Source organism: Paenibacillus sp. BT-177, from assembly GCF_025846815.2.
Classification (GTDB): domain Bacteria; phylum Bacillota; class Bacilli; order Paenibacillales; family Paenibacillaceae; genus Paenibacillus; species Paenibacillus polymyxa_C.
Genome location: NZ_JAOYTP010000005.1, coordinates 57,672 through 115,342 on the forward strand (window position 1 = coordinate 57,672; position 57,671 = coordinate 115,342).

Annotated in this window: 50 protein-coding genes, 1 tRNA gene, 2 pseudogenes and 3 riboswitches (2 of these 56 cut by a window edge); of the genes and pseudogenes, 25 read left to right on the forward strand and 28 right to left on the reverse strand. The window is 46.2% G+C overall.

Going from position 1 to position 57,671, the window contains the following annotated elements:
- The 5 genes from OIU26_RS16510 to OIU26_RS16530 all read left to right on the forward strand — a co-directional run.
- Positions 1-483 carry the 3' portion of a PTS transporter subunit EIIC gene (locus tag OIU26_RS16510; protein ID WP_264217428.1) on the forward strand. The gene continues 999 nt to the left of window position 1, outside the view, so 483 of the gene's 1,482 nt are visible here — the last part of the coding sequence; its start codon lies off the left edge, out of view; the stop codon is at positions 481-483.
- A gap of 199 nt (positions 484-682) precedes the next feature.
- A complete protein-coding gene (locus tag OIU26_RS16515; RefSeq protein ID WP_264217429.1) occupies positions 683-1,972 on the forward strand; it encodes an ABC transporter substrate-binding protein in 1,290 nt (429 codons plus the stop codon).
- Positions 1,973-2,003: 31 nt separating this feature from the next.
- On the forward strand, positions 2,004-2,879 hold the full coding sequence (locus OIU26_RS16520; protein WP_013372705.1) for a carbohydrate ABC transporter permease: 876 nt from the start codon (positions 2,004-2,006) through the stop codon (positions 2,877-2,879).
- Positions 2,880-2,900: 21 nt separating this feature from the next.
- The gene (locus OIU26_RS16525; protein ID WP_013372706.1) at positions 2,901-3,728 is read left to right on the forward strand and encodes a carbohydrate ABC transporter permease; all 828 of its coding nucleotides are present in this window, start codon (positions 2,901-2,903) and stop codon (positions 3,726-3,728) included.
- A 148-nt stretch (positions 3,729-3,876) separates the two neighbouring features.
- A complete protein-coding gene (locus OIU26_RS16530) occupies positions 3,877-5,049 on the forward strand; it encodes an iron-containing alcohol dehydrogenase (protein WP_264217430.1) in 1,173 nt (390 codons plus the stop codon).
- Between the two features lie 57 nt (positions 5,050-5,106).
- Here the strand turns inward: OIU26_RS16530 and OIU26_RS16535 are convergent, their stop codons facing one another.
- Both OIU26_RS16535 and OIU26_RS16540 read right to left on the reverse strand, forming a co-directional pair.
- The gene (locus OIU26_RS16535; protein ID WP_436449160.1) at positions 5,107-6,525 is read right to left on the reverse strand and encodes an alanine/glycine:cation symporter family protein; all 1,419 of its coding nucleotides are present in this window, start codon (positions 6,523-6,525) and stop codon (positions 5,107-5,109) included.
- Between the two features lie 158 nt (positions 6,526-6,683).
- Positions 6,684-6,778: riboswitch (glycine riboswitch) on the reverse strand.
- An 11-nt stretch (positions 6,779-6,789) separates the two neighbouring features.
- Positions 6,790-6,874, reverse strand: a riboswitch (glycine riboswitch).
- 168 nt (positions 6,875-7,042) lie between these two features.
- On the reverse strand, positions 7,043-8,500 hold the full coding sequence (locus tag OIU26_RS16540; RefSeq protein ID WP_264217432.1) for a glycoside hydrolase family 1 protein: 1,458 nt from the start codon (positions 8,498-8,500) through the stop codon (positions 7,043-7,045).
- 210 nt (positions 8,501-8,710) lie between these two features.
- Here OIU26_RS16540 and OIU26_RS16545 point away from each other — a divergent pair, with 210 nt between their 5' ends.
- From OIU26_RS16545 to OIU26_RS16560, 4 genes are all read left to right on the forward strand, one after another.
- A complete protein-coding gene (locus OIU26_RS16545) occupies positions 8,711-9,682 on the forward strand; it encodes a LacI family DNA-binding transcriptional regulator (RefSeq protein WP_013372718.1) in 972 nt (323 codons plus the stop codon).
- A gap of 233 nt (positions 9,683-9,915) precedes the next feature.
- On the forward strand, positions 9,916-10,764 hold the full coding sequence (gene licT / locus OIU26_RS16550) for a BglG family transcription antiterminator LicT (RefSeq protein WP_016818607.1): 849 nt from the start codon (positions 9,916-9,918) through the stop codon (positions 10,762-10,764).
- 225 nt (positions 10,765-10,989) lie between these two features.
- The gene (locus OIU26_RS16555) at positions 10,990-12,846 is read left to right on the forward strand and encodes a beta-glucoside-specific PTS transporter subunit IIABC (protein WP_058830499.1); all 1,857 of its coding nucleotides are present in this window, start codon (positions 10,990-10,992) and stop codon (positions 12,844-12,846) included.
- A gap of 134 nt (positions 12,847-12,980) precedes the next feature.
- Positions 12,981-13,496, forward strand: coding sequence for a thioredoxin family protein (locus tag OIU26_RS16560; protein ID WP_264217433.1), 516 nt, complete (start codon positions 12,981-12,983; stop codon positions 13,494-13,496).
- Between the two features lie 191 nt (positions 13,497-13,687).
- On the opposite strand, the gene OIU26_RS16565 is transcribed toward OIU26_RS16560, so the two are convergent.
- A complete protein-coding gene (locus tag OIU26_RS16565) occupies positions 13,688-15,043 on the reverse strand; it encodes a sugar phosphate nucleotidyltransferase (RefSeq protein WP_264217434.1) in 1,356 nt (451 codons plus the stop codon).
- A 161-nt stretch (positions 15,044-15,204) separates the two neighbouring features.
- On the opposite strand from OIU26_RS16565, the gene OIU26_RS16570 reads away from it, so the two are divergent.
- Entirely contained in the window at positions 15,205-15,900 is a 696-nt protein-coding gene (locus tag OIU26_RS16570; protein WP_013372723.1) for a response regulator transcription factor, read from the forward strand.
- 41 nt (positions 15,901-15,941) lie between these two features.
- Here OIU26_RS16570 and OIU26_RS16575 read toward each other — a convergent pair whose 3' ends face one another.
- From OIU26_RS16575 to OIU26_RS16585, 3 genes are read right to left on the reverse strand one after another with little or no spacing between them, the layout of a single operon-like run.
- Complete coding sequence (locus tag OIU26_RS16575; RefSeq protein WP_264217435.1) at positions 15,942-20,369, reverse strand: nucleoporin NDC1; 4,428 nt, start codon at positions 20,367-20,369, stop codon at positions 15,942-15,944.
- A gap of 50 nt (positions 20,370-20,419) precedes the next feature.
- Complete coding sequence (locus OIU26_RS16580; RefSeq protein ID WP_264217436.1) at positions 20,420-22,153, reverse strand: ATP-binding protein; 1,734 nt, start codon at positions 22,151-22,153, stop codon at positions 20,420-20,422.
- On the reverse strand, positions 22,150-22,596 hold the full coding sequence (locus OIU26_RS16585) for a hypothetical protein (protein WP_264217437.1): 447 nt from the start codon (positions 22,594-22,596) through the stop codon (positions 22,150-22,152). Before OIU26_RS16585 ends, OIU26_RS16580 begins: the two co-directional genes overlap by 4 nt.
- A 45-nt stretch (positions 22,597-22,641) precedes the next feature.
- Between OIU26_RS16585 and OIU26_RS16590 the strand changes: the two genes are divergently transcribed.
- Positions 22,642-23,346, forward strand: coding sequence for a response regulator (locus OIU26_RS16590; RefSeq protein WP_013372727.1), 705 nt, complete (start codon positions 22,642-22,644; stop codon positions 23,344-23,346).
- On the opposite strand, the gene OIU26_RS16595 is transcribed toward OIU26_RS16590, so the two are convergent.
- The 4 genes from OIU26_RS16595 to OIU26_RS16610 are packed head-to-tail and all read right to left on the reverse strand — an operon-like array spanning position 23,314 to position 27,786.
- Complete coding sequence (locus OIU26_RS16595; RefSeq protein ID WP_264217438.1) at positions 23,314-24,225, reverse strand: glycosyltransferase family 2 protein; 912 nt, start codon at positions 24,223-24,225, stop codon at positions 23,314-23,316. The genes OIU26_RS16590 and OIU26_RS16595 overlap by 33 nt on opposite strands.
- Positions 24,185-25,411: a glycosyltransferase family 4 protein gene (locus tag OIU26_RS16600; RefSeq protein WP_264217439.1), complete on the reverse strand. Its 1,227-nt coding sequence runs from the start codon at positions 25,409-25,411 to the stop codon at positions 24,185-24,187. The genes OIU26_RS16595 and OIU26_RS16600 overlap by 41 nt, the downstream gene beginning before the upstream one ends.
- A complete protein-coding gene (locus OIU26_RS16605) occupies positions 25,395-26,660 on the reverse strand; it encodes a transporter (protein ID WP_264217440.1) in 1,266 nt (421 codons plus the stop codon). Before OIU26_RS16605 ends, OIU26_RS16600 begins: the two co-directional genes overlap by 17 nt.
- 4 nt (positions 26,661-26,664) lie before the next feature.
- The gene (locus tag OIU26_RS16610) at positions 26,665-27,786 is read right to left on the reverse strand and encodes a glycosyltransferase (RefSeq protein ID WP_016818594.1); all 1,122 of its coding nucleotides are present in this window, start codon (positions 27,784-27,786) and stop codon (positions 26,665-26,667) included.
- Positions 27,787-28,182: 396 nt separating this feature from the next.
- Here OIU26_RS16610 and OIU26_RS16615 point away from each other — a divergent pair, with 396 nt between their 5' ends.
- The 5 genes from OIU26_RS16615 (at position 28,183) to thiE (ending at position 33,285) form a co-directional block, all read left to right on the forward strand.
- On the forward strand, positions 28,183-29,904 hold the full coding sequence (locus OIU26_RS16615; RefSeq protein WP_264217570.1) for an NAD-dependent malic enzyme: 1,722 nt from the start codon (positions 28,183-28,185) through the stop codon (positions 29,902-29,904).
- A 70-nt stretch (positions 29,905-29,974) separates the two neighbouring features.
- A riboswitch (TPP riboswitch) is annotated at positions 29,975-30,077 on the forward strand.
- A gap of 134 nt (positions 30,078-30,211) precedes the next feature.
- Positions 30,212-30,901: a thiaminase II gene (gene tenA / locus OIU26_RS16620; RefSeq protein WP_013372733.1), complete on the forward strand. Its 690-nt coding sequence runs from the start codon at positions 30,212-30,214 to the stop codon at positions 30,899-30,901.
- Positions 30,902-30,926: 25 nt separating this feature from the next.
- Positions 30,927-31,772, forward strand: coding sequence for a hydroxyethylthiazole kinase (gene thiM, locus OIU26_RS16625; RefSeq protein ID WP_264217441.1), 846 nt, complete (start codon positions 30,927-30,929; stop codon positions 31,770-31,772).
- Positions 31,769-32,599, forward strand: coding sequence for a bifunctional hydroxymethylpyrimidine kinase/phosphomethylpyrimidine kinase (thiD, locus tag OIU26_RS16630; RefSeq protein ID WP_264217442.1), 831 nt, complete (start codon positions 31,769-31,771; stop codon positions 32,597-32,599). Before thiM ends, thiD begins: the two co-directional genes overlap by 4 nt.
- The gene (gene thiE, locus OIU26_RS16635) at positions 32,596-33,285 is read left to right on the forward strand and encodes a thiamine phosphate synthase (RefSeq protein WP_264217443.1); all 690 of its coding nucleotides are present in this window, start codon (positions 32,596-32,598) and stop codon (positions 33,283-33,285) included. Before thiD ends, thiE begins: the two co-directional genes overlap by 4 nt.
- Positions 33,286-33,669: 384 nt before the next feature.
- On the opposite strand, the gene OIU26_RS16640 is transcribed toward thiE, so the two are convergent.
- Positions 33,670-34,011 carry a winged helix-turn-helix transcriptional regulator gene (locus OIU26_RS16640; RefSeq protein WP_264217444.1) on the reverse strand — a complete coding sequence of 114 codons (342 nt, stop codon included), beginning with the start codon at positions 34,009-34,011 and terminating at the stop codon, positions 33,670-33,672.
- A 104-nt stretch (positions 34,012-34,115) separates the two neighbouring features.
- Between OIU26_RS16640 and OIU26_RS16645 the strand changes: the two genes are divergently transcribed.
- Complete coding sequence (locus OIU26_RS16645; protein ID WP_264217445.1) at positions 34,116-35,027, forward strand: arginase family protein; 912 nt, start codon at positions 34,116-34,118, stop codon at positions 35,025-35,027.
- Positions 35,028-35,173: 146 nt separating this feature from the next.
- Here OIU26_RS16645 and OIU26_RS16650 read toward each other — a convergent pair.
- Together OIU26_RS16650 and OIU26_RS16655 are read right to left on the reverse strand one after the other, a co-directional pair.
- Positions 35,174-36,519, reverse strand: a protein-coding gene (locus tag OIU26_RS16650; protein WP_264217446.1) for an IS3 family transposase whose coding sequence is annotated in 2 segments (ribosomal slippage) — positions 35,174-36,132 and positions 36,132-36,519 — 1,347 coding nt in all. Because the reading frame shifts where the segments join, the coding sequence is not laid out codon by codon here.
- 190 nt (positions 36,520-36,709) lie between these two features.
- Complete coding sequence (locus OIU26_RS16655; protein ID WP_264217447.1) at positions 36,710-37,678, reverse strand: LacI family DNA-binding transcriptional regulator; 969 nt, start codon at positions 37,676-37,678, stop codon at positions 36,710-36,712.
- A gap of 188 nt (positions 37,679-37,866) precedes the next feature.
- On the opposite strand from OIU26_RS16655, the gene OIU26_RS16660 reads away from it, so the two are divergent.
- Together OIU26_RS16660 and OIU26_RS16665 are read left to right on the forward strand one after the other, a co-directional pair.
- Positions 37,867-39,216: a 6-phospho-beta-glucosidase gene (locus OIU26_RS16660; protein ID WP_264217448.1), complete on the forward strand. Its 1,350-nt coding sequence runs from the start codon at positions 37,867-37,869 to the stop codon at positions 39,214-39,216.
- A gap of 290 nt (positions 39,217-39,506) precedes the next feature.
- Positions 39,507-39,844: pseudogene (locus OIU26_RS16665) on the forward strand (IS30 family transposase); the annotation flags it as partial.
- A gap of 91 nt (positions 39,845-39,935) precedes the next feature.
- Here the strand turns inward: OIU26_RS16665 and OIU26_RS16670 are convergent.
- Complete coding sequence (locus OIU26_RS16670; protein ID WP_165081712.1) at positions 39,936-40,838, reverse strand: PhzF family isomerase; 903 nt, start codon at positions 40,836-40,838, stop codon at positions 39,936-39,938.
- A 336-nt stretch (positions 40,839-41,174) separates the two neighbouring features.
- Here OIU26_RS16670 and OIU26_RS16675 point away from each other — a divergent pair.
- Positions 41,175-41,454 (forward strand): annotated as a pseudogene (locus OIU26_RS16675) (transposase); the annotation flags it as partial.
- A gap of 208 nt (positions 41,455-41,662) precedes the next feature.
- Here OIU26_RS16675 and OIU26_RS16680 read toward each other — a convergent pair.
- Positions 41,663-41,736, reverse strand: a tRNA-Arg gene (locus OIU26_RS16680).
- Between the two features lie 174 nt (positions 41,737-41,910).
- Here OIU26_RS16680 and OIU26_RS16685 point away from each other — a divergent pair.
- A complete protein-coding gene (locus tag OIU26_RS16685) occupies positions 41,911-42,204 on the forward strand; it encodes a DUF4870 domain-containing protein (protein WP_016324668.1) in 294 nt (97 codons plus the stop codon).
- A gap of 309 nt (positions 42,205-42,513) precedes the next feature.
- Here the strand turns inward: OIU26_RS16685 and OIU26_RS16690 are convergent, their stop codons facing one another.
- Entirely contained in the window at positions 42,514-42,873 is a 360-nt protein-coding gene (locus tag OIU26_RS16690) for a hypothetical protein (RefSeq protein WP_013372744.1), read from the reverse strand.
- 163 nt (positions 42,874-43,036) lie between these two features.
- Between OIU26_RS16690 and asnB the strand changes: the two genes are divergently transcribed.
- Positions 43,037-44,881 carry an asparagine synthase (glutamine-hydrolyzing) gene (gene asnB / locus OIU26_RS16695; protein WP_025678748.1) on the forward strand — a complete coding sequence of 615 codons (1,845 nt, stop codon included), beginning with the start codon at positions 43,037-43,039 and terminating at the stop codon, positions 44,879-44,881.
- A gap of 167 nt (positions 44,882-45,048) precedes the next feature.
- On the opposite strand, the gene OIU26_RS16700 is transcribed toward asnB, so the two are convergent.
- From OIU26_RS16700 to OIU26_RS16710, 3 genes are all read right to left on the reverse strand, one after another.
- The gene (locus tag OIU26_RS16700; protein WP_013372746.1) at positions 45,049-45,681 is read right to left on the reverse strand and encodes an XTP/dITP diphosphatase; all 633 of its coding nucleotides are present in this window, start codon (positions 45,679-45,681) and stop codon (positions 45,049-45,051) included.
- Positions 45,681-46,442, reverse strand: a complete 762-nt coding sequence (rph, locus tag OIU26_RS16705) for a ribonuclease PH (RefSeq protein ID WP_013372747.1) — start codon at positions 46,440-46,442, stop codon at positions 45,681-45,683. Before rph ends, OIU26_RS16700 begins: the two co-directional genes overlap by 1 nt.
- A gap of 93 nt (positions 46,443-46,535) precedes the next feature.
- A complete protein-coding gene (locus OIU26_RS16710) occupies positions 46,536-47,594 on the reverse strand; it encodes a GerMN domain-containing protein (RefSeq protein WP_264217449.1) in 1,059 nt (352 codons plus the stop codon).
- A gap of 153 nt (positions 47,595-47,747) precedes the next feature.
- On the opposite strand from OIU26_RS16710, the gene OIU26_RS16715 reads away from it, so the two are divergent.
- Together OIU26_RS16715 and OIU26_RS16720 are read left to right on the forward strand one after the other, a co-directional pair.
- Positions 47,748-48,305, forward strand: coding sequence for a phosphatidylglycerophosphatase A family protein (locus OIU26_RS16715; RefSeq protein WP_013372749.1), 558 nt, complete (start codon positions 47,748-47,750; stop codon positions 48,303-48,305).
- A gap of 75 nt (positions 48,306-48,380) precedes the next feature.
- The gene (locus tag OIU26_RS16720) at positions 48,381-48,818 is read left to right on the forward strand and encodes a GNAT family N-acetyltransferase (RefSeq protein WP_264217450.1); all 438 of its coding nucleotides are present in this window, start codon (positions 48,381-48,383) and stop codon (positions 48,816-48,818) included.
- A 156-nt stretch (positions 48,819-48,974) separates the two neighbouring features.
- On the opposite strand, the gene OIU26_RS16725 is transcribed toward OIU26_RS16720, so the two are convergent.
- The 5 genes from OIU26_RS16725 to OIU26_RS16745 all read right to left on the reverse strand — a co-directional run bounded on the left by OIU26_RS16725 (position 48,975) and on the right by OIU26_RS16745 (position 53,201).
- Positions 48,975-49,760, reverse strand: coding sequence for an SDR family NAD(P)-dependent oxidoreductase (locus OIU26_RS16725; RefSeq protein ID WP_013372751.1), 786 nt, complete (start codon positions 49,758-49,760; stop codon positions 48,975-48,977).
- 103 nt (positions 49,761-49,863) lie between these two features.
- Positions 49,864-50,502 (reverse strand): TetR/AcrR family transcriptional regulator, encoded by a 639-nt coding sequence (locus OIU26_RS16730; RefSeq protein WP_165081798.1) that lies wholly within the window; start codon positions 50,500-50,502, stop codon positions 49,864-49,866.
- A gap of 166 nt (positions 50,503-50,668) precedes the next feature.
- Positions 50,669-51,304 (reverse strand): SDR family oxidoreductase, encoded by a 636-nt coding sequence (locus tag OIU26_RS16735; RefSeq protein ID WP_264217451.1) that lies wholly within the window; start codon positions 51,302-51,304, stop codon positions 50,669-50,671.
- A gap of 77 nt (positions 51,305-51,381) precedes the next feature.
- On the reverse strand, positions 51,382-52,392 hold the full coding sequence (locus tag OIU26_RS16740; RefSeq protein ID WP_264217452.1) for an MBL fold metallo-hydrolase: 1,011 nt from the start codon (positions 52,390-52,392) through the stop codon (positions 51,382-51,384).
- Between the two features lie 23 nt (positions 52,393-52,415).
- Positions 52,416-53,201, reverse strand: a complete 786-nt coding sequence (locus OIU26_RS16745; protein WP_025678764.1) for a class I SAM-dependent methyltransferase — start codon at positions 53,199-53,201, stop codon at positions 52,416-52,418.
- Between the two features lie 264 nt (positions 53,202-53,465).
- Between OIU26_RS16745 and OIU26_RS16750 the strand changes: the two genes are divergently transcribed.
- Positions 53,466-54,344 carry a DUF72 domain-containing protein gene (locus tag OIU26_RS16750; protein ID WP_264217453.1) on the forward strand — a complete coding sequence of 293 codons (879 nt, stop codon included), beginning with the start codon at positions 53,466-53,468 and terminating at the stop codon, positions 54,342-54,344.
- Here OIU26_RS16750 and OIU26_RS16755 read toward each other — a convergent pair.
- The 4 genes in view from OIU26_RS16755 to OIU26_RS16770 are tightly spaced (at most 2 nt apart) and all read right to left on the reverse strand, a layout consistent with a single transcriptional unit that may run on beyond the window.
- Positions 54,336-55,451 carry a glycosyltransferase family 2 protein gene (locus OIU26_RS16755; protein ID WP_264217454.1) on the reverse strand — a complete coding sequence of 372 codons (1,116 nt, stop codon included), beginning with the start codon at positions 55,449-55,451 and terminating at the stop codon, positions 54,336-54,338. The two genes, OIU26_RS16750 and OIU26_RS16755, sit on opposite strands and share 9 nt — an antisense overlap.
- Positions 55,448-56,323 carry a methyltransferase domain-containing protein gene (locus OIU26_RS16760; protein WP_264217455.1) on the reverse strand — a complete coding sequence of 292 codons (876 nt, stop codon included), beginning with the start codon at positions 56,321-56,323 and terminating at the stop codon, positions 55,448-55,450. The genes OIU26_RS16755 and OIU26_RS16760 overlap by 4 nt, the downstream gene beginning before the upstream one ends.
- A complete protein-coding gene (locus OIU26_RS16765; RefSeq protein WP_436449161.1) occupies positions 56,316-57,665 on the reverse strand; it encodes a nucleotide sugar dehydrogenase in 1,350 nt (449 codons plus the stop codon). Before OIU26_RS16765 ends, OIU26_RS16760 begins: the two co-directional genes overlap by 8 nt.
- Positions 57,666-57,667: 2 nt before the next feature.
- On the reverse strand, positions 57,668-57,671 hold the 3' portion of the coding sequence (locus OIU26_RS16770; RefSeq protein ID WP_264217457.1) for a polysaccharide biosynthesis protein. It continues 977 nt past the right edge of the window; 4 of the gene's 981 nt are visible here — the last part of the coding sequence; its start codon lies beyond the right edge, outside the window; the stop codon is at positions 57,668-57,670.

Sequence of the window (57,671 nt, forward strand, 5' to 3'; positions counted from 1 at the left end):
CTTGGCTTTTCTTTTTCAGCAGGTCTCATTGACTATCTTGTCAATATGAAGCTCTCCACTCACCCTTTGCGAATGATCCCGATCGGGCTTGTCTTCGCCTTCGTGTATTATTTTCTATTCCGCTTCATCATTCTCAAATTCAACCTAAAGACTCCCGGGCGTGAAGACGATGTAGATGACAATCTCCTATCTGAGGCTAACGAATCCATACCCCACGGAAAGGCAAGCACCCTATCCGACACTCAGTCCAGTCATGCAGACAAGGTCCTAACCTATCTCGGCGGTTCAGACAACATCCAATGCATTGATGCCTGTATCACACGGCTGCGTCTTGTCGTCAAGGACGACAAAGCGGTTAACGATCAAGCTCTTAAGCAGCTCGGAGCGTCAGGAATTATCAGGCTTGGGAACGGTACCCTACAGGTTATTTTCGGTACTCGATCTGAAGCTCTGAAAGATGAGATACAACAATTGATGTCATGAAGCTAATCCCCTTTGCCTTAAGCACGTGCGATCTTCCTATAACAGACGCACGTGCTTTTTTTTATGGATAAACGTTTCAAATTTTTTGTTTTTGGTTAAGGCAATGCACATAAATGGGTAACAGCTTCATATGATGGAGCTAAACCATTTACAACTTGTTCAGCAGGCAGATTATTCAGACAGCAAGGAGGGAAATGATGTGAAGACAGTACAATGGAAATGGCTGATATTATGTCTTGCTTTTCTCACTATGATTAGTGGTTGTAGTGGGTCCCTATCCTCTAAAGGTCAATCATCTGAAGCTAATTTGTCAAACAGCAAAAAGATAACGCTTACATTGTGGTACTGGAACCGTTCTATTGACGATGAATTGCTCGTCCAAGCCGAAAAACAGTTTCCCAACATTGAATTAAAAACTCAAAAAATAGGCGGTGACTTTAAAGCCAAGCTGAAGACAACGCTCGCAGCTCGTTCCGGTGAACCGGACATCGTAGCTCTGAACGACTGGATGGTGGAGCTATTCCCGAGTGCGGATCGTTTTTATGATCTAAAGGAACTCGGAGCAGACCGACTGAAGGATCAATATTTGGAATGGAAATGGAATCAGGGCATCACTCCTGATGGTAAAATGATTGCATTTCCCATGGATACTGGGCCTACCGCCCTCTTCTATCGTAGCGACCTGTTTGAACAGGCAGGCTTGCCTAGTGATCCTGAGCAGGTCAGTGCCTCGATCCGCACATGGGATGATTATATGGCAGCCGGAGAACAACTTCGGCAGAAATTCGGAAGCCATTCATTTTTGGCCGATAATATTGTAAACGTTTACAATCAGGTGCTCGCTCAACATACGAACCTGTACTTCAAGCCGGACGGAAGTTATATCGGCAATCAATCTCCTGATATCCGCCTGGGCTGGAAAACCGCTGTGGATTTCCACAGGAAGCATCTACTCGCCAATGCAGATGGCTGGACTCCTGAATGGAATGCTTCGGTCAATAACGGCAAAATCGCCTCGTTCGTAGGGGCAATCTGGATGAAGCAAGTTCTCACAGAAGCCGCACCGGATACAGCGGGCAAATGGAGAGTCGCCCGGGCTCCTGGAGGAGACGGCAATCTGGGAGGGTCTTTCATCTCTATCCTCAAATCCAGCCAACACCCCAAAGAAGCCTTTGAAGTTCTGACCTGGCTGCAAAACCCGGAACACCAACTGGAAGCCTACCATAAAATCGGCCTGTTCCCATCCACTCCCGGCGTCTATGACGATCCAGTCATGGAGACACCCGAGCCTTTCTTTGGTGGTCAGGCCACTGGCCTCATTTTTGCTGCCTCCGCACGTCATGTGAAAAATAGCTATTTCGGCGAGCGCTATCCTGTCATCCATGGCATTGTGACCCGTCGTCTTGCCAATGTGGCCAAACAAAATGCCGATCCCGACTCATTATGGACGGAAACAATGCAACGAATTGAACGGGAATTACAGCGGTAAAAATACAATTCAAAAAAGGCGTGTGGACAATATGCTGAGAGAAATCTGGAAGCACCGGGCCGTTTATGCTGCGATCTCGCCATTTTATCTGCTGTTTGCCATCTTTGGCTTGTTTCCGATTGGTTTTTCATTGTACCTGGCGTTTCACAAATGGGACGGGATCGGAGACATGACCTATAACGGTTGGGGTAACTTTCGTTACCTTGTGACAGACACCGAATTTTGGCAGGCTGTAGGCAATACGTTTGTGATCTGGGTGTATGCCACGATTCCAATGCTACTGCTAGCCCTTATTGTTGCCTTTCTGCTTTATGCCCCTTTTGTGAAATTGCGCACCTTATGGCGAGTTGGATTCTTCCTGCCCAATGTGACGTCTATTGTTGCTGTTGCCATCATCTTCGGCGCCTTATTTGCCAACAATTTTGGATTTCTCAACTATCTTCTGCAGCTTTTGGGGCTACCTATGATCCAATGGCTCAATGTGCCGTGGGGTATCCAAATCGCCATTTCTTCCATGGTCGTCTGGAGATGGATGGGCTACAACGCCATCATCTATCTGGCTGGACTCCAGAGTATTCCGCATGTGCTGTATGAGGCCGCCAAAATAGACGGCGCAACCGGAGCACAGGCTTTTTTCCGCATCACCATTCCCATGTTGCGTCCAGTGATTTTGTTTACGGTCATTACGTCCACCATCGGCGGTATGCAGCTCTTCACTGAGCCACAGGTTCTGGTCGGTAATGATGGCGGTTCCGGGGCAAGTGGCATGACCATCGTTTTATACCTGTACCGCGAGTCGTTCATCAACAACTATTTTGGATATGGTGCTGCCGTCGGATGGGGTATGTTTCTCATCATTGCCGTATTCTCCATCATCAATTGGAAACTCGTTCAAGGTAAAAAATAACGATGGAAGGAGCGTCACAACATGATGCAGACACGTGCAAAATCCATTGTTCTATATGCCGGGCTGTTGGTGGGGATCATCCTGTCGATGTTTCCGTTTTACTGGCTGATCGTCATGGCGACCCGTACAACCTCAGACATCTATCGTTTTCCGCCACAATTGTGGTTCGGTAGCCACTTCCTGGATAACATAACGAGAGTATTGCAGCAGATTGATTTTGCTGGAGCTTTTTTTAATACCCTTTTTGTAGCCAGTTCTGTTACCGTATTGGTGCTGTTTTTTGATTCACTGGCTGGTTTTGCATTCGCCAAGTTTGATTTTCCGGGCAAAAAGGGGCTATTCGTCATACTGCTTGCAACAATGATGGTCCCTTCACAACTTTCGCTCGTCCCTTCCTTTGTCATGATGGCTTCCTTTGGATGGGTAGGTACGTTCAAAGCGCTCATCATCCCAGGTATGGTAAATGCTTTCGGCATTTTCTGGATCCGCCAGTATGCAGAAGAATCCATTCCCAAAGAGCTGCTGGATGCGGGGCGTATGGACGGGTGCAGCTTTTTTCGGCTGTACTGGAATGTAGCACTACCGATTTTAAGACCTGCGTTCGCTTTTCTCGGCGCATTTACCTTTATAGGAGCTTGGAATGATTACTTATGGCCGTTAATCGTTTTAACGGATGAGCGCAAATTCACCCTCCAGATTGCATTGTCGCAGTTGAACGGGATTTACAATACGGATTATGCGATGGTCATTGCTGGCACCCTGCTGGCTGTACTTCCTCTTATTATTTTGTTTCTTTTTATCAGCCGCCAATTTATTTCCGATCTTGCCGCTGGAGCGATCAAAGATTAGCCTTCACTTGATTCCCCTTATTCTTTTCATGTATAATTGTTAATCGTCATTTCAAATAGCTTACATGGCCAAGTCAGATATTAACGAGCTAGTCAAGATAAGAGATTACAATTTGAACATGAACTATGAACTGAGGGGAACCTTCCAGATGAACAAATTCACATATTATAATCCCACCAAATTAATTTTTGGAGAAAATCAAATTGAACAATTGCAGCAAGAGCTGTTGAATTACGGCAAAAACATTTTGCTGGTATATGGAGGCGGAAGTGTCAAGCGAAATGGTTTGTATGAACAGGTATTAAACGCGTTAGAGCCTCTGTACCTCAACATTCATGAATTGGCGGGCGTTGAACCCAATCCGCGCTTGTCTACCGTTAAGAGGGGCATCGAGATTTGCCGAAATGAAAAAATAGACTTCCTGCTTGCAGTTGGCGGCGGAAGCGTTATTGATTGCACCAAAGCCATCGCAGCAGGGGCTGAATATGACGGCGATGTGTGGGATATTATCAACAAAAAACATATGCCAACCCAGGCTTTGCCCTTCGGTTCCATCCTTACACTCGCCGCCACGGGTTCGGAAATGAATCCGGATTCTGTCATCACCAGCTGGGAAACGAACGAGAAATACGTGTGGGGCAGCGCGGTGACGCATCCTAAATTCTCCATCTTGGACCCGAAAAACACCTTTTCTGTGCCACGTGATCAGACGGTTTATGGCATGGTGGATATGATGAGCCACGTCTTTGAACAGTACTTTCACAATGTTAAAAATACACCGCTGCAAGATCGTATGTGCTTTTCCGTGCTGCAAACCGTGATTGAGGCGGCACCTAAGCTGCTGGTGGATTTGCACAACTATGAGCATCGCGAAACGATATTATATGCTGGGACGATTGCCCTGAACGGTACGCTGCAAATGGGCTACTTCGGGGATTGGGCTTCGCATACCATTGAACATGCACTATCTGCTGTATATGATATTCCTCATGCTGGCGGTCTAGCGATTCTGTTTCCCAACTGGATGAGACATACAGTGGATCAGGATGCTGCACGCATGAAGCGGCTGATGCTCAGTATGTTCGACTTGGACACTGTAGGTAAAACTGACAGAGAAATTGCCTTGGAAGGTATTGACCGTCTAAGTGCGTTCTGGACAAGTCTTGGTGCCCCTTCTACCCTGGCCGATTACAACATTAATGATGAACAATTGGAAAACATCGCAAGCATTGCGGCCCGTGAAATGGAGCACGGAGGTTTCGGTAATTATCAAAAGCTGAAACAGGAAGATATTTTAGCTATTTTGCGTGCATCGTTATAACAATTAAAAGGGAGTGTCCTCAAGCCTGTGATGGCTGAGAGCACTCCCTTTTATTATTTATGAATTGATCGTTTGTCCTTTTTCTTCTACTTGAATAGCCGCCCCTACATTGGCACCTGCAAGAATGCCCTTTTTCTTATTAGGGTACAAAGAGTTCATATAGGTTCGGGTTTCTGCAACGACAATGCCTGACAAGCCGAGCAGTGCAATCAGGTTCGGAAAAGCCATCATTGCGTTAAAAATATCTGCCAGCAGCCAAATCGCATCCAATTTAATGAACGCGCCCCCGCCAACCAGTACAATGAACAAATAACGATAAGGCTTGATCCACTTGACCCCAAGCAAATATTCAACACAGCGTTCTCCGTAATAGTTCCAGCCGAGCATGGTGGTGAATGCGAACATAATCAGGATGATGGTGAGCAGTTCTGCTCCCAGCGGAAATGCACTGGAAAATGCTTGCTGAGTCATCAAGCCTGCATCGGTAGGCCCGCTCCACACCCCGCTAACCAGTAACGTCAACCCGGTCATCACACAAATAACCATCGTATCAATAAATACGCCTGTCATGGAAATCAGCCCTTGTTCTGCAGGCCATTTGGTTTTGGCAGCTGCGGCTGCAATCGGTGCGCTCCCCAATCCAGCTTCGTTGGCAAAAATACCTCTGGCTACCCCACTGCGCATGGCCAGCATAATCGTAGCTCCTGCAAATCCGCCGGTTGCCGATGTAGTTGAAAATGCCGAATGAAGCACAAGCGCAATTGCGGCAGGAAGTTGGTCAGCAAATCGAATCAGTACAATGATACAAATTAATACATACAGGCCTGTTTTAAAAGGAACGACCTTCGTCGATACCTTGGCAATGCTTTTGAGTCCACCAATGGTCACAAGACCTGTAAGGACAGCAATTGTCAGCGCCGTTACAATCGGCGGAACGCCAAAACTGTTTTCAGTCGAAGATACAATCGCCTTGACCTGAGGGAATGTTCCAATTCCGAACAACGCTACCAGCATCCCTGAAAAAGCAAACAGCATCGCCAACGGTTTAAAACGGCGTCCCAGGCCTTTTTCAATATAATACATCGGGCCGCCGGAAAATTGTCCATTCCGATCCTTCACCCGGTATTTTACCGCAAGTACACCTTCCGCATATTTCGTCGCCATCCCAAAGAAGGCTGCAACGACCATCCAGAACAAGGCACCCGGCCCGCCCAGCTTAATGGCTGTCGCTACACCGACAATACTTCCTGTACCGACGGTAGCCGCCAATGCCGTACTCAAAGCCGCAAAACTACTTACATCCCCGCTACCTTCATTCGGGGCCTTACCGATGAGCTTGATCGCGAGGGGCAGGCGGAATACCTGCAACATTTTTAGACGTATGGTCAGCCATAACCCCGTTCCCATAACAAGGATGATGAGAGGCGCCCCCCATATCCAACTGCTAATCGTTTCTAACACATGTACCAAATTCATTTCAACCCGCTCCTCCAGCATAGTAGAAAACAAAAAAGAGTCAAATCTGTTGATTCGACTCCTGGAGAGGTTAAAGGCACGAAAAAATACAACCATCTTGTGCAGGATTTCACCTCTAAAAGCTTATAAAAAGCCTAGGGCTATCCCTGTCACAGGTTATTCGCGTCTCTGTCCTTTTGCCTGAGAGTTTAAGCAGATGTGATCTGCGGTGCACCTTCGGCGCCCAATTAAGGGTCTCTCCAGAGTTCTGTCCGTTTACGGTCCCTGCTCGTTGCTGTAAATCAGCCTAAGCACCTGAGAGTTTTGCCCCTTCGGTTGGAACTTTCATTCCATCTCCCGCAAACATCAACCAGACATATGAAATTTTTATTCATTATACAGAAAAATTTCAGCTTATTACAAGTGAAAAATTTGTGAAGCCCTCGGAAAGAATCAATAGAGTGTCTATACAAAAAGCGGGTACAGCAGATTGCATCCTGAGGATTTTCTCTGCTGTACCCGCCAAAACGATATGGAATTATAATTCTTCACCGTTGGTTGCTATCACATTTTTATACCAGTTAAATGAGTCCTTTTTGGAGCGTTGAAGCGTTCCGTTACCGTCATCATCCAGATCAACGTAAATAAATCCGTAGCGCTTGGACATTTCGGACGTAGACATGCTCACAAGGTCGATAGGTCCCCAGCTGGTGTAACCAATCAGATCAACACCGTCAGCAATCGCTTCCTTCATTTGGGCAATATGCTGACGCAAGTAATCAATGCGATACGTGTCATGCACAGAGCCGTCTTCTTCTACCTTATCATACGCACCCAGGCCATTTTCCACGATGAACAGTGGCTTTTGATAGCGATCATAAAACGTATTCAGTGTAACACGCAGGCCGATCGGATCGATCTGCCATCCCCAGTCGGAGGACTGCAAATACGGATTTTTCACACCGCCTATCAGGTTCCCTGCTGCCTTTTCGCCTTCTGGCCCTGCCGATACGGTCAAGGTCATATAGTAACTAAATGAGATAAAATCGACCGTGTTATTTTTCAAAATTTCGGCATCGCCGGGTTCTGTCTGGATCACAATATTATTTTCTTCAAAATAGCGGTTCATATAGTTGGGATATTCCCCACTAGCATGCACATCCGTAAAGAACAGGTTCATTTGATTTTCATGCTGTGCTTTCAGGATATCTTCTGGGTTACACGTATGTGGGTAGCTTTCAATGCGGGCCAGCATACAGCCGATCTGAGCGCCCGGAATGATCTCATGTCCCCGTTTGGTCGCCAATGCACTTGCTACAAATTGATGGTGCAATGCTTGATATATCGCTTGTTGCTTGTTTTCTACACGGTCAATAACCACACCGCCGCCTGTAAACGGGCTCATAGTCATGACATTAATTTCGTTAAAGGTCAGCCAGTATTTTACTTTATCCTTATAGCGTGTAAATACCGTTTCGGCATATTTTACGTAATGATCCACGACTTCGCGTCCCAACCAGCCATTATATTTCTGTGTCAAACCTAGCGGTGTTTCATAATGCGACAGTGTTACCAAAGGCTCAATACCATACTTGCGCAGCTCATCGAATACATTGTCGTAGAATTGCAATCCTGCTTCATTCGGCTCGGCATCATATCCATTCGGGAAAATCCGCGACCAGTGGATGGACATCCGGAATACTTTAAAGCCCATTTCTGCAAACAAGGCAATATCTTCTTTGTAGTGGTGGTAAAAGTCCACACCTTCACGCTTTGGAAAACGGGCGTTTACCTTCCCTGCCAAGATGTCCTCCAGTCGTTCGGACGAAATTTCTATAGCATGATCGTTCTTACGTTCTGATTTAGGTACATAGGCTATCATGTCTGCGCTGGACAGACCTTTTCCATCTACGTCAAAAGCACCTTCCAATTGGTTGGCTGCAGTTGCCCCGCCCCAGAGGAAGTTTTTCGGGAATCCTTTTAGCGTCTTCGTCATGGTATGAAAACCTCTTTCCTTAATTTAATGTTTTCACTTTAGTCAGTAACCCGTCAGGTGCTGCAATGCGAATCCATAACTAACGGTAACCGTTCTCCTTTGAAATGCATCGACAGATGCTTTAAAATAGACGTAATGCCCTCATAAGCATCCTAATTGTTGTAACGCGTTTCATGTCAAGTATTTTTTTCTTAGGTGAGGAGAAGCATCATGTCGAATCTTGATCAAATTGCAAAACTGGCGGGCTTTTCCAAAGCTACGGTATCCAGAGTGTTAAATCAGTCCCCCCATGTAAGCCACGAAACCAGAACTAAAATTTTGAAAATCATGCAGGAATTGGATTATGTTCCTAATCGGAATGCGATTTCTTTATCCAAGGGCCAAACGCTTCAGATTGGTATCATCACATCAACTATTAATGAAATTGTTCTGGCATTTCTGGACAGCTTTGTAGAAATCGCAGGACAATATGAATTTCAAACCATTATTTATACTTCGGGAGAAGACAAAAAGAAAGAGCTTCAAGCTTTCGAGGATTTAAAAAGAAAAAGAGTCGATGCGCTGGTTATCATTTCCTGCGTGAATGACACTGATTTTTTGAGTACTTATTGCAAATATGGACCGATCGTGGCATGGCAGCGAATGGAGCATACCGATATTCGCTCCGTCGCAATGGATCAGTATGAAGGATATATGTTAGCGCTCAAACATTTGATACAAAAAGGCTATACACGTATAGCCAATGCTTTTGGTCGTCCAAGCAGCATCAATACTCACAGCAGACAACGAGCTTATGAGCAGATCATGAGTGAACACAATCTGCCAGTGTTGCAGCACTGGAACTATTCTTCTATTTATAACATTCGTGACGGCGAACAGGTTGTGCGCAATTTATTACAGCATCGTGAGGAATTTCCGGAGGCTATTTTGTGTGCAAACGATTATGTAGCAGTGGGCATTCTCTGCGAAGCGCGCAGACAATTGCTGAAGGTACCAGAAGATCTGGCGATTATTGGGTTTGATAACACGGAGCTGGCGCACACGATGGGAATTACAACGGTTCAAAATCCCATTATGGCTCAGGCACAAAATGCTTTTTTCATGCTTTCTCCTCAGCTGATTGGACGCCAAATGGAGCTTCATTCGCTGGAGTACAGCCTCATTGAGCGTACGACCACTTAAAGTTACTGTTGACTCGCAAACTAGGCAAATGGGCGTTAATATAAAATATTTTTTGTCGAAAGAGAATAAAATATGTTGAAATCGCTTTTTTTTGTGCTACAATAGCACTATATCGAAGGATTGTGACCGGTGATGCGGGCAATGCCTGAGTTCAATTGAGTGCTATTGCTAACAATAGTATTGAATTGTGCTTGGGCATTTTTTATTGGTAAAGGATGGGAGGGGGAACTTCAATGATTATTGAGAAGGTGCTCAATAACAACGTCCTGTTGACTAAAAATGATAAAGGCAAAGAGGTTATCGTCATGGGAAGAGGTATTTCCTTCAAAAAGGTGGCTGGCGACCAAGTCGATGATCATAAAATAGATAAGATTTTCATGTTAAATGAAAACGAGTTCACGGCCAGACTAACTGAGCTGCTGAACGATATTCCCGTGTCTCATCTGGAGGTCGTGAATGAAATCGTGACCCATGCAGCAGAAGTGCTGGATACGGAGTTAAGTGATAACATTTATTTAACATTGACCGACCATATTCATTTTGCCATACAGCGGGAAGAAAAAGGATTAGCACTCAAAAACGCGATGCTGTATGAAATTAAACGCTTTTACAAAAAAGAATTTGCAGTTGGACTGGATGCTCTGCAAAAAATAGAAAATACGCTCGGTGTAAAATTGGGCGAAGACGAAGCGGGATTTATTGCATTGCATATGGTGAATGCACGGATCGACGGTAACGAGATGAAGGCTACACTGAAAATGACCGAGATTGTCCAACACATATTGAACATTATTACGTATCATTATGGGATTGTGCTGGATGAGTCTTCTTTTAGCTATTCGAGATTTTTGACCCATTTGCAATATTTTGCAATGCGAGTGATTCGCAAAGAGGTTATTCACAGTGGTGAAGAATTTTTGTACAACCAGGTAAAGCAAACATATACCGAAGCTTTTGCTTGTGCCCAAAAAATTAATGAATATCTGGAAAAAACATATGATCAATATTTAAGCAAGGATGAATATGTATATCTAACGATTCACATTCATCGGGTAACTGAGCGTAATAACATATCAGGCTAAAAACTTCATATCCTCATCGTTCATGGATTGTGACTGGTAAGGCAGGCAAAACCTAAACTGATGGTGAAATCAACGTTCCCTCATAGAAGGAGTGCGTCGTTTTCACCACGAGTTTAGGTTTTTCTTGTTTACAAGGTTATAAAGATGCACGCCGGCGCATCTTAGCAACAGCTGTAAACGGTAAATCCTATCAGTAGCAAGAATAACACTTAAGGAGTTCTGAACATGAGTGATAAAGAGCTATCCAAAAAAATAGTGACTCTCGTTGGCGGCGAAGAGAATGTCAATTCGGTATTTCATTGCGCTACACGCTTGAGATTTAAATTAAAGGATCGCACAAAAGCGGACAAAGCTGCACTGGAAGCTACGCCTGGTGTCATTACAGTGGTGGAAAGCAGCGGACAGTTCCAAGTGGTCATCGGTAACAATGTAGGCCAAGTCTTTGAGCATATGATGGCAGAAACAAATCTGCAGGATGCGGATAATCCAAATGCGAAAAAAGAAGAATCTTCCGAAAAAACGAATTTTCTCGGCAAAGCGGTCGATATCATTTCCAGCATTTTCTCCCCTCTTTTGGGTGCTCTTGCCGGAGCAGGTTTGCTCAAAGGGATTATGGCCTTAATTGCGTCGCTTCATTGGATTGATACTGCAAGCGGTACGTATCTCATTCTGAATGCCGCTTCGGACAGCGTATTTTATTTCTTGCCTATATTCCTAGCTATTACATCGTCCCGTAAATTTAAGACCAATGCCTTTGTATCAGTCGCAGTTGCTGGAGCACTCGTGTACCCGGATGTTATTGCAGCGGTGGACAATCCGGCAAAACTGGCTTTTCTCGGGATTCCAATCATTCTGATAAAATACAGTTCCAGTGTAATCCCAATTATTCTCGCGGTATGGGTACAATCCTATGTGGAACGCTGGTTTAATTCCTTTGTTCATCAATCAGTTAAAAACATTATCGTACCTATGCTATCACTGCTGGTCGTTGTTCCATTGACGTTTTTGGCCTTTGGTCCAGTCGGTAACCTGATTAGTCAAGGCTTGGCGAACGGTTTTACATGGGTATACAATTTAAGCCCATTGATCGCCGGGGCTGTTGCTGGGGCATTCTGGCAAGTATTTGTTATTTTCGGCGTACACTGGGGTTTCGTTCCTATTATGCTGTCCAATATTCAAACATTGGGTTATGACACGATGCTTCCAATGCTTACAGCAGCCGTACTTTCTCAAGCTGGTGCAACACTGGGGGTATTCCTGAAATCACGAAATACTCAAATGAAGGCTTTGGCTGGTTCCTCTACACTGGCAGCTGTATTCGGGATTACTGAACCTACGATTTATGGTGTAACTTTGAAATTGAAAAAGCCGTTCATTTATGCTTGTATTTCTGGTGGTATTGGGGGCGCGATTATCGCTTCCGGTGGAGCGACTGCAAAATCCTTCTCCCTGCCTAGTTTACTGGCGCTTCCAACTTATTTTGGAGCTGGATTCTTGTGGGTTGTCCTCGGCTTACTTGTTGCCTTTGTACTCGCAGTTGTATTGGTTATGATTTTGGGCTTTGATGATCCAAAAGAAGAAGCTGCAAAAACAGAAACAGCACCCGTAAAAAAAGAAGTAACAATCGAAAAGGAAATCCTCGTAAGTCCGTTGCAAGGTAAAGTGCTGCCATTGGAACAATCTTCTGATGTTGCTTTTGCTTCAGGCGCTATGGGAAAAGGAATCTTGATCGATCCTACAGAGGGTGTGCTGACATCTCCGGTTAACGGAACGATTACGACCGTATTCCCGACCGGACATGCCATCGGTATTACTTCCAATGACGGAGCAGAAATTCTGATTCACGTTGGTGTTAATACGGTGAAGCTGAAAGGACAATTCTTTGACAAGCGCGTCAAAGAGGGTGATGTGGTGAAGCAAGGGCAGTTGTTGCTTGAATTTGATATCGAACAAATTAAGGCGGCAGGCTATACAACGACTACGCCGATCATCGTAACCAATTCCGCTCAATACCTGGATGTACTGAACACCATGGAAACTGAAGTGAAACGTGAGGATTACTTATTGACTGTTGTAGTCTAACGTTTAACTTTCAGACTAAAAGAAGCTTTCCTAATGGAAAGCTTCTTTTTTATACATCATGAGACAAGTGTTACAGCGAAAAACGGAAATATCATATATTGTAAGTTTGAGATTGTAAAAAAAGGAGGATTTCTGTGAAAAAAGGATATATCGCCGGGTTAAGTGTCATTGTGTTGCTTATCATTGGTATCGCTATTTCAGCTGTAGTTAAATTTCAAGACCTAGAGCGGGTAGTTCAGCAGAAAGATAAAGAGATCCAAGCGAGCAAAAGCAATTACCCCGAAATATATGACCACTTGAATGCGGTTACAATTGATGGTTTTAAACAATTCATTCAGCAGGATCAAAGTGTATTTGTTTATGTTGGCAGACCCAGTTGTGGCGACTGCAACCGATTTGAGCCTAACTTTAACAAGATGATCGAACAGTATGATCTGGGCTCCAAAATTACGTTTTTGAACGTTCACAAAATTCATAAGGACAAAGCCCAATGGAATAAATTCAAAGCAGATTACAACGTAAAATACACCCCCACGATTGCAGAATTCAGAAACGGCAAGCTGGTGGATAAAATAGAATGGACGCCGAAAAGAGACCTCAGTACAGATGCCGTAAAAGAGTGGCTAACCTCCAAAAAACTCATTTTATAAGCCTCTTTCCTATCCAATTCATTAAGAACAATACGAGTTATTCATGCAAAAAAGGTATTCAAGCGAACAACGCATGAATACCTTTTATTAAGAATGTCCAAATCATCAAGCTGATTAAAAATAGTTCCTAGCGCTCTTCACTCGCTTCGGAAAGCCTTGTTTACACCCATCCGTTCCTATATTGCAGGCGATTATACAGTACGAGCATCAATCGAATCGGGAAATTCATATCGAATAATATCCGTTTCGGATACGATATGTCCGATTTGTGACTCAATGAATTCCAAATCTCCCTCTACTGCACCTATAAAATGCTTGGTACCAGGTTCTACAACGATGACCATACCAGGGCTGACGGTCTGTGTCATCCCATTGATACAGACGCTTCCGGTTCCTGAAACGATGGTCCAAACCTCTTTTCGAAACTGATGCTCATGATAGCTGATAAATCTCCCCTTCGAAATGACAACCCGTTTGGTGACCGTTTGTAACCCACTTGCTGCTTGCTGATGGGATAAGACCGTTTGCTTACCCCAAAAGCGCTCCTCAAAACGCGGTCCAATTTCAATTTCTGCTACCATATCCTTAATCCCCGTTGATGATTGTCGATCCGTAACCAACACGCCATCCGGTCCAGCAACGACAATAATGTCTGGGACATTCCAGATGCTGACCGGAATCTCCAGTTCATTGATGATATGCGAGTCATGTGATGCTTCTGAAATATATCCGGGACCGCTCAGCTTTGAACTCACTTCCCGCACCAACGAATCCCATGTTCCTAAATCTCTCCATTCTCCATGATATGGGAGCACGGAGAGCTTACGAGTGTGTTCTACTACCGCAATATCAAAGCTGGTTTTAGGCAAGTCTGCGTAATTTGTCGAAAGTGTTTCATAATCGGCTGGTAAACCCATTTGTGTCAGCACATCCAATAAAAAGCCGAGTCTAAAAGCAAACACTCCGCAATTCCATAACGCTCCTTCACGGATCAATACTTCGGAGCGAATCAGATCAGGCTTTTCTACAAATGAACTCACTCTATAATATTCCTGGTCAGACAAAGGAGATGAAGGCACAATATATCCATATTTGTCCGAGGGCTCAGTTGGAACAGCCCCCATCAATGCGATATGGCTTCCTGATTGCTCTAATATCGAAGGAAGCCTGCGCAGGTGCTCGAAAAATTCATCCCCCGCATAGCCATCCACCGGCATGACCCCTACGATTTCGTCGCGTGATGCGCCTGCAACGTCATGCAAGTAAGCCGTAGCCAGGGAAATAGCCGGAAAGGTATCCCGCTGAGTCGGCTCCTCAATCACCACAGCGTCTCCGCCAATTTGCCCCTGAATCAGTTCGATCTGAGTTCCACTCGTAGAAAAATAAGCTTGATCTGCCAAATCAGCTTCATCTAACTGTCTCCATATCCGTTGCAGCATACTTTCCGGTCGCTCGTCATGACGTAGGATGGAAAGAAACTGCTTGGGGCGGTTCACATTGGATAAGGGCCATAGTCGTTTACCCGAACCTCCGGATAATAAAATCATTCGCAAAGATGCAACCTTCTTCCTTTAAATTCATATTTTCCTTACATTATAGGACTGTTTGCTTTTCGTGCTTTTGCCGAATACATAAGTATGTAACATCGTAGAACATACATAGTTATGCAATGTTAATTGTATCTTTGTCCGTACAGGAGATGTCTGTCATGCCTACAAAAATACTCATCATTGAAGGTCAAAAAAGTTTGGCTGATATGATTGCTCTTCATCTTCAAGAGGAAGGCTATCATACCGAACTAATCTATGATTGTAAACTCGCAATTCCTACATTAATGCACTTTAAGCCGGACATTATTGTGACCGCGCTAATGTTTTCCGGTAAAGTCGAATGTGAGCTGATCAGCCACATCCGCCAATTTACTACGGTTCCTGTGCTCGTCATCTCTAATAACACCCTGCTGAACACAAGAATAAAGGCTCTAGACGACGGAGCGGATGACTTTTTATGCAAGCCCTTCAGTCTGAGAGAGTTAAACGCCCGCATCAAAGCCTTGCTGCGCCGCAGTGGCAGCAACATGCTCACTGAGACACCAACGATAACCCAAAAGCTTAAAAAGGTAAGAGTCTGGGTGAATGATTACCGTCATAGCCTGTTGGTCGATGACCAGGAAATCGAAGTTACTCACATCGAATTTTCTATTATAAAAGAGATGTCCTGCAATCCAGGGAAAGTTTTTACCCGTAGCGAATTGATGGATCGGGTCAAAGGCGGCGATGGCGCTTATCTGGATCGTACCATCGACGTACATATCTCCAGCCTCCGCAAAAAAATTGAACGTGACCCTAAAAATCCTCAGCATATCCGTACCGTTTGGGGCAGAGGCTACAAATACGAGATGTAGCCGTATAGTAACGGTCTGGTTCCCTCTGGGCAGCTTGCTTCTTATGGAAGCTTCCGCTTTGTCCATCGCCGATAAGGAAGAAAACAAGCTGCTCCACCCAATATCCCTATGACAAACAATACCCAGCCAAAACGGTAGGCTGAAGCCAGAATAATGACAACCTTACCGTTTCCGCTGCCATTCGTTATGAATCCGGTCGTTACTCCATTCACAGACAGACGTGCTCGCTGATTTTCGCTACCCAGCCTGAACTCCCATAATGGATTGGGTGATTCTGTCTCCCGGATCAGCACCTGCTGATGCATTGGATTATATAGTGTAAAGCTGCGTTCCATGGAATTTTCACGAGTAGCCTGAATGCTTTCCGAAGCGTGTGGTGCCATAAAAAAGGTTTCCATATCCGTTCCCTCAAACAGCGTAAATTGATCCACTGTAATCATCGCTTGATAAGGGATGATGGAATATTGCCTCATTTGAAATAAGCCTGATTGCTTCTTGTGCGCATGCGCCAATATCTGAAACTGCATCAAGGCGGTTCCTGCTGGAGCCTTCACTATTTGATCATAATGATTCCATTGCTCCTTATCTCTCTCCTCTACCTCATCAATATAGGAGGTTTGAAGAATCTGGGACGCTTTATTTAAGAAAATGACCTTCATGTGCCGACTTCCAATTTGTTCTGATCGCGCATCCAACTGCACCACGTACTCTTGCAGCGGCTCTGCCTTCATTTTTTTGGACGCATAAATATTCCAGTCACAGGAATAGCTAGGTGCGTAACGGATAGACAGTTCTTTGTCCTGGATGGACAGATTCGTCTGACCAGGCCGAATATCTGCTACACATCCAACTTCCGAGCCCAATGATTCCTTCGTGTCCTGCCCAGGCATTACCGTCACTTCCTGCCCGTCCATTCGATGAATATCTGTAAAATGGCTCAATGACGGCACCTGACTGTCCAGGGCAAGGGTTAAGCGATATTTTCCCTTGGTTAAGAACAGATTTTTAAATTCGACTCGGCCATAGTCGTTCAGCAGGCCAGGAATTTGTATGCTTTTCTTGGCAAAGCTATCTTGGTTGGGCACCGTTTCAATAACCTGCTTTTCGGATAAAGAGGTAGCGGGTAATCGCTTATAAGAGTCCTCCGTACGAATCGTTCTGGTCAGCACCTCTCCAGTCTCTTCATTCTTCCATTTCATGGTTAACGATCCTTCATATCCGGCAGGTAAATTAGCCAAAATAGCTGTGGCATAGGTTCCCGTTTTGGCGACTTCCACTTCTCTGCTTAACGTCCCTTTTTGGTAACTGATTCCCCGTCCCATACTAAGTCTTGGTAAAGCACGTTCCGTCTGCACATTCCCTTGAGCATTAAAATCGTTTTCTGCCTCCAAGGTGAAAAAGAGCTTGCCCCGCTTCAATGCCTGCTCCACCGGAAAAGATAACCGATCTAGTTGATCCACAGGAACAATCGCAAATTGATTGACCGCATTAAAGCCTTGCAGGTTATTAACCGTGACTGGGTTATCTCCTTTTGGAAAAACATGTTCTCCCAGATCGACCCATTGGAATTGGTTTAATCCCTCATCATGGGTCTTGATGTTAGTCACTCCATCCGGCAGTGTGACTTGCAATTTCCCGCCTGCCTTATTCATGAACACTCTAGCATATACATGCGAGGTTTGAGGCTGGTCCATCTTTTTATGCATCGTAAACGTGTTAGGCTTACTGTATTGCCCCAAATCACGCAGCTGAATATCGTGAATCCACCAGTAATTTTTTTGCTGCGGACGCTGGAGGGTTAACAAATCCATTCGCATCCAATAGCTACCAGGTGGTGAAACGTATTCCCCGTAAAATTTTACACTGTCAAAATTATAGCCCTCTGAAGGTGCCACAACATAGCTGACCCCCAGCTCACGCATTTGCTTATCATAAAACCTCATTTTTACATGCATTTTGTTCGTCCCACGGCCAGAAACGGTGATGTGGAACTGATATGGATTATTTTCCTTGGCTTCTAGCAATCCAGATCTGGCGACCTGCCATATATTACTCGGATCTCCCTTCATAATCTCGCCATGCAGAGTCGGCAAATCGTTTGTTTCCTCTCGGGGGTTAGCCTGCACACTGAACAACTGCGGATTATCAGGCTTGAAAAAGGTTTCCGTTCTCAGCATAGAGTCAAAATCCAGCACCGTATTCCCTTCAATGCTGCTCATCTGATACGGTGCTACATCCAGCTTCTTACTGGCGAAGGTGACTGCAATCCCTGCATCCATCTCCATATCAAACGGGAAGTTCCGTATATTTTGGGAGGATAAATACCACAACCAATCGTTGGTTGATGCAAAAGTTTTGGACCATTTCAAAAAAGCATTGCCATCCTCAATCGCATCAAAAGGCCGCAAGTAATCCTCTGCCGGGAGCTGTGACAACAGCAAGTCATTGAAGGAGGCTGCCTCCACATAATCCCCCTTGTTGATCGTCTGAATGGCGTTTAGCTCAGGCTTTAACGCGCTGAACAGCACTCCAAAACGGCTGAAATCAAAACCAGGCAAATGACTATAGCTCTCCAGCCGGCTAAATCCGTAAGGTGTCACAATTTTACTTGCAAGGATATTCATATAGGGCGGTGCCTGATCAAGATTGAATATGGAAAATAAGTCGTTCTTATACGTACGTTTCAACCCGGTCTGACCTTCCAGCTGAGACAGGTGGAAATCCTGCCGCTTCTCCTGTCCCTCATATTCGTCATGGTAGACCAACTGGTTGACCCCAAAAGTAGAGAATAGCCAGCCTAATCGCGAGCTTAATCCGTTGTCCATAACATACTGCAGAAAATTCATATAGTATGTAATACCGGGATCATTGCCTTCATGATGAAAGATCGTATTTTTAGGAGAAGAGTATACCTGAAAATCTCCAGTCGCCTTCTCGGTTGCCGTCTTTCCTTTATTCCATTTGGGCGTCGCTACTCCGTTATAGCTTTGAATCATATTATCAGCAATTGGAAAATACAGTGCCTTGCTGTCAAAACGATCTGAGTCAGTCAGCTTTTCAGCCATTTGACTATAAGCCTCCGGCACTTGTACCGGCTTGTAATACCCCTCAATGAACTGCGTACGCAAGGGAGCCAAATACACGCCCAGGCACAAAACGACGATAACAACCGCCAGCTTTTTATACCCACGCTGTAGCGGTGACGATCCAAACCATTCCATACATTGAATGACGCCAAAGGTCAGCAACACTCCGAAATTAAGGGAGAGCAGTCCAATAAATTTGTTAGGATCACGGAAAACCGAACCAATCACAGGGGTTTTCGTAACCAGAATGACAAACCACTTGGCAATAGACGGAAATGTCGTTCCAGTCGCTGCAACCATAAATAACAGCGTAAGGAGCGAGAAGATCAGAATGATCGGATTTTTATGTGAACGTGTCACCATCGCGTACCCGATCAATAGCAACAAGAATCCCCCACCTACATAAAACATCGCAGGCAGCGAGGAAAACGAGAACATGGGCCACCAATAGCTCAGTAAATAACCCACATTATATAAACTGCTGTTACGGCTGAATAGAGACAACGTATCCACGACGTTGATATTATGCTGAGACGCTTGAGCGTCCATCAACATGCTGCCTACATACAGGGACAACCAATAAAAACTGAGCAGACCGAAAAACACACCAAAAATCATGCCTTTACGCAAAAAATTACCGTATAAGGGCTGTAAATAGGCGCGCCCTGCCTTACGATGGGTCCAGGTCAGTTTGAGCAGGAGCAACATGGTGAACAATCCCAAATAAATCATCCCAAAGAAAAAATAATGAATGGCCGCAGCACTCACGGTAAATACTGCAGCCAGCAGGAACAGGTCAATCCAGTTCCGCTGATACAATTTATGGGGATGATAGTTTTTAATTTGTTGAATTTGAAACTTGGGGTCCACCGCACTGAAAAAAAATCGCAGCATTAACGGAAACAAACTATAGCCACAAAGCAAATAAATATGCTGGATGCGAAAAATAACCCACGGATTCAGTGCATAAAACAACGAACCCACCACAATGGCAAAAATACGGGTTTTCGTAAAGCTTGGTGAATAATACACGCTGACCAGTCGCTTGGCAAAGGCATACATCGAAAATGCTGAAACAAATAACAAGCCTGTGATAAACGACTTGAGCAAGACCGGGCCGCTTTCGTCAAATAATAATGAAAGTCCATAGAAAGGCAAGATGTACAGAATGCGTGGAGCATTGAACAGAGTCGAGGTAGACCATCGTTCGTTCCATACCCCGGTTATTTCCTCCAGATACCGATGAGAGGTGGCTCCAAAGGCAATGTCACTGAACACGATTTGGCCTGGTCCATAGATGGGGGCAAGATACGCAACGATCGCAACCAGCATCAATATGATTGCCGCCATATCGTAGCGATAGCGAAATATCCACTTTTTCATGCTTGTCCCCCTCTCTTGAACTTCTTGTGTATCTGTTGGTTATCTAGGACCTATCTTCTCAAATGAACGATGGCCTGCAATCCCTGATCGGTATTACGCAGCTTTAAGCGACCACCTATAGTCTTCAGATATGCATCCATATGATACAGGCTGAACGTATGCTCCTGCGCATTTTGAGAATAATCCGGCTGGAAATAACTCCAACGCATCTTATCATCAATCCCGCCGCCTGTGTCTTCAATGATAATCATAATTTCAGCTTCTTCCAGGCGTGAGCTAACCTTAAGCATATGAGATTGCCGCTTGGACCGCAGGCCCGTTCGGCCCCGTTCCTGATCCTCCAGCTGCTCTCCATCTCGGTTCATGGCCTCTACTGCATTTTCCAGCAACCCCTGAATCGTTTTGTACAGCATAGGTGCTTGTGCTGCAATGGATGGAACTGGCTCTTGCCGCATGATCACTTGAATGTGCTTCATATTCAGCGAACGGTTCGCCCATTTCAGTGATTCGGACAATACCTCGTTCATATCCGTGAAGCTAATTCCACTATTATCATGCATTTTCTCTTCCAGCTCATCACGTAAGCTACGGACACCTGTCAGTAACTCTCCAAGTGAGGATTCCTGTCTGAGACGGCCCTGGATGAAATTTTCATTCAGCTCGCGGAAATACTCCAGTTCCTCATGAGATGCTCCTTTTCCCTGACTGGAAGCCACTTCAAAGCGGTTGGCTAGATCTTGGTAAAATCCCAACAGCTTTAAATCATCGCCGCCCGTGAGACGGCTAGTCTGTTCTTGCAGCTCTTGCAGCTGCTGCTCAATCGTCTGCATTAACGGCAAATAATACGTGTCCTGCTGCTGTCGCATATCTTCATCCCGCCGCTGGTCACGCACTTGATTGTTCACGATGGCATCTTTCACAATCCGTTTGCGGAACTGGATGAGCATGGCCCACAGAATCATGAGTATTAGAGCCATCACCATCCACAACTGTTTGCGAAAGGAGCTAATTCGCTGGGCAGTGTCCTGACTAATATCCTTAACCGATATGTAAAGGGCCTCTTCCCCAATGCGGCTGAATCCTATTCCGTATTTCTCTCCACGATCTTCAACGATACCCGTATTGCCCTCCAGCAGCTTACGGGTTACACCCGTGATGTCCGTCCGGTTGATATCCGGAGTATTTCGGGAAGCTACGATCTTGAATTGACCGTTATAAAATAAAGTCTCATGCTGATTCACCGGCTTACTTTTAATAATTCCACTAAGCATTTCAGCGTCAACCGTACGCACCATAAAACCGCCCGTCTGCGCCCCTTGAATCCTGCACGCTATGTACTGGGCAGGCTGATGATCCTCAGTCACAGAAGAGCTTACCGCACAACCATTTTGCAGCCATTTAATCTGCTGGACTGCACTCTTCATCTCACGATTGTCACGTCCGGCCATCACATGATACTGTTCATCCAGCACATAAAAAGACCCGCTTTCACGCTTAAACCCCTCAGGGTACTGGCGTGTTCCCTGATTCAGCATATCTCTGCCCAGACTGGACGAAAGCTCCTTCAGTTCAGCCTGCCATGCGGCATAACGCTCCGTTATGCTGCCAGACAGTTCCTGTACCTCGTACTGGAGCTGCTCATTCTGAATATCCGCCAACTGACCGCTGAATTGCCGCATGACAAACCATTGTAGCACAGCGGCCAAGAACACGGTCACACACAGGACGATCAGGTACAGGATCAGCTTTTGCCAACTTGGTTTCAACAAAGCCCATTGCTTCATGCCCTGGCCCCTCCATTTAGTTCAAGACGGCTCAAAATTGCTTGCATCAGGCATTCCAGCTCGTAGCTGACCAGCGGTAGCCGTGCGCACAGCAACCGGGGAGTGCGACGCTGGAGTGCGGCAAACCTCGCAGCGGTTTCCGTTGCCCCGTCCGTCAGCAGAATCAACTCGCATGTTTTTGCGATATACAGGCGATCCAAATCTTCCTCGCTGTATGCTCGCAAATCAACAACGTAAATATCATGACGGTCGTCCATATGCTGAAGTGCGCTGGAGACAGCCAAGGTCACTCCTGTATGTCGCGCAGCATGATATTGGTGAAGAAGACGCATCCCTTTTTCCCAGAGCGCATGTTCAACCGAATCAAATCGTTCACAAAAAAGACGCAACGCCCGTTCTGTACTGACATCTTTCAAAAATGCCAAAACGCTGATATTATACATGTAGTTCCTCATTTCTTACTTCCTGATTGGAGTTGCGCAGTTCTTATGACACCCCAAAACATTCTATTTGTTGACGACAGTCCAATGGTTCTGTCCCTGCTTGAACGGACATTGATGCAAGAAACATTCACCTTACATACCGCTCACACGCCTAAAGAAGCCCTGCAAGTGCTTGAAAAGTATCCGATTGATGTAGTCGTTTCCGATCTGCTTATGCCTGGTTTGGACGGAATTACGTTCCTTCGTATGATTAAGAAGGATTATCCGCATATCGTACGCATCATTTTATCTGGTCACCTGCATACGCAGTCTATTTTATCGGCCATTAATCAAGTCGGCGTGTTCCGTTTTCTAACGAAACCGCTGGAGCTGGATGATGATACGCTAAAAAAGATACTGTATGAGGCGCTTGATCAGGCTAGGCTCAATCGAAACAGCCTGTATGCAAACCAGAACGTCGCATCTGACCTATCGGTATTTATAAACAGCATTTTGAATGCTCCGTACCGACCGTATGTACTGCTGAATGATCAAGATATCGTAACCGCCGTACACATTGCACTTGCTGAACTGTATCCTGTCGGCTGCTCACTGCGTCATCCTGACGGTGAAGGTATTCAGTTAACTCCGCATTCATTATATATACCGTATGAGGAGCCGGAATCTTCCGATCCCGACTTGTACTCGCTGGATACGCTGACCCTCGGTCATTCCTCGTTACGCCTTATCCGCCTTAGCGAGATCGCCTGAGTGACGGGTGCCGCCCTTTAACATGGCGGCTACCCCAATCACAGTCAGGCAGGTATACATCCACAACATCCCTGCCGTCAGCAGCGGATGGCGGATGTAGTTTTTCACATTCCCCCATGTATACAACACCGGACGGAAGAAGTACCAACGTTCCAGCGCCTTTCGCAATCCGCCCTCTTCAGATGACATTGTACGATCCATTACCGAGAAGTAGTAGGCTTTTTTACGTAATACATCCTGCAGATATACCTGTTTTTCGTCATGATATACCCGTGTAAAAACCGCCCGGCGAATGACTCCGCCAGACTCTATATAGCGCAAGGTCGGCTGTATTTCTTCAAAAGCAATCTGCTCCGCATTAAATCCGCCTGTCGATTCGTAAGCACTCATTCGCCAGAAGCGTGCTGCTTCAATAGAGCGTTTTCCCAAGGTCTCTCCCGCGTTGTTAATGACATTCCGCTCGAAAACTTTCACTTTGGAAAAAAAATTATTTGCTTCCGAATATGCCTCCTCCGGAACAACCAAGGCGCCAATATCTTGATGATTGTCAAAAAAGTCGATGCTCTGCTGAATCAGATGTTCGGCTAAAATCATATCGGAATCCAATACAAATATGTATTCAGCCCCCAAGTGTTTCGCTTCCTCAACTGCCCGGACCCTCGCAACTCCCCGCTCTCCATGAGGAAGCTCTAGTATCGTTACAGGTACCGAACTTCCTGCTGACAGCATACGAATTGTCTCAACCGTCCGGTCATTGGAGCCATCATCAGCAACTACAATATGGAGATCCTTGTAATTTTGCCCCATACAGCTTCGCAAACAAGGCTCTATCGTACGTTCATTGTTGTACGTGGAGAAGAGAATGACCACTTTGTCCACTCTGTTCCGCCTCCTCTGTCCAATTCTCCATCAACTGCTCAAACGCGGCAGCTGTATGATCAAAATGAAATCTTAGCGCATATTGGTACGCTCGCTCACGGATGGCCATGTAATCTTCGCCACCCTCTGCCGCTCTTTCCATTTGTTCAGACAATCCTCGAATATCGCCGTGAAAGCATAAATATCCGCTTTTTCCGAAATCCGTCGCATCCACCAGACCGGGTGAATTGCTGACAATACTAGGTGTTCCAACGGCTGCCGCTTCCGTAATCGTTAACCCCCAGCCTTCACGCAGGGAGGGAAACACAAGCGCATGGGCACGACTCATCAGCTCCAGCTTATGCTCTGCTGAAACAAATCCGTAAAAGGTAATATCGGCTTGGGATTGTCCTTGTTCATCCGGTTCTCCGTATGTCAATTCATACCGCTCTATAATCGGTAATAATTGTTCTGTCACATAGGTTTTATCGGTTTTTCCAGCAATCCATAACATAGCCTGGGGGAACTTTTCCTTGAGCTGCCCAAAGGCTTCAACGACCAGATCAATGCCTTTATATTTAACGAAGCGTCCGGCATACATAAAGGTCGGGTTAGACTCCTTCATTAAAAATTGTTCACGCGGCCAATGATCAAACTCAATGCCTTCCGGTAAAAGGTGAACACGATCCGGGTGAAAGCCCAGCTTAAGCAGATCATACCGGGTAGACGGGGATACGGTGAGCGTCCGATCCTTCCGAGCCAGCTTAAGCATCAGGGGTTCCATATGAAATCCAATCATATTTAGCGGAAATCGAGCATTTTCATACCATATTTCCCTTGTTAGCTGGTGTATGAAAAAGATCCGCTTGGAGGCCTCCACCCAAAATCGGGTAAAGAACTGATGCGTATTCGCCTGATTAATTACATAGTCAATCTGCTGCCGATGAAGACGGTAATAGCGCATCGCATAATAAATAACACTGTATATGTTTCCTTTTCGAATATACGTAATACCGTCAATGACTTCATGCTCAGGCATCCCCTCAAATTGGGGTGAGAAATGAATGAACTGAAAACGGCCTTGCTGTGTGCGTTTCAGCATTTCATGGGTGAAAATTTCTGCTCCTCCGCTTTTCGGAGAACGAATGTCACGCCAGGAAAGCAATAGAACGACGGTTTTACCGTTCTGTTCAGGTATGGTATTCATGGGGTGAATCCCCCCTTATCTTTATTTTGAATAAATATATATAGGCATCTATCACAAAATAGAGAGACATTGCTCCATAAACAATGAACTCTGACAGCAAAAAATCTACTGGGTCTGTGTGAGCCATATGAAAGGCAGCTACTAAAACAGCTGCTCCTGCTACCAGACTAAATATAAATTTGCGTCTGCCCACCAATACGTGCACATGCACAAAAAACATCACGATGGAAAATAGCCAGTACACCCAACCCCCCCATGGAATATAGACCTCAGCTGACTGGTAAGAAGCTCCGAATAATATGGGAATAGACGTTGGGAACACAAAGGTCGTGCCCACATATACACACAGCGCAGCAACAGCCATTAACCCAGCATAGATGGCAATTAACTTGCCCAAAGCCTGGCGGTCATGCCCCTGCGCACCGATCTTGGGAATAAAGGCCGCGATCAGGCTGTAGGAAACGTAATAGACCAATTGGCTGTACTTCAGCGCAATGGCATAGCTGCTGGCTTGCTCGGGAAAGTAATGCTGTACATACAACATGTCGATGGAGATACAAAATAGAATGAATAAATTCGTCATAAGGCTATCGGTAAAATCCTGACCTAGCGACTTCCATAACCCAGAAGGGATACGTTCTCCACTGTGTGTAGATAAGGATAAGCCACGAGCCGAAACGATCCAGCCGTGAAGCAGCGACAGCAACATTCCTCCGCAACTTGCCAACAGTAGCGCTTCTAGCTTTAAACCTAGTGCGGCCAGGACAAAAAACAGGCTCAGTTTCCCTAATACCTCAATGTAATAATTCACATTGAGCGCTAGCATGCGTTCCCTACCCTGTAAATCTCCGCGACATGAACTCACGAGAATATGCAATCCGATCAAGGCATACAGCATGAACAGCGGGCCAGACTCAACACCCAATAGCGAGTGCAGCAACGGATGAACGGAAAGTAAAATGATCATGGCAAGCACAGTTAGCACTAGAGATGCTTTTAGTAATAGAGAACCGAGTGGTAAGATGCGTAGCGGAAGCTTCTTGTCACCCTTGGATACCAGCTTGGCGGTTAATAGCTGGATGGATAAGCCCAAAACGGACAGCAGTGCAAAGAGGGCCAGCAGCGCGTTCGCCTGACCATAGGCTTGTCCGGTAAGATACCAGCTCGCTGCAATGTGGAAGAAAAAATTAAATCCGTTAAGCAGCACATTAAAGAGGGGAAACATCAACGAACGCAGTCGGTTGTTCACGTGGTTATCTCACCCGCCGATCCAGTCGCCAAATCTCAATGATAGAGCGTAAAAAACGAATGGAATCTTTCCAGACATGAATGTGCGAGCCATCTCGGTCAATGCATTTGACGGGTAATTGCAGCACACGGAGCTGAAGTCGCTTGGCAATAAACATCATCTCCAGATCCAGCGCCAGTCCGAGTTGTTCCTTCAAATGTGGAAACATCCGCTTCACGGCAACCGAACTCATCACTTTAAGACCCGTCTGGGAATCTACCACACCTGTTGGTAAAAAGGGGCGAGAAACGACCCGTTTGCCAAAGCTAACAATAGATCGCAATAAAGAACGATTCTCGGCGGTCATATCTTTGGTTCCGATCACAACATCATAGTAGCCCTGCTGAACAACATTGATCATTCTGGCAATATCCTCAATAAAAAAGGAATCGTCCGCGTCCACAAATACGTAGTAATCCGCACCGATGGTCCGCATTCCTTCCAGATACGTCCCTGCCTTGCGCGTATTGCGTCCCAATTCCCTTGTTTGAAGCAGTGGACTCAAGTTCTGGTTAATCCGGTTTACGGACAAGTCCGTTGCTGCCTCCAGCGCTTTAATCAAGGCATTCGTGCCATCGTGGCTACCATCATCAATGAGATAAATCGAACCCTCTATAATATGGCTGCGGATAAAGGCTTGCAGTCGCTCAGCAAAGGTTTTGACATGAACAAAACGTTTCTCTTCGTTATACACAGACAAGATGAATGCAACATGTTGGCTTTTAGTCGAATACTCGGGATAGAGCAAGCTTTGTATTTCAGAAAGTATTTCTTCGGTATCATTGGCTTGCCAAAATAGCAGACGCAATCGGCCTACTCCGATAATCTGCACCATATGCTGATCACTGAACGGAAAGGTTACATCCGTCACCAATAGCAATGGCATTTGCGGAAATTGGCTACGGATCTGATTAGCTTTCCGCACGGCTTGCCCCGGCTCCCTATAATCTATCAGGCAGCAACTTGCGCCCTCGTAGACTGAAGCTTCCTCCGTGTCCTCGCACTGTATATATTGGTAAAAACAAATCACATTGGGATAATCAATAGCCCTGTTGTTATCGCTAAAAATGGCTATAGGTCCCTGCACACAAACCTCTCCTTTTCCTTCGAATAATTCTATTTTGTTGAAAAAGAATTAAAAATGTTTGCTTAGTAAGATTAAATTAATGTCCAAATACTTCATATTTTCTTAACAAAATAGCTCACATCCCTTGATATATAAACATTTAAGAGAAGAAAAATCTATTTTCATATTTGATAAAGACAGAGTATTTCGACCTGATTCATTAGGACTATAAACGTGCGAATTACAAGATGAATCCGAAACTAAATTAGTTCTATAAGATTAATAAGAAGATATATATATGGTCTTTTTGTCATAGATAAATAGAAGAATAAAACCAATTTGCATGTCCATACTATGGACAACATGTCATCTTTCATCATGAATAATTATCAAAATACAGGGAAAGAAGGTCTTTTTATGGAAGCATTCCATGTCAATCGTGATGGGTCATTATCTACTCCCTTACGAGGAAAGGACGTGCTAGCAAACCCTCTTTTGAACAAAGGAGTGGCATTTACAGAAGAAGAACGCAAAGAACTGGGCTTGGAAGGAATTCTTCCTCCCACTGTCCTTTCATTGGAGAAACAGAGCGTTCGGGCATATCAGCAATTCTTGGCACAACCCACCATGCTGCGTAAAAATGCCTCACTTAACGACCTTCACAATCGAAATATCGTACTCTACTATCGACTGCTAACCGACCATTTGAGTGAAATGCTGCCCGTAGTCTACACACCGACTGTAGGAACCGCCATTCAAGAATACAGCCATGAGTACAACCGCCCTGGGGGCGTATATTTATCGATAGATAATCCGAACGGTATTGGACAGGCGTTTTATAATACCGGTTTGAGTAGTGAGGATGTTGACCTGATCGTCGTGACGGATTCGGAAAGTATTTTGGGGATTGGTGACTGGGGTGTCGGGGGAATTAACATTGCTATTGGCAAACTCGCTGTATATACAGCTGCGGCAGGCATTCACCCCGGGCGGGTGCTGCCCATTGTACTGGATGTCGGCACGAATAACGAGAAGCTGCTGAATGATCCCCTGTATATCGGAAACCGGCACAAACGAGTTCGCGGGGAAGCCTATAATCAATTTATTGATACCTTTATCAGCAAAACGTTAACACAATTCCCGAAGGCGCTTTTGCATTGGGAGGATGTGGGTAGCGTGAACGCACGACACATTATAGGGAAGTACGGTCAAAACATTCTCACCTTCAATGATGATATCCAGGGCACAGGAGCAGTGACATTAGCTGCGATTGTTTCGGCGGTAGGTGTCACTAAAACTCCGCTACGTGAACAAAAACTACTTGTCTTTGGTCCAGGGGCAGCAGGAATCGGTAACGCCGACCAAATACGGGGTGCAATGATCGAGGACGGGCTTCCTGAAGAAGATTCATTCAAGGCATTTTGGGCCTATGATTATCGCGGGCTGTTAACAGACGATATGGAAGATGTACTGGATTATCAGAAACCATATGTGCGTAAAAAGGAAGAAATCAGCTCATGGGCCCGATCGGAAGATGATAAAATACCGTTGCTGGAGGTCATCCGTCAGGTAAAACCCACAATCTTGATTGGAACTTCCGGTGTAGCGGGTGCCTTTTCTGAAGAGATTATCAAGGAAATGGTAAAGCATGTGGAACGACCGATCATTATGCCCATGTCTAATCCTACCAACCTTGCTGAAGCGGTACCCGAAGATTTGATACGATGGACTGATGGCAAAGCATTGATTGCTACCGGAAGTCCCTTTGAGCCCGTCACCTATAACGGTACGAAGTTTGAAATTGGACAGGCGAATAATGCCTTTGTCTTCCCGGGGCTAGGCCTGGGCGCAATTGTGGTCAAGGCCAAAAGAATTACCCCTTCTATGTTTACCGCAGCAGCTGATGCCGTTGCCAACGCCGTAGATTCGAATGAACTTGGCGGTGCACTGCTGCCCCATATCCGAAAATTACGTGATGTTTCGTTCGCGGTTGCGGTTGCGGTAGCGAAGGCTGCAATTCAGGATCAGGTAGCTCAGGCACACATTTCAGATATTGAACAAGCCATTCGGGATGCGATGTGGAAACCGGAATATGTAAGGGTCAAAGCCGTGGAAAGTGTAATCCAGCACCCTCATTAATCCTTGACCGGAATCAAAGCAGTTTGACATAACCTAGGAACGAATGTACAGTATTAGTCAAAAGAATAGGAAAGTCCACTAGGGGAGCCACTATGGCTGAGACAAGAATGAATCTTGGACCCTTTGAACCTGATCTAGTTCGTACTAGCGTAGGAAAGTGGAGCCTTCGTATATAAGGTTTCAAGCGTTTTTTGCGCATTGAACCTATGTTGAAGCCGCTCCAGTTTTCGGGGCGGCTTTTTGGCGTTGTTCCGAGAATTGTATCTTACGGGACTTCTTGTTCTCCATTTTTATTGGAGGTGGGGAAATGAGTTTTTCGCAAGAACTTCGTCGGCAGGCGGATGGCATTTTTCAAGCCATTTATGAGCATCCCTTTGTGAGAGGTATTGCTGAAGGAAATTTAACAAGGGAGCAGCTGATTCACTATGTAAAACAAGACTTTGAATATTTGAACGCCTACATGCGGATTTACGGCATCGCGATCTCCAAAAGCACAAGCCGGGAGGATATGGCTGTATTTAACGAACAGATCTCTTTTATTCTCAACAGCGAGGTTCATCCACATCAAAACTTTTGTGCTATCGCAGGTGTCACCTATGAAGAGATGCAGGGATATCCACTCGCTCCGTCCGCTCATCATTATATCCGCCATATGCTGACAGTCGCACATGAAGGTAGTCTTGGAGAAATCATGGCCGTGCTGTTGCCATGTCCCTGGACATATCTTGAGATTGGACGCAGGCTAATGGATGAGGTAAGACCGGACGAGTCTCATCCATTCTATGAGTGGATTTGTTTCTATGGAAACCAGATTGAAGATGTAACATCCAAATATCGCGAGCGTGTGGATGCTTGGGCGAATGTCGCCACGGCTGCCGAGCAAGAGCGGATGATTGAGCATTTTATGCTAAGCTGCCAGCTGGAATATATGTTCTGGGATATGGCTTATAAGCAGGAACAATGGCCCGTCCAGATGCGCGCTACGGTCTTGGAATAATCAGTAGAGATGAGAGAGGATAAACATGATGAGTATATGGGAACAAAGTTATTCGGATCTCCTGACAAAGGTACAAAATAGCAACCCCCTCGTTCATAATATAACCAATGTGGTGGTCACCAACTTTACAGCCAACGGCCTGTATGCGCTGGGCGCTTCCCCGGTGATGGCTTATGCACCCGAGGAAGTAGCAGATATGGCAAAAATAGCGGGCGCCGTCGTGTTAAATATCGGTACGCTGAACCGCGAGCTGGTAGATGCCATGATCATTGCTGGACAATCGGCGAATGCTCATGGTGTTCCAGTTCTGCTGGATCCGGTTGGTGCGGGAGCGACGAGCTTTAGAACCGAGTCAGCACTGCGGATCCTAAAAGAAGTTAAAATCTCACTAGTGCGAGGCAATGCAGCCGAAGTCGCCCATCTAATCGGAGAAGTCCGAGAGATTAAAGGGGTAGATGCAGGCGACAGTGCTGACAGCAGTAATGTCGATCTGGCAGTTCGGGCTGCGCAAACACTCCATACCATGGTTGTCATCACTGGAAAAGAGGACGTCATCACCGATGGGGTCGAAGTACGATTGATTAGTGGCGGAGACGCGCTGCTTACGAAGGTAACCGGAACAGGCTGCCTGCTGACCTCTGTGTTGGGTGCGTTTGCAGCAATTGAATCCAACCTGCTGCTCGCAGGTACAGCAGGTTTGGCATTTTACGGTGCAGCAGCTTCCCGAGCCGCAGCACATACCGCAAAACTGGGGCCAGGCAGCTTCCAAATAGCCTTTCTCGACGAGCTTGCCAAACTACATACTGGTTCCCTGGAGGGGCATGTCACGATCCGTGAAGCTGGAACAACTACAGCAGGTGGTGCGCGATGAGAGGCGTGCATGTACCGAGAGCGCTGACGATTGCCGGTTCAGACAGCGGCGGCGGAGCCGGAATTCAAGCCGATCTCAAAACCTTTCAGGAGCTTGGCGTATACGGCATGTCGGCTATTACAGCCATTACGGTACAAAATACCTTGGGAGTTCACGGTGTATATCCGCTGCCACAGGAAGCAACAGCGCAACAGATCGAAGCTGTAGGATCAGATCTTGGAGTCGATGCCCTGAAGACTGGCATGCTGTTTGACGCGGGCATCATCCGCCTTGTGGCCGAGCAGATTCGAAAGTTCGGCTGGGAAAAGGTTGTCGTCGATCCTGTAATGATTGCCAAAGGGGGCGCAAAGCTGTTGCAACCGGAAGCGGTGCAGGCTTTGAACGACGACCTGCTCCCCTTGGCCTTGGTCGTCACACCAAATATCCCGGAAGCGGAAGCCTTAACCGGGATAAGCATTCGTACGATGAAGGATCGCCGCGAAGCTGCGAGACATATTAGCAGCCTAGGACCCAAGTTCGTTGTGATCAAAGGTGGCCATGATGAGGAGAGCGAAAACAGCGGTCAAGTTGTTGACCTGCTCTTTGACGGAACAGCCTTCACCGAGCTGGGCGGCAAGCGGGTGCGAACTGTCCACACACACGGAACAGGATGTACGTTCTCAGCAGCGATTACCGCTGAATTAGGGAAAGGCGTGTCTGTACCGGAAGCTATTTTGAATGGAAGAGCCTTCATTCAGGCGGCGATTGAGGATACGTTGTATCTGGGCCAGGGACACGGTCCAACCAATCATTGGGCCTACCGCCGTCGTCAGGAGATACTCCAATGAGCGGTCGAATACTACCTGAGATCATGCGGCGGCATTTACAAATGTATCTGGTTGTTGGAAGCGTGAACTGCCTCGCGGAACCAAGTCGGGTCGTGCAGGAGGCTCTTGCTGGCGGTACCACCATGATCCAGTTCCGGGAAAAGGGCCGTAGCGCGTTAACAGGAGTTCCTATGCTCGAACTTGCGCGTCAGCTACAAAATCTGTGCCACCATGCTGGTGTCCCCTTTATCGTCAATGACGATGTGGAGCTGGCTCTTGAGCTCAACGCCGACGGTGTTCACATCGGTCAGGACGATGAATCGGCTGATTCTGTGCGTACGCGGATCGGAAACCGAATCCTTGGCGTCTCCGCCCATACGATTGAGGAAGCTCGTCGAGCCATTCTGCAAGGTGCGGACTATCTCGGCGTCGGCCCCATCTATCCCACCATCTCAAAGGATGATGCTCATGCGGTGCAGGGTCCAGCCATTTTATATGAAATGCGCAAAGCAGGAATTGATCTGCCCATCGTTGGGATCGGAGGTATTACGGTAGACCGTGTACAGGAAGTGGTAGGTGCGGGTGCCGATGGTGTAGCGGTAATTTCGGCCGTGACGCAGGCAGAACAGATTCGAGCTGCTGCAGAGGAATTAAAGAAAAAGGTAGTGCTAAGCATCAACCATCCGGGGATGTCCCCAAAACTATAAAGTGCCTTTAATAGTTCACGCAAGAGCCTCATTTTCACTAATAAAGTAAAAATGAGGCTCTGTGTTGTAACAAATTAATCTTTTACAGCTTGAATTCTTGTGTTCCTTTTCTCAGAAATAAGTAATCCTAGCAAAATGTACCCCCTGTACAATATCCCCATGAACAGAACAATACCAACGATTGAAACAAGAATAAGTAGAATATTCGCTACAAATAAAATAATTGCCATAGTCAAAATATCACATCCTTCAAAAGATACTGATTTTTAAGCGTTCCTATCCCCAGTGCACTTGAGCTCGTTGAATACCTGATTAACTATAAATATATGTCAATCGTCTTTTCTAATATTCCTATAACATTCGAAAGCAATTAGAAAACGAAACTTAATTATATTGATTTTTGGTTCCCCACTCACACAACCCTTCCAAAACAGGCAATAGTGTTTCCGCTTTTTCTGTGAGACTGTACTCGACTTTAGGCGGAACTTGAGGATACTCTTTCCGGTTCACCAATCCATCCGCTTCCAATTCCTTTAGCTGTGAACTCAATGTTTTATATGTAATAGCTCCGATTTGTCTTTTCAGATCATTAAAGCGAACCACTTGGTTTTCGGCCAGAAGATAAATAATAACCATTTTCCATTTACCACCAATTACTGACACTGTATAACCAAAAGGTGTATCTTCAATATTTTTAACTTTACCTTTAAATTGAGCCATACTCATATTCACACTATCCTTTCGGGTAGTACCTATCAAATTAGTGCGTACTACGTTTTTATTTGCGTTCAGTTTATACTAACCGTAATTTGAAGTAAAGGAGAGAAAATATGACTAAAACAATACGCCTCTCAATGCCGCAATGGCAAGGAGGAAACAATCCTAACTACTCTTTTGGAGCTGAACTGCTGGCTTGGCTAGCCCCAGACAATGATCAACCCCTTATTCATGTTCCGGTTCAAGCTTATGATGGAACTCCGCTTGACAACGAGAACGGTATGAATGGGAGAAAACAGCTACTTGAGCAATTAGAGGCTGCTCATCATCTCATTGACGCTCATAAGCCAGATCGCATTGTAATGTTTGGTGGTGACTGCTTAGTCGAACAGGCCCCGTTTGCCTATTTAAACGAACGATACGGCGGGGAATTAGGGTTAATTTGGATCGATGCCCATAGTGATTTAGTTAGATATGTAGGCTATGATAACGGACATACATTACCGCTTGGAAATCTATTAGGAGAAGGAGATGAGGAGTTCGCAAAACATGTGAAAGTTCCTCTTAAGCCTGAAAATGTCTTTATCGCTGGGTTAGCGGCTCCTACAGAAGAAGAGACAAAAGCATTTTCAGAAACATTTCAAAAACTAGGTGTTACTATTATAGAAACAGATGCTGAAGTAATTCAAAGATTAGGGATTCGAACTGCTGGAACCAAAGAGTTAACGATCAGTACCGAATCAATAAAAGAGTGGATTACAGAAAGCGGCATCAAGCACCTGGCGATTCACCTTGATTTAGATGTACTTGATCCAAAATCATTTCGTTCTTTATTATTCGCCAACCCTGAAGCTCCCTATAATCTTTCTCCTGCGGGAACCATGCAAATGCCTCAACTACTTCATCTGATTAAAGAACTATCTGAAGAAACTGATGTAGTTGGGTTAGGTATAACCGAGCATATGCCGTGGGATGCTATTAATTTAAAGAATCTGCTTGGAGAAATACCTATTTTAAATAATTAATTCTACTTACGAACTGTGCATGTATTTTGACGTTAATTTTCGTAATGGAATTATGAGAGGCCGTTTGAATAGAGTACGTGAAAAGAAGGACTCCTCTGGAATTTTGAACTGTGACCCCAATTGAGGACACTTTGAATAAAGCCCGCTTAAGCAGCCAATAGATGGCTTCTGAATTCGTCAGGAGTCATCTTTTTTAACGCCCATTGGTAGCGGCCTGAGTTGTAGTAAGCAATGTAGTTATCGATGCATGCCCGTAATTCTTGAATGGTTGCGCACGATTTGTATTCCAGATCATCCTTCATATGACCGAAGAATGTTTCCATAGAGGCATTGTCCCAACAATTTCCCTTCCGAGACATAGACTGCCTGAAGCCTGCTTTACGGACCAGAAGGCGAATTTTGGGGTGGGTATAGTGCATGCCTTGGTCAGAGTGCAAGATGGCCTCAGGATGAACATTGCCATCGAACCGTTCAATTAACAACTGCAGCGTCCGCTCCACCAAGACGAGCTCCAGAGAAGATGACAGATAGTGAGCAAGTATCTGCTTGGTTGCCCCATCCTTCACACAAGACAAGTAGGCACACTGCCCGTGACCATAGTGCAAATAGGTGATATCTGTGAGCAATACTTTTTCTGGTTCCCCTTGGTCAAACTGACGTTTTAGCAGGTTGGGGCATGTCTGGTGTTCCTGAGTCGCCTTGGCCATTTTACGGTATGGATTAGCTTGCCGAATCGTGGCGACAAGTTTGTACGTTCGCATGATCCGTCGGATCTTTTTGTGGTTCATAGTAACACCATTTTCCCGTTCAAGCCTCATTTTAATCACCAATGCTCCTGCTTTGCCATGTAGGGCATCAAAATGCATCTTGATGAGCGCTAAGTCATGTTCATCTGCGCGAGCTTGCAACTGGCGTCTCTCCTCGGCATGAAGCCAGCGGTAATAGCCGCTTGCACTGATGTGAGACAGTTCGCACAGGTAGCGTGTCATGCGCTTTAGGCTATGTTGTCGGATCGTGAGGTTGATTATCTGATAGCGCTCGGAGGGCGTCAACGTTTCCTCTGCATCTTCTGCTTTTCGAGCGCTTCGAGCTTTTTTAGGAAGTCATTCTCCGCTTCAAGCAACTTGATGCGCGCTTCGGCACGCTTCAGTTTTTCTTCTGTGGACAAGTTGTTTGTCTGCGGTCTGCCCACACTTCCTTTCCCTCGTTGCTCCTCTAAAAGAGAGGCCTCTCCATGGGCAGCATAGATATTTCGCCAACGATATAAGCTTTTCTTTGGCTTTTCGTGTCCAATGGTGTCGATGTCAAAACCCGCCCTAAGAAAAATATCCATCGGCGTCTGTCCGGCTTCATAAGCTTTTACCGCTTCCACCTTAAACTCTGGGGCGTAAGTGATGGTTTTGTCCGTCACTTTTTGCACATTTGGATTAGCCTCGAGCTGTTTAATCTCTTGTTCGCTAAAGATTTTGGAAGCACCTCTCTTATTGCTCATGAATCTTACCTCACAATCCTCTTTATGGTTTGATTAAAACACAAATGACCCGTAAGTGGGTCACTTTTTTCAAAGTGTCCATCTTACGGGTCACAGTTCATTTATTCTGTTATGGAGTCCTTTTTTATTCTGATTTACTAATCCCTGAATAGCACACCGATAACCACAGCGAAAAAGAATAACCAGGATATTAGGTGGTCGCTCGCTCTACTAATTTGAATTCCAAAGGATGTAATTCTTCATGAAGCCCCTCTAGGGCATTTCGAATCATGATGAATGCATTTTCCGCTTGTTTGTCAATCGGGTAATGAATGGTGGTTAAATCAAGCAAATGCGAAATTTCAATGTTATCAAAGCCCACCACTGCAACCTCACTTGGTACAGAAACACCGAGCCTACGTGCTTCAGTCAAAAGCCCTGCAGCCAAATAATCGGTAGAACAAGCGAAGGCATCAGGCTTGTTGGGCTGTTCGCTCCACCAGTGAGCAATTTGTTCACCCGCTTCCATTGAATTTAAATCATAAAAATGCGGGAAGGCATCAGCGTTCAAATCATATTTTTTGCAAAAATCATGATAAGCCCGTATGCGCTCCTTCGTATTCAGTCCCCTCATATTCCCGTATACATTCACAATGCTGCGGTAGCCTCTGGCATACAGATGCTCCAGCGCAAGCATGTACCCCTGATACTGATCCATAAATACAGACGGGATTGCATCAATGTTTACACGCTGCCACGTCACAATTGGACCATATTTGGTATAGTGTTCAATCACGCTCCATTCATTGACGCGAATCATACAGACCAAGGCGTCCAGTTGCTTTCTCCGAAGCATTTCCAGTGCTTCAAGCTCCCGCTCCTTCTCTCCATTCGTAATAAATAGTGCCATATTAAAACCATGCTCCTGGGCATAGGTTGTAAATCCACGCACAAATGAACCCAATGAATCATTAAAAGAAATTGAAATAATTCCTATGAGCTTGGTCATGCCCTTTTTTAATGAAACCGCATTCAAATTAGGTACATAATCCAGTTGATCTATGACCTCCTGTACACGCTGCCTTGTCGGTTCACTTACGTACGGATGGTTATTAATGACACGGGACACCGTTGCCGAGGATACGCCCGCCAGCTTTGCAATTTCATGAATATTTGCCACATTTCTCACCTCGTTCTTTCTATTTTAGCATGTTCGTGTTTAGAATGTTCGTGGTCCCGTCCCTACAATTGTCACCTTCCCCAAATAAGTTTTTTAAAAGCGCTTGACCTGTAATGCATTACAGGGATTACAGTGAATTTGAGCTTAAGAAAGCGGTTTTAAAAAAACATACTCAGGAGGCACTAACCATGAAAAAAGGCATAAAGATCGCAACCATTGGCGGAGGCTCCAGCTATACACCAGAATTAGTAGAAGGCTTTATCAAACGCTATGCAGAGCTTCCCATTCGGGAATTATGGCTGGTAGATATTGAGGCAGGACGCGAAAAGCTGGAGATCGTAGGGGCCATGGCCCAACGGATGGTGAAGGCCGCAGGCATTGATTGTGAAGTACATTTGACACTGGATCGTCGGGAAGCCTTGAAGGATGCCGATTTTGTCACAACACAATTTCGGGTAGGCTTGCTGGAAGCCCGGATTAAGGACGAAAGTATTCCGTTAAAACACGGCATGATCGGTCAAGAAACTAATGGGGCTGGCGGGATGTTCAAAGCTTTTCGTACCATACCCGTTATCCTCAGTATCGTTGAAGATATGAAAGAACTGTGTCCGAATGCATGGTTGATTAACTTCACCAACCCTGCGGGTATGGTCACCGAAGCGGTACTTCGTTATGGTAAGTGGGATAAAGTCATCGGATTATGTAATGTGCCAATCGGTGCGATCAAGAGTGCATCGGCTGTACTGGACAAATCGGAAGAAGAGCTGTTCTTTAAATTTGCAGGAATTAACCACCTTCATTGGCACAAAGTTTATGACAAAACCGGAGAAGAATTAACAGAGCAAGTCATCGAAGGATTGTACGCACCTGGCGCAAAACCGGAGAAGGTCGTTGAAAATATTAAGAACATGCGCTTCCTGTACGATCAGGTTCGTCAATTGAAAATGCTGCCTTGTCCTTACCATCGGTATTACTACATGACCGACAACATGCTCAAGGAAGAATTAGAGGAGGCCAAAAACGAAGGAACTCGGGGCCAAGTCGTCAAACGTCTGGAAGAAAGTCTGTTTGAATTGTACAAAGACCCGAATCTGGATTACAAACCAGAGGAATTATCCAAACGCGGCGGTGCACATTACAGCGATGCTGCATGTGAAATCATTAATTCCATTTATAACAACAAAGGCACATTGATGGTGGTTAGTACACGTAACAATGGTGCGATTGATGATGTCCCTTATGATAGCGCCATCGAAGTAACCAGTGTCATTCGCGCGCATGGTGCAGAGCCTGTAAACTTTGGCAAATTCCCACCAGCACAGCGGGGCCTGCTGCAAGTCATGAAGGCGATGGAAGAGCTGACCATTGAAGCAGCGGTCACTGGTGACTATGCGACAGCACTGCAAGCCTTCACCCTGAATCCGCTCGTTCCAAGCGGGGATATCGCCCAAACCGTACTGGATGAATTGCTGGAAGCACACAAAGAGCATTTGCCTCAATTCTTTGCTCATAAGGAGAAGGCGACGGCGACGGTATAAAGCTAGCAGCAATCATCCTGCTGGAACACAAAAAAGCTTCCTACATGCATGTAGGAAGCTTTTTGCTATACGTCCCAGGAGTACTTGCTAGGACGTTGGTGTTATTGGGTTTGTCAAATTTATATGTAGAGGATGTGTAGAATACCTTAATTTTATAATTCCACATTTAAAGCCACCTAGTGTTACTAATATCATAAAACCTTATTATTTCAACATTAATAGGCTTTTTGACTGTTAAAGATGCTCTTATAAATAAAGGTTCAATCTTTATTGGGAACAGTAGCTTCAAACCTGCTACGATTTGCCAAGAGCTCCGCCGGAATAATGGGTCAGGGGGGTCTTACCGTGCTGAGACATCTCAGAAGAGTTATGTCCAGCGACGTCGGGCTTCAATTCCTGTAGGCAAATGGACGCCAGAGCTTGCTGGCATCATCGAAGACAAGCTTCAAGCGACCTGGTCTCCTGAGCAACGTCACCGTCAAGAAGGACAGCTTAAAACGATCTATCGCTGGCTGTTCTCAGGCACAAAGGCAAGCGTCAGAATCCCTCTGAGACACGGGGGAAGTATGGTGTGGGCAAGTCGATTTTCCAGCATCCGAAAGAAGTACGTTCACGTAAGTGTCTGGGCTGGAGAACCGCTCACGAATCCTTTTCAGAGGAACTGTCGCACTTGGCTTGACAATCCGTCATTAAGCTTATTGATAAATTTGTTAGACTTTTTAAAGTATGATCTCCGCTGAAAAAGCAATAACCGCTTTCCCCGTAATTTGAACTAATACGGGTTTTCCCTGTTCCTTTTTCACATGAACATGCATTGTTCCCTCTCTTTTGATTGCCTCACCTTGTAAAATATCAAAATCAAAAGACTGCTCATTCTCATTTTGCAAAATGTTATAGTGTACCAAATAGGCTCCAAGCGGTCCGTTTGCATTTCCTGTCACCGGGTCTTCAGCTATTCCAATTGCAGGAGCAAACATTCTTCCGTGAACCAATATATCCTCTTGTGGATTTAATGTAAAAACATAATATCCATTACATCCAATATGCTTGCTGATTTCTGTAAGCTTCTGCAAATCAGGTTTTAAACTATGTAGTATTTCATTGGAGTAAATCGGAACCATTACCTTAGAATGACCTGTTGAAGATATCGCAACTGGATATTCCATGCAAATATCTTTACAAGAAATACCTAACGCATTTGCAATCTGACTTCTTATTTCATCATTTAGAGGCTCTGATACAGAAGGTTCTCCCTGTGTCATTACAATAGAATAGTCATCTTCATGCTTTATAACATCAACAGGCAATATACCTGCTTTTGTTTTCTGAATAATTCTTCCAGTTTCAACTTTTCTCTCAATTGCATAAACATAATGTGCTGCTACTGTTGCATGACCACAAATTGGAACCTCTGTTGTTGGAGTAAAAAATCTTACTCCAACATCATAATTTGAAGAATTTGTTTCAAAAATAAATGCAGTTTCCGAATTATTTAATTCTCTTGCAATTCTCTGCATCTGCTCATCTGTAAGTCCATTTGCATTTGGAACAACCCCAGCAGGGTTGCCATGAAATCTATTTTTTGTAAATGAGTCTACTTGATATATTCTATATTTTTTCATAATTTCGCCTCTATAAATACTAGTTTGTCTGTCTGTTAAAACTGATATTAACATACTTTTTAGGCAGTTTCACTTAAATTAAAAGATATAATATGGCACTTTAATGAAAACGAACTGATCCTTATTATAGAATCGCGCTCTTTTATGGAAGATTGTTATTAAACTAAAGCCGCAGTTAGCTGAAATGGTCTTCTCAATCCTTATCTAAAAATGGAAAAAATCTTTTATGATTATAGATACTTTTAGATTCTGCCACGCCTGTTGAGTAACTCAATTCATAAAACAAGAGGTGCACTGAAGAAGAACGTGCTGAATCTGAATCAGCCATTCAACAGGTGGCGAACCCATTGGGATGAGTTCGCTACCTTTTTTAAATACCCGCTAGAGATTCGCAGACTCATCTACACCACCAATAGGATTGAGAGCTACCATCGCCAACTTCTTAAGGTGACGAAAGGAAGAGCATCCTTCCTACCGATGAAGCCTTACTTAATCTGCTCTATCTGGCTACCATCGACGTCACTCGAAATGGACAGGTCGTGTCCAAAACTGAGGCCAAATGTTGCTCCAGATGTCGGTCTTTTTCCCCGATCGGGTAGGTCAACACTTGCGATAAATCGCTACTTCCCCCTCGGGGGAATCTGTGCCTAAAAGAGTTTTCATAAAACTTTTGACAGACCCTCCTTTTCAGAGGAACTGTCCCACTTAGCTTGACAATCCGTAATATAAAAAAAAGGGATTCTGCATCAGTGACCGAAGCCCTGACCGAAGCCCTAATTTCTCACAAATCCATTTATATCAACGGTTTGTGACTGATTTAATTACGTCCCAGGAGGGATTCGAACCCCCGACCGACGGCTTAGAAGGCCGTTGCTCTATCCAGCTGAGCTACTGGGACAAGATAACAATCAATAAAACCTTATGTATTCAGTGCATTGATTATTATATCATATTTTGACCAACTGTCAAAAGCATTTTTTCATTATACAGGAAAGCAGGCTGCAAAAGGAATCATTTGGACGCTAACGGGGTATTATGTACAAAGAACGACGCCAAAAAGGAGGGGTGATCCGTGAGAGGCCTTTTGTCTTCACTTTGTTATTTCAGCATTTTTTTCGCACCTTTTCTGGTGCCGGTCATTGTGTGGATCGCAGTCCGGGATGAATATGTTCAGGGACACGCGAAAAAAGCCATTTTATCGCACATTTTCCCCATTATTGCGGCGATTCCGCTAGTGTATTTTATTATCACTGCCAATCATGCAGGTTCAGTTATCGGGTTTGTACTGCTATTTGTAGTGGTCTATCTCGGCGTTTTTGTTTATAACATCTACAAAGGGATCATGACGCTGCGTGAAGCGGCCTAATTCTAAAAGAAGCCTCCCATATTCGCAAATTTGACGAATACGGAGGCTTCTTTGGGATCAACTTTGATGAGTTGCTTTAGTTCATTGGTAGCTTATTTATTCCCAAAGCGTTTAGGACTTCTTCGTACCTCATGTCTTACGTTTTTCTCCAGCACTTCTTCCGCGAACTCATTGTTATGAATATAACTGCTGCCTTTGTTTTTCTTATACTTCGCTTTGCCGTCTATGATTTTCCCCTCCTTTCACGCTGATCCGGCGATGGCGCCGGTGTCCAAATCAACAAAAGCCGTGGTATAGTACACCATATTCTCATGTCCCGAACTCCTTGGCAAACTCTGTACTAAGCTGCCCATAGGAAAGCAATTCCCTTTTGAATTTTTCCCGTTCCTCACCAGCGGTAATGTGCGTAGAGTCAGTAAAAGCCTTGTCGGTCACTTCCTCAAATGCCGAATGCAGATTATTGTCGTACCAATCCAGCTCCAGATCAGCATCATTGCGGATGATCCTTACCATGTCATAGTCAGGCTGACCATCCTTCTGATTCGTGGCTGTGATATAAACCAGCAGCTCCGGGTCATCTGCGGCACCGGGACGCACTTCTACCTCAGCGCAGCGCACTCCGTCAAGTTCAGTGAAGCGGCGTATTTTGGCATCCTTGATGTAGTACATTGTCTCCCTCCTTCCTCACGAGTAAACGGGTTGCCCCATCTGTAGTTTTCGGAACGGACAGACATTTTATGCTTCTTTTCGGCATATATACTGATGAACTGGGGATTTAGTTTTTGATTCATTCCAACACTGGATGAACACGACAAAGAGAGGATGAATAGACATGTGCGGAATTACAGGTTTCATACAGTGGAACGGAGACTTGATGCATCAATCTGAGTTGCTGCTAAATATGACGCAAACGCTCTCCGATCGCGGACCGGATGCTGCGGGTACCTGGATATCCAACCCGTGTGCCTTCGGACACCGAAGACTAAGCGTAATGGACCCGGAAAACGGCGCTCAGCCTATGATCCGGCAGCTTGAGGATATCACTTATACGATTGTATATAACGGGGAAATATATAACGCGCCTGAGCTGAAAAAAGAGCTGCAACAGCGCGGGCATTTTTTCCGTACACAATGCGACACAGAGGTACTGCTCGAATCCTATATCGAATGGGGCCCGGATTGTGTAGATCGGTTGAACGGCATTTTTGCGTTTGCGGTCTGGGATAGTGAGCGGGAGCAGGTATTTCTGGCACGAGATCGACTGGGAGTGAAGCCGCTATTTTATAGCCAAACCGAAGATGTATTCGTATTTGGCTCCGAACCCAAAGCATTGCTCCAGCATCCAGCCGTTGAGGCAGCAGTAGACGCCGAGGGCTTGGCAGAAATCTTTATCATTGGGCCTGCACGCACCCCCGGACACGGCGTCTATTCATCGATGAAGGAGCTGCGTCCCGGACATACCCTAACCTACAGCCGCGACGGCGTACGCATCCAAGCCTACTGGAAGCTCGAAAGCATTGCACATGAGGATAACACCGAAGAAACGGCACTCAAGGTACGAGAGCTGTTGATGGATACCGTGGAGCGACAGCTTATTTCGGATGTACCGGTATGTACCTTATTGTCTGGCGGGCTGGATTCAAGCGCCCTGTCCGCATTAGCCGTCGATTATTACAAACGTACCGGGCAGGGACAAGTTCATACGTATTCGGTCGATTATGTGGACAACGACAAGCATTTTAAAGCCCATGCGTTTCAGCCCGGAGCTGATGCCCCCTGGATACAGCGAATGGTCGATGAATTAGGGACAAATCATCACTGGATTGAATTCGATACACCAGAAGTTGTAGCAGCTCTGAACAACTCCACGCTAACGCGGGATTTACCCGGAATGGCAGACGTGGATTCGTCACTGTATCTCTTTTGCCGGGAGATTAAAAAGGGCGCTACGGTTGCTATTTCCGGTGAAGCAGCAGATGAAGTGTTTGGCGGATATCCATGGTTCCATCGGGAGGATATGCTGAACTCAGGCACATTTCCGTGGGCAGTTGCTCCCGATATGAGAGCGAGTCTGCTATCCCCAGAAGTGCGGGACTGGATCAAACCGCTGGAGTATTTGAACGACCGCTACTCAGAAGCAGTCGGAGAAGTACCAAAGCTACCGGGTGAAACAGGAAAAGCTGCGCAAATGCGCGTCATGTCTTATTTGAACATCACCCGCTTTATGCCTACCCTACTGGATCGCAAGGATCGGATGAGTATGGGGGTGGGACTCGAAGTACGGGTTCCGTATTGCGATCATCGGCTGGTGCAATATGTATGGAACATTCCGTGGAGCATCAAAATGACAGGCGGACGTGAAAAAGGTATTTTACGCAAGGCACTGGAGGGTGTATTGCCGGATGATGTGCTGTATCGCAAAAAAAGCCCGTATCCCAAAACGCATAATCCCTCCTATCTTGCCGCTGTGAAAAAGCAGGCGCTGCAACTGCTGGACGATTCCTCTTCCCCACTGCTCAAGCTGATCGATGCGCAAAAGGTACGGGATATTGCCGCCTCACCGGAGGCATCCACCAATCTACCTTGGTTTGGCCAGCTGATGTCGGGTCCGCAGTTATTTGCTTACTTGACGCAAGTGGATAATTGGCTGCGCACCTACAAGGTGGCTATTCGATAAAATGTGCTAACTGCTTAAGTCGTAAAGTACGAGGTGGCAACCGCCCATCTTTCTTGATGCATACGATACGTGGAACAGAAAGTACCAAAAAAGGCTATCCGCAGCCTATGACTGACGGATAGCCTTTTTTTCGTATATGACAGGTATATTATTCGCCTGCTACCAAACTATGCCTGCGGATTCCCTAGCTTTGTTGCCAAATTACGCAGGGCTATGCCCCGATGACTGATAGCTTGCTTTTGTTCCAACGTCAGCTCTGCCATTGTCTTTTCAAACTCTGGCAAATAGAACAGCGGATCATACCCAAACCCACCGCTGCCCGCGGTTTCAGTCGTAATCCAGCCCTCCACGGAGCCCGTCGATTCCAACGTCTCCCCAGTCTGTGGATTATACAGAATCAAGGTACAGACAAATTGAGCCGGGCTTAGCAAAGGCTGTCCGGTATCATCACCAAGCTGCTTCGATTCCAGAACGTCTAGTAGCTTGATATTGTTTTCGTGATCGCTGGCACCTTCTCCAGCATAACGAGCCGAATATACGCCCGGCGCACCATCCAGCAAGTCCACGCACAGACCGGAATCATCGGCCAGCACAGGCAATCCGAGCACATCTCCCACCGCTTTGGCTTTTTTTAACGCATTTTCGGCAAAGGTTGTGCCATCCTCAACGACATCAGGAATGTCGGGATAATCGTACATACTTCTGACTTCCTTGCCAAACGGCGCAAAAGCATGTGCAAATTCCCGCACCTTCCCTTTATTCTTCGTAGCGACAATGACAACCGGACCATCCAGTCGCATTAGGCCCCAGCTCCTGTACGTCCAGCACCAATCTTATCAGCGATCGGTCCGAGCACTTCTTTTTGGCGCTCAATCATTTGCAGAATCCCTTGTTCGCCCAAGCTAAGCAGCTGATCCAATTCCTGACGGTCGAACGGACTTTCTTCCCCTGTACCTTGCAGCTCAACGTACTTTCCACTGCCAGTCATGACGAGATTCATGTCCACCTTGGCCTTGGAATCCTCTTCATAATTCAGATCCAGCAGCGCCTTGTCACCAACAACCCCTACGCTGACAGAAGCCAGGAAATCCGTAATAGGGAAAACAGGCAACTTGTGCTGGATCGCAATTTTATTTACTGCAATCGCCAATGCTACGAAAGAACCGGTAATGGAGGTTGTACGTGTCCCGCCGTCCGCCTGAATGACGTCACAGTCCAACGTAATCGTCCGTTCACCAAGCGCCTGCAAATTGACAACCGAACGCAACGCTCTTCCGATCAGACGCTGAATTTCCATAGTACGGCCTGTCAACTTGCCGCGCGCAGCTTCACGCTGATTGCGGCTATGTGTCGCCCGCGGAAGCATGGAATATTCGGCGGTCACCCAGCCTTTTCCTTGGCCCTTCATAAAGGGAGGAACGCGTTCTTCCACTGTAGCCGTACAGATGACTTTCGTCTCGCCAACCTCTATAAAAACAGAGCCCTCCGCGTATTTATTTACTCCTGCTGTCAATTTCATCGGGCGCAGCTCATCACCGTTTCGTCCGTTAGATCTACTCATGCTTTTTCCTCCTACGTCGTATGCAACCTGTTCTTATATGTTTATTTTACCAAAGTGTGCAGGCAAAAGCACCCCAAGGACGATTCCCTGTCCTTAAAGAGGAATTTCGTTAATGTGCTGCGGCTTGGCTACAGGCTCTCCATAATTTTGATTATTTTGTCCAATCACGCTTTTCTCACCATTCAGTTCAATCCGAATCTTCGTTTTGACCGCATCATCCGAATTGTCCGCCGCTGTCAGTACGACCGATTCCAAAAATTCAGCAGGTACGGCCTCTCCTTTGGCAAACATATCATCCGAGAGTGATACCGTAATGACGTTATCTTTGGAGCGTTCTACCGATTTCAGCGCCGTCTCCCCTGTCATCACTTCCTGCAATCCATCCTTGGTCTGTGGCCCTTGAATTAATTGATGCAGAGCTGACTGGACACGATCTTTTTCCGGACTGACCAGTCGTGTTATAGGTACATAATATTGTACCCCAGCAGGAGAAGATGAAGAGAAATACACGGTGACTGGACTGGAATCTAGGGGGGTCACGCCATGACCGACCTCCAAATTAATCCCTACTGCGCGCGTCAGCGGATGGTCGAGCGGTGTGCCGCCAACAGGCATTTCGTTCAGCTTTTTACCATCCACCCAAATCTGTACGCTCTTAATATCGGGACGATCGGTCAGGGTCCAGGTCAAGCTTTCCATTAATTTGCGTTCTTCCTGTGGCTTATAGTTGGCGAAAGATTTGTTAAATTCGACAACTGCCAGCTTGTTATTCTTGTCCACTGTCACACTTTTCACTTCTGTACCCTGAGGCAGTACACCTTTAAATCCTTCTGGTAATAATCCGGCATAAGGCCCGCCCTCAACCAGTGTTTCCAGCGCCGACTTGGCATCTGCCTGTACATCGCCTGAAGCAATCGGTAAAGATACAGGGGCCAGCAAGCCGTTATGATCTTGCAAAAAGACAGCCCTCAACTGCCCGGTCGTGGCAGGTGATTTTCCAGTTACTGCCTTAATCATGGACTGCTCTGTCGTGGACGGCGGAGGGTCAATGGACGCGGCTTCGTTGCCGAAAAGGCTGCATCCGGACAACAACAGGGGCAGGGATAGCAGCCCGGCTACAGAGGTCATACGCCATGGGTGTTTTATGTTCATAAATGAAGTTCCTCCCTAACAATTTTGTACAGATTGTACTAATATGTATACGAGCCCCGCGTAAAAAATAACTATTTTTTTAGCAGACTGGACACACTGGTCATAATTGCAGTAGAAAATTAGGATCTACACGAGGAGGGTAACTTCAACTTTATGGACAAGAAAAAAGTACCTTACAGCCTGAATAGTAAAAAGGTAGCCGATGCCACCCGTGAGTGGCTGCACAAGCGTGGTGTAAGTATGACTGAAATCGCAGAACTGGTTATGCTTCTACAGAAAAAATATTACCCGAACCTAACGATGGAAGAATGTTTAGAGAATGTGGACAAGGTGTTGATGAAGCGCGAAGTTCAAAATGCCGTGCTTACGGGCATCCAGCTAGATATTCTTGCGGAACAGGGTGCTCTTCTTCCCCCATTGCAGGATATGATTGAGCATGACGAGGGATTATACGGAGTGGATGAAATTCTAGCCTTCTCCATCGTTAATGTGTACGGCAGTATTGGATTTACCAATTACGGTTATGTCGATAAGCTCAAACCGGGTGTGCTGGAACGCCTGAACGATAAAAGCCTTGGACCGATTAATACGTTTCTGGACGATATTGTGGGTGCAATCGCAGCCTCGGCCAGCAGTCGTATCGCCCATCGCAAGCAGGCAGAGCGCGAACAGGAGCTTGGAGAAGAAAGCGCACCGAATACAACACGGTAAACAATGACACGCTAATTGCAAACAATGCGTTGGCGTACAATAGATATATACAAGGGTAAGAGGAGAACTAGAGACATGGCAAGCGTAACTGATGGATATACATTCCGTGCGATGCAGGCTGACGATTATGATCAAGCTATTGCACTATGGAATGGCTTAGACGGGTTAGGATTGAGTGAGGCCGACTCACCGGAGCGGATTGCACGATTTTTGCAGCGGAATGAAGGACTTAGCTTTGTCTGTGAGTTCGCTGGAAACATCATAGGTACGATTTTAGCAGGTCATGATAGTCGCAGAGGGTTCCTGTATCATCTGGGTGTAGCCACAGAACATCGTGGTCATGGGATTGCGCCCAGACTGGTAGATAAAGCGTTATCCTCTTTACTCAAGGAAGGCATTGATAAATGTCATCTGTTTGTGATGGAGCATAATATAGGAGGTCATCGCTTCTGGTCAGCTAACGGCTGGGAGAAGCGAGATGGGATTTTATTATATTCGCGAGATCTGGGATAGCATCTGAACGCTTGATCTATGTAAATAGGAACGCCGGGCCTGATTTCTTCTAGTTCAATTGAGCTGGAAGCAATCAGACCCGGCGTATAAAATTTCAGCTTATTGAGCGGTAATTCTGACGATTAAGGATAGGCTATCTTGATTCATGAATTGCAATCAATTTTGAGGTCGTAGCGTACGTTCTACAATGTTAAGTGTGGATTGACGAGAGAAAAATCGGGATACTTGAGCTACCCAATAGTTTTGTCGACCAGATATCATATGACTGCGCCCTTTTTCAAATGCTTTCAAGGCATTATGGACGACAGTCTGGGGTGTTTCTCTGGAACCCACAGAGGCTTCACTGGAGCCTACTACATCAAAAAATGAGGTTTCGGTTGCACCTGGACAGAGGGCGAGCACTTTGAGTCCCCGTTTTCGATTTTCGGCCCACAGCGCTTCGCTAAAAGAAAGTACGAATGCTTTGGTTGCTCCATATACGGCCATATAGGGATCGGGCTGAAATGCAGCGGTGGATGAAACATTGATGAGTCCACCATCCCGGTTACGCAATAAATCAGGCATAAATGCATGTGTGATATCGACTAAAGCAGCCACATTGAGCATCACTTCCTCATGCTGTCTTTCTCCTGAAACCTGCTCAAAGTACCCGTAGGTGGCAAAACCGGCGTTGTTAATCAGAAGATCTACCTTGAGTTGTTGGTACTGAACCTCTTGATGCAATGTTTGAGGAGCTCCTGGTGAGGATAAATCCAGCGCAATCACCGTAGCTTTTACGTTATATTTAGCGGAGAGTTCTTTCGCCAGTGCTTTTAATTTGGTTTCATTGCGCGCTACCAAAATGAGATTACATTTCTTAGCCGCGAGCGAATAGGCAAATGCCTCGCCAATTCCGGATGAAGCCCCTGTGATGAGTGCTGTTTTGTTTGCATACATAAACATGATGATAACCTCCATAGTATCGTCGTTTTATTTCGGAAACATTGTTACCACTACTATATAATGAACTGAAGCCATCACGAAGATGACCTCAGCCACTTCATATTTACGCTGGAGATGACGAGGGTTTACATACATCGAGCGTATTCCTCAGTGTAAATGCATATACCTCTTGTGCCATGTCCGCAGTCAAAAAATGACCTGCAAATTGTAGATGTATCACCCCGTGTAAAGCTGACCATAGCATTCGGACAACCAGCAGCGGGTCCTGCTCTTTCAGTGCTCCCAGCTCCATAGCGTGTACGACGGTTTGCAGGATTCGCGATAATGCCGTTGTGGTGCCCTCCAAACTCTGTTCATCTGGCTTAAAATCAGATAATGCCCCGCCAAACATCATTTTGTAATAGGCTGAATGAAGCCGCGCAAATTCCCAATATGCCCAGCATAATGCTTCCAGATCAGCGAGTACATTTTGGGTAACAGGTACTTGTTGAAAGGTTTCGGCCAATAGTCGGCATCCATCCAGATACATCTCATTGGCAAGACCATCCTTACTGCCAAAAATACTGTAAATGATCTTGGTAGAACAGCTTAATTTCTGTGCAACTCGCCGTACAGTCACAGCCTCAGGCCCTTCTTCTACAAGAAGGATGCATGCGGCATCAATCACATTTTTACGGAGCAATTGCTGTTGCTGTAACTTCACCTCAGAATAGGTTCTATAAGGTTGCGATGGCTCAGACATCATTCAATGCACTTCCTTTGCTTATCTCAGAAACACTGTTTCCTTATAGAACCATAGTATTCAATCCCGGAATGTTTGTCAACAAAAAAGAGCGCAACATAAGTAGATACACTTACTGCGCTCTGGTTGGATGCTTATCAATAAAGCTATGTTTTGCGTTCCACGATCAATAGGCAATGCCCACCCTTGTACGGATAAAATCGCAACTCTTCCATTGACGATAGGTAAAATCAGCTGTATCCGCAGTGGTAATTTGTGAGCCACCTTCGGGTAGAAAGTCTTTTTCCACGCGATATACACCTGTACATCCGCCATCTGGCAGATAGGTCGGACATACGATTGTCCAGTCTAGTGCCGATTCACGCAGCAATTCGTACACCCGCCGATGCTCCTCGGCCGCACGGGTGCTGCGTCGCCGGGTATCGGAGGACTCGTACCGATACAGGCTCGGTTCGGTCCGGCTTTGCAAAATCCCTGCCGTTCCTACCGTTATGAGCCGGTGAATGGACTGCTCCTGCATCAGTCGAATCAGCAGACCTGTGCTAACGGATAAGGTGGTGGTTCCATCTGTATTCAGTGCACTGATCACAACTGCTGGCCCGCCCTTCAGCGCTTGTGCTATATCCTTCGCGTTGGTGGCATCACCCTGTACGATTTGCAGCTGTGTCCCGCATTGGGATGCGAAATCCTCCAACTTGTCCGGTGAACGAACTAGGGCAGTTACGGTATGACCATCCGTTAACGCATAATCTAATATAAAACGGCCCACACGTCCGGTAGCTCCCAACAGCAACAAATTCATAAAAGCCTCTTCCCCGGCATGCATGCCGCTTTGTCATGTTGCTTTGTCATATCGCTATATTCGTTAACTTTCCGCCATTATGGACGGCAAAAGGAATGAAAGCGCGCGATGGGATTCTCCTCGCTCATAGAGGCCCGTTCACGGCGCACCAGCTCCACCAGATGGGCCAGCGTCTCGGACATGGCAAACCTTAGCTGGTGAATCCCCAGCTTGTCGCCGAACACGGCAATGCACAGCTCATAGGCTGTGCTGCCTTCCGGTTGGATCAGCTGCCAGAATTTCTCCAGCCGTTCTTCATGATGCGCCAGCAATGTTTGTGTCCGTTCGCGAAAATACCCAAACGGATTGCGATGCCCGGGATATGCCCAGGCGACCTCTAGCTCACCTAGGCGCTGCAAGCCGTCTATATAAGACTTCAGCGGCTGGGCATCGCTGCCCGGCAGCAGACTGATATTAGGAGAAATCTGCGGCAACACCGCGTCACCGCACAGAATAACGCCGCTATTCGGCTCATATAAGGACACATGCCCAGGCGCATGCCCTCCTGTCTCAACGGGCAGCCAGAACCGTCCGTCTAATTCCAGACGAGCGTCTATTCCGGTAGGAATGAAGGTAATCTCAGGCTGCGGATTCACTTGCAAATAAGCCTGCTGCATATGTGATTCCAAGGCTGATACCTGTTCCAAAGGAAAGCCATGCTGGACAAAAAAGCTAGGCAGCCGTTTCTCCATAGCGGTCGTCAATTCTGGAGCGTCCCACATCATCATCGCTTCCTTATGGCTGCGAGCTGACATATGTACGCGAGCCTGACCTTGCTGCTGCATCCACCCCGCCAATCCGTAATGATCGGGGTGATGATGCGTCACCACAATGTCCGAAATATCCCCAAAGGACATGCCCAGCTGTTGAAACACAAATGCCCATTCTGCCTCTGTATCCAGATTGCGCGGACCCGGGTCTACAATTGTAAAACCATGCTGTCCCTTGATCACATAGCTATTCACCCAGCGCAGCGGAAAAGACATGGATATTTTGACCTGAAAGCCTCCGTCTATTCGCTCACAGAGCGTAAGCTCTGGCAATTTCATGGCTTCCCATCCGCCCTTCTGTTTCAAGCCCGCACACCGACAAAAATCATTCGGGGCGAAGCATCTTCTATATATTGATCTTCATCATAACTTCCGTGCACCTGTTCTACGGATAGCCCGGCTTGTTCTAGCAAATCACGGAACTTTTCATACGGATATAGCTTTACTCGCTCATAGTACACACGCACGGGTTCTGCGTCAGCGTGAGTGGCACCCAGCTCTGAGGCTGCTTCTGTAGTCGTCACAGATGCGGCTGACCGAATGGCAATTTGCTTTTTCACAAATCCATCTTCAATGACCCGGTGCTCCTCAATCCAATTTCCTTCATCCTCTCGGGACGAATGCGGTACCAAATGAGCAGCTACGTAGGAAGGGTTCAAATAATCTATAATAAAACGGCCTCCCGGTTTCAATAGACGATAAATTTCCTTTAATACTTTAAGCTGCTCCTCATCCTTTTCAAAATAACCGAAGGAGGTGAACAAATTCATCACTGCGTCATAACTTTCATCCAGCGGCACCTCTCTCATATCCCCTTGATGCCAACTTACCCGCCCTTCGGAATCAGCTGCACGAGCCTCTCTCAGTAGCACATTGGAAAGGTCCACACCTGTCACCTTATAACCTGCATCTGCGAGCGCAAGCGAATGACGTCCCATCCCACAGCATAAATCCAATACGCTGGAGCCTTGCGGTAATTTGAGCCAGGAGATCATTTTTTGCACTTCCTGATAGGCTCCCTGAAAGTCGCGATGCTTGTATACCAATAAATAATCTTCCCCAAAGCTTTGCTCGTACCATTCTGCCATATCGTTTCTCCTCCATGAACTCATTTCGCTCTATTACATACTATATTAGCTTTTTCAAACTGGAAACTCAAAAACATTACGAATAAGCATTTTTTAAAAGCACAAAGCTTCCTGTCATGAGAGCATGTTACAATAACCGTATTTGAGCTTAAATAATCATAGGAACTTCATACCAACTTCATGTGATTTACCCCATTTTATCATTAAAATGAATCATCGGAACGCCTTTATAGAGGTTTCATGCAGGAAAGGAGCGGCAAAGTTATGATTCAAATTGGACTGACGGGTTGGGGCGATCACGATGACTTATATCCAACGGGCACTAAAGCTAACCAAAAACTAAATGTCTATGGAAGCCATTTTCCGATAGTAGAGATGGATAGTTCTTTTTATGCAGTACAGCCTACGGATCGTATGGCGCGCTGGGCGGCGGAAACTCCAGACTCCTTTTCATTTCTCGTCAAGGCCTATCAAGGCATGACCGGACACACCCGCGGCAAACAGCCTTACTTCAAAACGATAGATGCCATGTACGAAGCACTGCATGCATCCATACTACCTCTTCGCGAAGCGGGCAAGCTTAAAGCCGTGCTGTTTCAGTACCCGCCCTGGTTTGACTGCACACGTGAGAATGTCGCCATACTGCGAGACACGAAAAATAGGATGGGAGAGGTCCCATCCGTACTTGAGTTTAGACATCAAAGCTGGTTCACACCTGATTTTCGGAAGCAAACGCTGGCATTTATGCGTGAAGAAGGCTGGATACATAGCGTATGCGACGAGCCGCAGGCAGGACCCGGGTCAGTTCCCATTGTGCCGCAGGCTACAGACAGCAACCTGACCATCGTACGTCTTCACGGACGGAACATATCAGGCTGGAATCAAAGCTCCGCACCTAATTGGCGGGAGGTTCGTTATCTGTATCGGTACAATGAACAGGAATTGGCCGAATGGAAAGACAGATTGCTGGAACTGGAGCAGCAAAGCCGTGAGGTATGCGTTATATTCAACAACAACTCAGGTGGAGACGCCGCTGCCAATGCCAAGCAACTCATGACCTTGCTGGGCATGGAGCCTAAGCCTTTTCCACCTCGCAAGCCACCTGAAGCGGATCACGGGCCGGAACAGCTTGAACTATTTTGACGACCGGGCTGTGGATGAATGATTGGGGATTACCTTCCTGAGCTTGCGTTCGTTATCCAGCAAATGCGGATCATCAGGCAAATAACGTAAAGCGGCTTGGTTGTGCTCATACGAAGCTTCCAGCTTACCCATATGTGCAAAGCAATGACTGAGCCGCACATGAGGTAACCAAGAGTAGCATGGCAGTGGGACAGGTCGCATACCAGTAAGGTGATGCTGTTGTTCCGTTGCTCTTTCATACCAATATGCGGCAGTATTCCATTCGTTTCTTGTGAAAAACCAGTCCCCGATCATGCAGCACAAGTCTGCTTGCGGCACCCCGTATCGAAAAGAACGTAGCAGACGATCCAGCTGTTGCTCGGGCTTCCCGAGATGGAGATAGCATTCAGCCGATCGCGCACAAGCAGTAATCCGATCTTCCCGGTAGCCGCTCGGCTCCTCCAGCAGATGGTCGAAGGCTTCTGCTGCCTCGGCATATTCCTTGCGGTCAAAGCATTCATTGGCGTGAAAATACAGTAAACGCCCTTCCAGCTTGCCGCTTTCGCTGATCCACCGGGCGAGAATACGTTGGTTACGGAGCGTATGGTCTTGCATTCGGCGATGTGTCACTGCCACATCCGAATGTACGATTTGCCCCTGAGGTATCACCAGATCCTCATGCAGACGCCCTTCCCAGCGGTATTGTTGATCCCGCTTCACAAGGCGTATACGGTGTGAGGTGAACAACAGTTCACCCTGCTCACCCTCTGCCAAGTGAAGTGGCATCACCACCACGTCGATATGCTTAGACAATCGCTGCTTTAAAGAACGCAGACGTTCACGATCGGATTCCAATAGCACATCATCCGCATCCAGCCACATGATATAGGAACACGTTGCCTTGTCAAACGATTCATTACGAGCGGCGGCAAAATCATCCATCCATTCAAATGTATATATCCGATCCGTATAGCGGGCTGCTATCGTCTTTGTCTGGTCCGTCGATCCCGTGTCCACGATGATGATTTCATCCATCAGGTCTGCGACCGAATCCAGACACCGGGCCAGTGTCTGCTCCTCATTTTTTACAATCATACACAAGCTGATGGTCATTAGATGCTCAGTCATGACTTCACGTCATCCCCTTTACCGTTGGCTGATTCTTCCGTTGTTTTTTCGGTAGACTTGCCATCAGTATATGCACCTCTCCTCTCATCCTGCGTCTTGTCTATCTGTTCGACACGCGTAACCCTCTCCAATGAAAATAGTTGTTGCTCCATATACCGGATTCTCTGTACCGCCTTGTCGAGTGCAGCCTTTCGCTGATTCATTTTGCGAACATGCTGCTGCTCTACCCGTCGAAACTGCTCCTCATCCAGTTTCATCCACTCATTCAGTTGCTCTGCTCCTGGCATAGCCTCACGCAGCTCTTTTGGCTTCTTGTGACCTGCAAAGCACAAATATTTATGATGTACCTCCAGCGCTTGTTCTTTAAAGTAAGGATACAGCACACGGGAGAGACTTCCGGCATAGTAAGTCCGTTTGTGATCGTGAAATGGATGATATCCATAAGGTACAGACAGGACGAGCGTCCCCTTTTTATTCAACAAGCGGTAAGCATGGGCCAGCAGGGTGTCGGGATGCGCAAAATGTTCCAAAATCTCTCCTAAAATAATAGTGTCAAAACCACCGGGAGGACGTTCAAATTGTGAAATGTCCTTTAACTGAAAATGGACTCGTCCCCTGACGGGTGCAGATTCCTGACGAAGTTCTTTTTTTGCATAATAAATGCTGTCTTCTTCCAAATCAATCGCCGTTACCTCAAAGCCTTCCCGCGCAAGCAAAATGGACGTTATTCCCTGACTGCATCCAACATCCAGCACGGTACGACCCCGTACATGGCGACAAATCCAGTGAATTCTATTGCGGGTGGCTTCATGAGATTCCTCTGAATTAATCTGCCCGTAATAACGTTCGTTTACCTGATCACGGTTAGCCAACAGCGGCGCCCCCTCCGTCACCAGGATGCCCCAAAATCACGACATGTCCACCTGTGCAATGTGCAGTCGCATTACGTGTATCGAAGACCAGCCGAGCATGGTCAACCAACTGTTGGTAGTTCACCACAGAATGGTCTGTCGTGATGACTACGATATCTGCACTTTCCCACAGCTGGGCATTTGCCCTCCGAGATGGGATTTCTTCACCGTTCAGCTTAAAACTCGATACATACGGGTCGGTGAAGCTAACCGAAGCACCCATTTTTGTTAGATGCTCAAACAGGACAAGAGCCGGGGATTCCCGAACATCATCAATGTCCTTTTTGTAGGCTACACCTGCCAGAATGATGTTGGCCTTGTTTATGGCTTTCCCTTCCTGAGCTAGCATGGATTCGATTCGCTCCGCAATATACAGTGGCATACGCCGATTCATGCGGTCTGCCAGATCCACGAATTCCAGCGGAAAACCGTGCTGCTCCGATTTCCACGACAGGTATAGCGGATCAACCGGGATACAGTGTCCTCCAATGCCTGGTCCCGGATAAAAAGGCATGTAGCCGAACGGCTTGGTTGCCGCTGCATCCAGTACCTCCCATATATTGATGCCAATTTTCTCACAGGCCGCTGTCAGCTCATTGACCATTCCAATGTTGACACTGCGAAACGTATTCTCAAACAGCTTGGCGGCTTCAGCCACGGTTGTTGAGCTAACCGGGACAATCTGATCCAAAAAAGACCCGTAAAAACCTGCTCCCGCTGCCAGACAATCCGGTGTGCAACCGCCGATCACCTTAGGGGTGTTGCGAATGTTAAAATGGACGCTGCCCGGATCGACACGTTCCGGTGAAAAGCACACATAAAAATCCTTACCCACTGTCCATCCCCTGCGCTGCTCTATCACTGGCCGAATCAGTTCTTCGGTCGTTCCAGGATAGGTGGTGCTTTCCAGGATCAACAGCGTTTGTCTACGCAAATGAGGTATGGCCTGATCAATAGCCGTCTCAATATAGGACGTATCCGGTTGATGTCCATCCGTCAGCGGCGTAGGCACACAAATCACGACGATATCCGCATGCTCCAGCACCTTGATATCCGTAACTGGATGCAATTGCTGTCCGATCAGACCTTCCAATGCATCATCGCCAATGTCTATGATGTACGACTTTCCTTGAAGCAGCTTGGCTACTTTGACAGGATCGGAATCCACACCATATACGTCATAACCAGCCTGTGCCATTTCCACTGCCATGGGCAGCCCTACATAACCGAGGCCGATCACAGCCACCTTTACAGTTCCTTTTGTGATTTTTCCCATAAGCTGCAAAATACCCACCTCTTTCATCGTTAC

Coding starts and splice junctions, on each gene's coding strand:
- OIU26_RS16575 (WP_264217435.1), bottom strand. CDS start 20,369: ATGAAAAAGTGGATATTTCGCTATCGCTACGATATGGCGGCAATCATA.
- tenA (WP_013372733.1), top strand. CDS start 30,212: ATGAGTTTTTCGCAAGAACTTCGTCGGCAGGCGGATGGCATTTTTCAA.
- OIU26_RS16660 (WP_264217448.1), top strand. CDS start 37,867: ATGAAAAAAGGCATAAAGATCGCAACCATTGGCGGAGGCTCCAGCTAT.
- OIU26_RS16585 (WP_264217437.1), bottom strand. CDS start 22,596: ATGTATAATATCAGCGTTTTGGCATTTTTGAAAGATGTCAGTACAGAA.
- rph (WP_013372747.1), bottom strand. CDS start 46,442: ATGAGTAGATCTAACGGACGAAACGGTGATGAGCTGCGCCCGATGAAA.
- OIU26_RS16540 (WP_264217432.1), bottom strand. CDS start 8,500: ATGACGAAGACGCTAAAAGGATTCCCGAAAAACTTCCTCTGGGGCGGG.
- OIU26_RS16600 (WP_264217439.1), bottom strand. CDS start 25,411: ATGAATACCATACCTGAACAGAACGGTAAAACCGTCGTTCTATTGCTT.
- licT (WP_016818607.1), top strand. CDS start 9,916: ATGATTATTGAGAAGGTGCTCAATAACAACGTCCTGTTGACTAAAAAT.
- OIU26_RS16545 (WP_013372718.1), top strand. CDS start 8,711: ATGTCGAATCTTGATCAAATTGCAAAACTGGCGGGCTTTTCCAAAGCT.
- OIU26_RS16570 (WP_013372723.1), top strand. CDS start 15,205: ATGCCTACAAAAATACTCATCATTGAAGGTCAAAAAAGTTTGGCTGAT.
- OIU26_RS16615 (WP_264217570.1), top strand. CDS start 28,183: ATGGAAGCATTCCATGTCAATCGTGATGGGTCATTATCTACTCCCTTA.
- thiE (WP_264217443.1), top strand. CDS start 32,596: ATGAGCGGTCGAATACTACCTGAGATCATGCGGCGGCATTTACAAATG.
- OIU26_RS16580 (WP_264217436.1), bottom strand. CDS start 22,153: ATGAAGCAATGGGCTTTGTTGAAACCAAGTTGGCAAAAGCTGATCCTG.
- thiM (WP_264217441.1), top strand. CDS start 30,927: ATGATGAGTATATGGGAACAAAGTTATTCGGATCTCCTGACAAAGGTA.
- OIU26_RS16715 (WP_013372749.1), top strand. CDS start 47,748: ATGGACAAGAAAAAAGTACCTTACAGCCTGAATAGTAAAAAGGTAGCC.
- OIU26_RS16535 (WP_436449160.1), bottom strand. CDS start 6,525: ATGAATTTGGTACATGTGTTAGAAACGATTAGCAGTTGGATATGGGGG.
- OIU26_RS16745 (WP_025678764.1), bottom strand. CDS start 53,201: ATGGCAGAATGGTACGAGCAAAGCTTTGGGGAAGATTATTTATTGGTA.
- OIU26_RS16730 (WP_165081798.1), bottom strand. CDS start 50,502: ATGTCTGAGCCATCGCAACCTTATAGAACCTATTCTGAGGTGAAGTTA.
- OIU26_RS16735 (WP_264217451.1), bottom strand. CDS start 51,304: ATGAATTTGTTGCTGTTGGGAGCTACCGGACGTGTGGGCCGTTTTATA.
- OIU26_RS16700 (WP_013372746.1), bottom strand. CDS start 45,681: ATGCGACTGGATGGTCCGGTTGTCATTGTCGCTACGAAGAATAAAGGG.
- OIU26_RS16690 (WP_013372744.1), bottom strand. CDS start 42,873: ATGTACTACATCAAGGATGCCAAAATACGCCGCTTCACTGAACTTGAC.
- OIU26_RS16555 (WP_058830499.1), top strand. CDS start 10,990: ATGAGTGATAAAGAGCTATCCAAAAAAATAGTGACTCTCGTTGGCGGC.
- OIU26_RS16710 (WP_264217449.1), bottom strand. CDS start 47,594: ATGAACATAAAACACCCATGGCGTATGACCTCTGTAGCCGGGCTGCTA.
- OIU26_RS16720 (WP_264217450.1), top strand. CDS start 48,381: ATGGCAAGCGTAACTGATGGATATACATTCCGTGCGATGCAGGCTGAC.
- OIU26_RS16755 (WP_264217454.1), bottom strand. CDS start 55,451: ATGACTGAGCATCTAATGACCATCAGCTTGTGTATGATTGTAAAAAAT.
- asnB (WP_025678748.1), top strand. CDS start 43,037: ATGTGCGGAATTACAGGTTTCATACAGTGGAACGGAGACTTGATGCAT.
- OIU26_RS16750 (WP_264217453.1), top strand. CDS start 53,466: ATGATTCAAATTGGACTGACGGGTTGGGGCGATCACGATGACTTATAT.
- OIU26_RS16725 (WP_013372751.1), bottom strand. CDS start 49,760: ATGTTTATGTATGCAAACAAAACAGCACTCATCACAGGGGCTTCATCC.
- OIU26_RS16530 (WP_264217430.1), top strand. CDS start 3,877: ATGAACAAATTCACATATTATAATCCCACCAAATTAATTTTTGGAGAA.
- OIU26_RS16645 (WP_264217445.1), top strand. CDS start 34,116: ATGACTAAAACAATACGCCTCTCAATGCCGCAATGGCAAGGAGGAAAC.
- OIU26_RS16640 (WP_264217444.1), bottom strand. CDS start 34,011: ATGAGTATGGCTCAATTTAAAGGTAAAGTTAAAAATATTGAAGATACA.
- OIU26_RS16525 (WP_013372706.1), top strand. CDS start 2,901: ATGATGCAGACACGTGCAAAATCCATTGTTCTATATGCCGGGCTGTTG.
- thiD (WP_264217442.1), top strand. CDS start 31,769: ATGAGAGGCGTGCATGTACCGAGAGCGCTGACGATTGCCGGTTCAGAC.
- OIU26_RS16590 (WP_013372727.1), top strand. CDS start 22,642: ATGACACCCCAAAACATTCTATTTGTTGACGACAGTCCAATGGTTCTG.
- OIU26_RS16740 (WP_264217452.1), bottom strand. CDS start 52,392: ATGAAATTGCCAGAGCTTACGCTCTGTGAGCGAATAGACGGAGGCTTT.
- OIU26_RS16765 (WP_436449161.1), bottom strand. CDS start 57,665: ATGAAAGAGGTGGGTATTTTGCAGCTTATGGGAAAAATCACAAAAGGA.
- OIU26_RS16565 (WP_264217434.1), bottom strand. CDS start 15,043: ATGATTTTATTATCCGGAGGTTCGGGTAAACGACTATGGCCCTTATCC.
- OIU26_RS16520 (WP_013372705.1), top strand. CDS start 2,004: ATGCTGAGAGAAATCTGGAAGCACCGGGCCGTTTATGCTGCGATCTCG.
- OIU26_RS16670 (WP_165081712.1), bottom strand. CDS start 40,838: ATGAAAAAATATAGAATATATCAAGTAGACTCATTTACAAAAAATAGA.